Source organism: Nitrobacter sp. NHB1 (assembly GCF_036964665.1).
Taxonomy (GTDB): Bacteria; Pseudomonadota; Alphaproteobacteria; order Rhizobiales; family Xanthobacteraceae; genus Nitrobacter.
This window is the reverse complement of sequence record NZ_JBAMDA010000001.1, coordinates 630420-688090: the sequence shown is the minus strand read 5'-3', so window position 1 is coordinate 688090 and position 57671 is coordinate 630420. Positions and strand designations below refer to the sequence as shown.

At 61.9% G+C, this 57671-nt stretch carries 49 protein-coding genes and 1 pseudogene (1 of these 50 only partly in view); 24 read left to right on the top strand and 26 right to left on the bottom strand.

The window, feature by feature from the left end:
- Nucleotides 1–133 precede the first annotated feature (133 nt).
- From V4R08_RS03295 to V4R08_RS03285, 3 genes are all read left to right on the top strand, one after another.
- Complete coding sequence (locus V4R08_RS03295) at nt 134–502, top strand: hypothetical protein (RefSeq protein WP_335578025.1); 369 nt, start codon at nt 134–136, stop codon at nt 500–502.
- A 105-nt stretch (nt 503–607) separates the two neighbouring features.
- The gene (gene parE, locus V4R08_RS03290) at nt 608–2665 is read left to right on the top strand and encodes a DNA topoisomerase IV subunit B (RefSeq protein WP_335578024.1); all 2058 of its coding nucleotides are present in this window, start codon (nt 608–610) and stop codon (nt 2663–2665) included.
- Between the two features lie 30 nt (nt 2666–2695).
- Nucleotides 2696–2884: a hypothetical protein gene (locus tag V4R08_RS03285; RefSeq protein WP_335578023.1), complete on the top strand. Its 189-nt coding sequence runs from the start codon at nt 2696–2698 to the stop codon at nt 2882–2884.
- Between the two features lie 72 nt (nt 2885–2956).
- On the opposite strand, the gene V4R08_RS03280 is transcribed toward V4R08_RS03285, so the two are convergent.
- From V4R08_RS03280 to V4R08_RS03265, 4 genes are all read right to left on the bottom strand, one after another.
- Nucleotides 2957–3514, bottom strand: a complete 558-nt coding sequence (locus V4R08_RS03280; RefSeq protein WP_442935618.1) for a fasciclin domain-containing protein — start codon at nt 3512–3514, stop codon at nt 2957–2959.
- Nucleotides 3515–3641: 127 nt separating this feature from the next.
- On the bottom strand, nt 3642–4403 hold the full coding sequence (locus V4R08_RS03275) for an anti-sigma factor (protein WP_335578022.1): 762 nt from the start codon (nt 4401–4403) through the stop codon (nt 3642–3644).
- A complete protein-coding gene (locus tag V4R08_RS03270) occupies nt 4355–4909 on the bottom strand; it encodes a sigma-70 family RNA polymerase sigma factor (RefSeq protein ID WP_335578021.1) in 555 nt (184 codons plus the stop codon). The genes V4R08_RS03275 and V4R08_RS03270 overlap by 49 nt, the downstream gene beginning before the upstream one ends.
- A 97-nt stretch (nt 4910–5006) precedes the next feature.
- Entirely contained in the window at nt 5007–6251 is a 1245-nt protein-coding gene (locus V4R08_RS03265; RefSeq protein ID WP_335578020.1) for an FAD-dependent oxidoreductase, read from the bottom strand.
- Between the two features lie 687 nt (nt 6252–6938).
- Between V4R08_RS03265 and V4R08_RS03260 the strand changes: the two genes are divergently transcribed.
- Complete coding sequence (locus tag V4R08_RS03260) at nt 6939–8402, top strand: DEAD/DEAH box helicase (protein WP_335578019.1); 1464 nt, start codon at nt 6939–6941, stop codon at nt 8400–8402.
- Nucleotides 8403–8721: 319 nt separating this feature from the next.
- On the top strand, nt 8722–9756 hold the full coding sequence (locus V4R08_RS03255) for a GGDEF domain-containing protein (protein WP_335578018.1): 1035 nt from the start codon (nt 8722–8724) through the stop codon (nt 9754–9756).
- A 92-nt stretch (nt 9757–9848) separates the two neighbouring features.
- Here the strand turns inward: V4R08_RS03255 and V4R08_RS03250 are convergent, their stop codons facing one another.
- The 7 genes from V4R08_RS03250 to V4R08_RS03220 all read right to left on the bottom strand — a co-directional run bounded on the left by V4R08_RS03250 (nt 9849) and on the right by V4R08_RS03220 (nt 17030).
- The gene (locus V4R08_RS03250) at nt 9849–10250 is read right to left on the bottom strand and encodes a HesB/IscA family protein (RefSeq protein ID WP_335578017.1); all 402 of its coding nucleotides are present in this window, start codon (nt 10248–10250) and stop codon (nt 9849–9851) included.
- A 58-nt stretch (nt 10251–10308) separates the two neighbouring features.
- Nucleotides 10309–10695: an SUF system Fe-S cluster assembly protein gene (locus V4R08_RS03245; RefSeq protein WP_335578016.1), complete on the bottom strand. Its 387-nt coding sequence runs from the start codon at nt 10693–10695 to the stop codon at nt 10309–10311.
- Nucleotides 10692–11936: a cysteine desulfurase gene (locus V4R08_RS03240; RefSeq protein WP_335578015.1), complete on the bottom strand. Its 1245-nt coding sequence runs from the start codon at nt 11934–11936 to the stop codon at nt 10692–10694. The genes V4R08_RS03245 and V4R08_RS03240 overlap by 4 nt, the downstream gene beginning before the upstream one ends.
- A gap of 78 nt (nt 11937–12014) precedes the next feature.
- Nucleotides 12015–13337 (bottom strand): Fe-S cluster assembly protein SufD, encoded by a 1323-nt coding sequence (gene sufD, locus V4R08_RS03235; protein WP_335578014.1) that lies wholly within the window; start codon nt 13335–13337, stop codon nt 12015–12017.
- A gap of 67 nt (nt 13338–13404) precedes the next feature.
- On the bottom strand, nt 13405–14154 hold the full coding sequence (gene sufC / locus V4R08_RS03230; protein WP_335578013.1) for a Fe-S cluster assembly ATPase SufC: 750 nt from the start codon (nt 14152–14154) through the stop codon (nt 13405–13407).
- 145 nt (nt 14155–14299) lie between these two features.
- Nucleotides 14300–15781 (bottom strand): Fe-S cluster assembly protein SufB, encoded by a 1482-nt coding sequence (sufB, locus tag V4R08_RS03225; RefSeq protein ID WP_335578012.1) that lies wholly within the window; start codon nt 15779–15781, stop codon nt 14300–14302.
- A gap of 82 nt (nt 15782–15863) precedes the next feature.
- Nucleotides 15864–17030 (bottom strand): cysteine desulfurase family protein, encoded by a 1167-nt coding sequence (locus V4R08_RS03220; protein WP_335578011.1) that lies wholly within the window; start codon nt 17028–17030, stop codon nt 15864–15866.
- Nucleotides 17031–17228: 198 nt separating this feature from the next.
- Between V4R08_RS03220 and V4R08_RS03215 the strand changes: the two genes are divergently transcribed.
- Nucleotides 17229–17876 carry an alpha/beta hydrolase gene (locus V4R08_RS03215; protein WP_011510798.1) on the top strand — a complete coding sequence of 216 codons (648 nt, stop codon included), beginning with the start codon at nt 17229–17231 and terminating at the stop codon, nt 17874–17876.
- 27 nt (nt 17877–17903) lie between these two features.
- Here V4R08_RS03215 and V4R08_RS03210 read toward each other — a convergent pair.
- Nucleotides 17904–18945 (bottom strand): annotated as a pseudogene (locus V4R08_RS03210) (IS630 family transposase).
- Between the two features lie 88 nt (nt 18946–19033).
- Between V4R08_RS03210 and V4R08_RS03205 the strand changes: the two are divergent.
- On the top strand, nt 19034–20056 hold the full coding sequence (locus V4R08_RS03205) for an IS110 family RNA-guided transposase (protein ID WP_335578010.1): 1023 nt from the start codon (nt 19034–19036) through the stop codon (nt 20054–20056).
- A 281-nt stretch (nt 20057–20337) separates the two neighbouring features.
- Here V4R08_RS03205 and V4R08_RS03200 read toward each other — a convergent pair whose 3' ends face one another.
- Nucleotides 20338–21441 carry an anhydro-N-acetylmuramic acid kinase gene (locus V4R08_RS03200; protein ID WP_335578009.1) on the bottom strand — a complete coding sequence of 368 codons (1104 nt, stop codon included), beginning with the start codon at nt 21439–21441 and terminating at the stop codon, nt 20338–20340.
- A gap of 159 nt (nt 21442–21600) precedes the next feature.
- Between V4R08_RS03200 and tyrS the strand changes: the two genes are divergently transcribed.
- Nucleotides 21601–22857, top strand: a complete 1257-nt coding sequence (tyrS, locus tag V4R08_RS03195) for a tyrosine--tRNA ligase (protein ID WP_335578008.1) — start codon at nt 21601–21603, stop codon at nt 22855–22857.
- A gap of 99 nt (nt 22858–22956) precedes the next feature.
- Here the strand turns inward: tyrS and V4R08_RS03190 are convergent, their stop codons facing one another.
- On the bottom strand, nt 22957–26718 hold the full coding sequence (locus tag V4R08_RS03190) for a YhdP family protein (protein ID WP_442935617.1): 3762 nt from the start codon (nt 26716–26718) through the stop codon (nt 22957–22959).
- Between the two features lie 171 nt (nt 26719–26889).
- Here V4R08_RS03190 and V4R08_RS03185 point away from each other — a divergent pair, with 171 nt between their 5' ends.
- The 4 genes from V4R08_RS03185 (at nt 26890) to V4R08_RS03170 (ending at nt 31390) form a co-directional block, all read left to right on the top strand.
- Nucleotides 26890–27525, top strand: coding sequence for a peroxiredoxin (locus V4R08_RS03185; protein WP_335578006.1), 636 nt, complete (start codon nt 26890–26892; stop codon nt 27523–27525).
- 99 nt (nt 27526–27624) lie between these two features.
- Nucleotides 27625–28998: a M23 family metallopeptidase gene (locus V4R08_RS03180; protein WP_335578005.1), complete on the top strand. Its 1374-nt coding sequence runs from the start codon at nt 27625–27627 to the stop codon at nt 28996–28998.
- A gap of 203 nt (nt 28999–29201) precedes the next feature.
- Nucleotides 29202–29375: a hypothetical protein gene (locus V4R08_RS03175; RefSeq protein WP_335578004.1), complete on the top strand. Its 174-nt coding sequence runs from the start codon at nt 29202–29204 to the stop codon at nt 29373–29375.
- A 137-nt stretch (nt 29376–29512) separates the two neighbouring features.
- Entirely contained in the window at nt 29513–31390 is a 1878-nt protein-coding gene (locus tag V4R08_RS03170) for an ABC-F family ATP-binding cassette domain-containing protein (protein ID WP_335578003.1), read from the top strand.
- 250 nt (nt 31391–31640) lie between these two features.
- Here V4R08_RS03170 and V4R08_RS03165 read toward each other — a convergent pair whose 3' ends face one another.
- The 3 genes from V4R08_RS03165 to V4R08_RS03155 all read right to left on the bottom strand — a co-directional run bounded on the left by V4R08_RS03165 (nt 31641) and on the right by V4R08_RS03155 (nt 34299).
- Entirely contained in the window at nt 31641–32189 is a 549-nt protein-coding gene (locus tag V4R08_RS03165; RefSeq protein ID WP_335580165.1) for a hypothetical protein, read from the bottom strand.
- Nucleotides 32190–32347: 158 nt separating this feature from the next.
- Nucleotides 32348–32800 (bottom strand): DNA polymerase III subunit chi, encoded by a 453-nt coding sequence (locus V4R08_RS03160; protein WP_335578002.1) that lies wholly within the window; start codon nt 32798–32800, stop codon nt 32348–32350.
- The gene (locus V4R08_RS03155) at nt 32797–34299 is read right to left on the bottom strand and encodes a leucyl aminopeptidase (protein ID WP_335578001.1); all 1503 of its coding nucleotides are present in this window, start codon (nt 34297–34299) and stop codon (nt 32797–32799) included. Before V4R08_RS03155 ends, V4R08_RS03160 begins: the two co-directional genes overlap by 4 nt.
- A gap of 372 nt (nt 34300–34671) precedes the next feature.
- Between V4R08_RS03155 and lptF the strand changes: the two genes are divergently transcribed.
- From lptF to V4R08_RS03115, 8 genes are all read left to right on the top strand, one after another.
- A complete protein-coding gene (gene lptF / locus V4R08_RS03150) occupies nt 34672–35841 on the top strand; it encodes an LPS export ABC transporter permease LptF (RefSeq protein WP_335578000.1) in 1170 nt (389 codons plus the stop codon).
- The gene (gene lptG / locus V4R08_RS03145; protein ID WP_335577999.1) at nt 35838–36935 is read left to right on the top strand and encodes an LPS export ABC transporter permease LptG; all 1098 of its coding nucleotides are present in this window, start codon (nt 35838–35840) and stop codon (nt 36933–36935) included. Before lptF ends, lptG begins: the two co-directional genes overlap by 4 nt.
- Nucleotides 36935–39442, top strand: a complete 2508-nt coding sequence (locus tag V4R08_RS03140; RefSeq protein WP_335577998.1) for an LPS-assembly protein LptD — start codon at nt 36935–36937, stop codon at nt 39440–39442. The genes lptG and V4R08_RS03140 overlap by 1 nt, the downstream gene beginning before the upstream one ends.
- Nucleotides 39443–39533: 91 nt before the next feature.
- Entirely contained in the window at nt 39534–40493 is a 960-nt protein-coding gene (locus V4R08_RS03135) for a SurA N-terminal domain-containing protein (RefSeq protein WP_335577997.1), read from the top strand.
- A gap of 115 nt (nt 40494–40608) precedes the next feature.
- Nucleotides 40609–41616, top strand: coding sequence for a 4-hydroxythreonine-4-phosphate dehydrogenase PdxA (pdxA, locus tag V4R08_RS03130; RefSeq protein WP_335577996.1), 1008 nt, complete (start codon nt 40609–40611; stop codon nt 41614–41616).
- Nucleotides 41613–42476, top strand: coding sequence for a 16S rRNA (adenine(1518)-N(6)/adenine(1519)-N(6))-dimethyltransferase RsmA (gene rsmA, locus V4R08_RS03125; RefSeq protein ID WP_335577995.1), 864 nt, complete (start codon nt 41613–41615; stop codon nt 42474–42476). Before pdxA ends, rsmA begins: the two co-directional genes overlap by 4 nt.
- A 12-nt stretch (nt 42477–42488) precedes the next feature.
- Nucleotides 42489–43547: an alcohol dehydrogenase gene (locus V4R08_RS03120; RefSeq protein ID WP_335577994.1), complete on the top strand. Its 1059-nt coding sequence runs from the start codon at nt 42489–42491 to the stop codon at nt 43545–43547.
- Between the two features lie 247 nt (nt 43548–43794).
- Nucleotides 43795–44766 (top strand): hypothetical protein, encoded by a 972-nt coding sequence (locus V4R08_RS03115; protein WP_335577993.1) that lies wholly within the window; start codon nt 43795–43797, stop codon nt 44764–44766.
- Nucleotides 44767–44875: 109 nt separating this feature from the next.
- Here the strand turns inward: V4R08_RS03115 and gmk are convergent, their stop codons facing one another.
- The 7 genes from gmk to fabD form a co-directional block, all read right to left on the bottom strand.
- The gene (gene gmk / locus V4R08_RS03110) at nt 44876–45535 is read right to left on the bottom strand and encodes a guanylate kinase (protein WP_335577992.1); all 660 of its coding nucleotides are present in this window, start codon (nt 45533–45535) and stop codon (nt 44876–44878) included.
- A 3-nt stretch (nt 45536–45538) separates the two neighbouring features.
- Complete coding sequence (locus V4R08_RS03105) at nt 45539–46426, bottom strand: YicC/YloC family endoribonuclease (RefSeq protein WP_335577991.1); 888 nt, start codon at nt 46424–46426, stop codon at nt 45539–45541.
- Nucleotides 46427–46707: 281 nt separating this feature from the next.
- Nucleotides 46708–47961 carry an endolytic transglycosylase MltG gene (gene mltG, locus V4R08_RS03100; RefSeq protein WP_335577990.1) on the bottom strand — a complete coding sequence of 418 codons (1254 nt, stop codon included), beginning with the start codon at nt 47959–47961 and terminating at the stop codon, nt 46708–46710.
- 129 nt (nt 47962–48090) lie between these two features.
- Entirely contained in the window at nt 48091–49356 is a 1266-nt protein-coding gene (gene fabF, locus V4R08_RS03095; RefSeq protein WP_335577989.1) for a beta-ketoacyl-ACP synthase II, read from the bottom strand.
- Between the two features lie 94 nt (nt 49357–49450).
- Nucleotides 49451–49690 carry an acyl carrier protein gene (locus V4R08_RS03090; RefSeq protein ID WP_006610957.1) on the bottom strand — a complete coding sequence of 80 codons (240 nt, stop codon included), beginning with the start codon at nt 49688–49690 and terminating at the stop codon, nt 49451–49453.
- A gap of 273 nt (nt 49691–49963) precedes the next feature.
- Nucleotides 49964–50701 carry a 3-oxoacyl-[acyl-carrier-protein] reductase gene (gene fabG, locus V4R08_RS03085; RefSeq protein ID WP_335577988.1) on the bottom strand — a complete coding sequence of 246 codons (738 nt, stop codon included), beginning with the start codon at nt 50699–50701 and terminating at the stop codon, nt 49964–49966.
- Between the two features lie 20 nt (nt 50702–50721).
- Complete coding sequence (gene fabD / locus V4R08_RS03080) at nt 50722–51681, bottom strand: ACP S-malonyltransferase (protein ID WP_335577987.1); 960 nt, start codon at nt 51679–51681, stop codon at nt 50722–50724.
- 385 nt (nt 51682–52066) lie between these two features.
- Between fabD and rpsF the strand changes: the two genes are divergently transcribed.
- The 4 genes from rpsF (at nt 52067) to rplI (ending at nt 54669) form a co-directional block, all read left to right on the top strand.
- The gene (gene rpsF / locus V4R08_RS03075) at nt 52067–52513 is read left to right on the top strand and encodes a 30S ribosomal protein S6 (RefSeq protein WP_335577986.1); all 447 of its coding nucleotides are present in this window, start codon (nt 52067–52069) and stop codon (nt 52511–52513) included.
- 5 nt (nt 52514–52518) lie between these two features.
- A complete protein-coding gene (rpsR, locus tag V4R08_RS03070; protein ID WP_011510823.1) occupies nt 52519–52758 on the top strand; it encodes a 30S ribosomal protein S18 in 240 nt (79 codons plus the stop codon).
- A gap of 267 nt (nt 52759–53025) precedes the next feature.
- The gene (locus V4R08_RS03065) at nt 53026–54012 is read left to right on the top strand and encodes a hypothetical protein (RefSeq protein ID WP_335577985.1); all 987 of its coding nucleotides are present in this window, start codon (nt 53026–53028) and stop codon (nt 54010–54012) included.
- A 42-nt stretch (nt 54013–54054) separates the two neighbouring features.
- Nucleotides 54055–54669 (top strand): 50S ribosomal protein L9, encoded by a 615-nt coding sequence (gene rplI / locus V4R08_RS03060; RefSeq protein ID WP_335577984.1) that lies wholly within the window; start codon nt 54055–54057, stop codon nt 54667–54669.
- A 242-nt stretch (nt 54670–54911) separates the two neighbouring features.
- Here the strand turns inward: rplI and clpA are convergent, their stop codons facing one another.
- Nucleotides 54912–57308: an ATP-dependent Clp protease ATP-binding subunit ClpA gene (clpA, locus tag V4R08_RS03055; RefSeq protein ID WP_335577983.1), complete on the bottom strand. Its 2397-nt coding sequence runs from the start codon at nt 57306–57308 to the stop codon at nt 54912–54914.
- 235 nt (nt 57309–57543) lie between these two features.
- Nucleotides 57544–57671 carry the 3' portion of an ATP-dependent Clp protease adapter ClpS gene (gene clpS, locus V4R08_RS03050; RefSeq protein WP_335580164.1) on the bottom strand. It continues 205 nt past the right edge of the window, so 128 of the gene's 333 nt are visible here — the last part of the coding sequence; its start codon lies off the right edge, out of view; it ends in the stop codon at nt 57544–57546.

The window sequence follows — 57671 nt, the reverse complement described above, 5'->3', positions numbered from 1 at the left end:
GCTATCTGGACCTCCGTCGTGCCAAGACGGTTCGCCGACAGCTAAGCCAGCAGGTGGCGCAACTTCAAGTCACAAAGACGGGTTCATTCGGAAGCCGCAGGTTACGGGCGGCTTATTGCCGTGGGGAAATCAAATGATCGGATCGTTGATGATGCGGGTGAGCGTCGTGATCCTGCTGATCGGAATGGTCGCGGGAATGGTCATGGGAATCCAGCAGAACTTTACGCTGGCTCCTGCCCACGCCCATCTCAATCTCGTCGGGGGCGTTCTGTTGTTCCTGTTCGGCCTTTATTACCGGCTGGTGCCGGCGGCCGGAAACAGCACGCTGGCGCGGATTCAGGGCTGGCTCCATATTCTCGGCGGCCTCTTGTTGCCGGCCGGGGTGGCGCTCACCTTGTTGAACAACGGCGCTTATTTCGCGGCACCCGCGATCGGCTCGGCGATCGTTGTTTTCGCGACGCTATTGTTTGCCGTCGTCCTGTTCCGTGCCGAACGCGCCTGACCCCGCTCTGCCGAGGAGGCTACCGTTCACAATTCCACCCTTGTCCATGGCATAGTCAGCGCAGCCGATTCGCCATGAACCGACGTATGTAATTTTTGAATATTTATGCCCAAACATCTGAAACCAAACGCTAAATCAAAACCGTCCAACGATCTGTTTGCTGCTTCCGAGGCCAAGGGCCGCCCCTCTGCCCGCGCCTCAAGCCGCGCGTCCGGAGCCGAAGCCGATTATACCGCCGCCGACATCGAGGTGTTGGAGGGGCTTGAGCCGGTCCGCCGCCGCCCCGGCATGTACATCGGCGGCACCGACGAGAAGGCGCTGCACCACCTGTTCGCCGAGGTGATCGACAACTCGATGGACGAAGCGCTGGCGGGGCACGCGACTTTCATCGTCGTCGAACTGGCCGCCGACGGCTTCCTCACCGTCACCGATAACGGGCGCGGCATCCCGGTCGATCCGCATCCGAAATTCCCGAAGAAGTCGGCGCTCGAAGTCATCATGTGCACGCTGCATTCGGGCGGCAAGTTCGACTCCAAGGTCTACGAGACCTCGGGCGGCCTGCACGGCGTCGGCGTCTCGGTGGTCAACGCCCTCTCCTCGCGCCTCGAAGTTGAAGTGGCGCGAAGCCAGAACCTCTACAAGATGACCTTCGAGCGCGGCCACCCAAGGGGCAGCCTCGAAGACCTCGGCAGGATCAGTAACCGCCGCGGCACCACCATCCGCTTCAAGCCGGACACCGACATCTTTGGACCCAAGGCCGCGTTCAAACCGCAGCGCCTGTTCAAGATGACGCGCTCGAAAGCGTATCTGTTCGGCGGCGTCGAAATCCGCTGGCGCTGCGCACCGGACCTGCTCAAGGGCCTCGACGACATCCCACCGGAAGCGACCTTCCACTTCCCCGGCGGCCTGAAAGACTATCTCGGCGCCGCGATCCACAAAGACACGCTCGTGCATCCGGACATCTTCTCCGGCAAATCGGGGCGCAACGGCGCGCATGGCGCCTGCGAATGGGCGGTGGCGTGGACGGCGGACGCCGACGGATTCCTGTCGTCCTACTGCAACACGGTGCCGACGCCGGACGGCGGCACCCACGAGTCGGGTCTGCGCAGCGCGCTGCTGCGCGGGCTGAAGGATCACGCCGAACGCGTCGGCCAGGGCAAGCGCGCCGCCTCCATCACGTCCGAGGACCTGATGGTCGGGGCCGCCGCGATGCTCTCGGTGTTCGTGCGCGAGCCCGAATTCCAGGGCCAGACCAAGGACCGCCTCGCCACCTCTGAGGCCTCGCGGATCGTCGAGCAGGCGATCAAGGACCCGTTCGATCACTGGCTGTCCGGCAATCCGGTGCAGGCCAACAAGCTGCTCGATTTCGTGGTCGAGCGCGCCGACGAGCGGCTGCGCCGCCGCGCCGAGAAGGAAACCTCACGCAAGAGCGCGGTGAAGAAGCTGCGCCTGCCCGGCAAGCTCGCCGATTGCACCAACACCGCGACCGACGGCTCCGAACTGTTCATCGTCGAGGGCGACTCGGCCGGCGGCAGCGCCAAGCAGGCGCGCGACCGCAAGACGCAGGCCGTGCTCCCGTTACGCGGCAAAATCCTCAACGTGGCATCGGCGACCAGGGACAAGGTCGTCGCCAACGCCCAGTTGGCCGACCTGATCCAGGCGCTCGGCTGCGGCACCGGCACCAACTATCGCGAGGAGGATCTGCGCTATTCGCGCGTCATCATCATGACCGACGCCGACGTCGACGGCGCTCACATCGCCTCGCTGCTGATTACGTTCTTCTACCGGCAGATGCCGCGCCTGATCGACGAGGGACATCTGTATCTCGCGGTGCCTCCGCTCTATCGCCTCACCCACGGCAGCAAGACGGTCTACGCCCGCGACGACGCCCACAAGGACCAGTTGCTCAAGAGCGAATTCAACGCCAACGCCAAGGTCGATGTCGGCCGCTTCAAGGGCCTCGGCGAGATGATGCCGGCGCAGCTCAAGGAAACCACCATGGACCCGGCGAGGCGCACCATGCTGCGCGTGGTGCTGCTGGCGGACGATCGCGAGGACACCGCCGATTCCGTCGAGCGTCTGATGGGCACCAAAGCGGAGGCGCGCTTCGCCTTCATTACAGACAAGGCCGAATTCGCCAGCGAGGATTTGCTGGACGTGTAAACCACCGCACGGAAGGGGCATCGTTCAGTCATGAAACCAGCTCTTGTTGTCTTCGGCATTCTCGCCCTTTTGATCGGCCTGCTCTGGATTGGCCAAGGCACCGGTTACGTGAACTGGCCGCAATCGAGCTTCATGATCCGCCAGGTGCAATGGGCCTGGTACGGTGCTGGCCTCGCTGCGATCGGCGCCTTGCTGATCGGGCTAAGTCGACGATACTGAGTACGTCAATCAGCAATGGAGCCGCGCCGGCCGCGCGACGCAAGGTTGCGCGACCGGATCAGCGCAGTGCTGTCAGCTTGCCGGCAGCAGCACCTTGTCGATGACGTGGATAACGCCATTCGACTGTTTGACGTCAGGGATAGTCACTGTCGCCACGCCGCCGGTCTCGTCGGTCAGCGTGATCTTGTCGCCCCGCATTTTGGCCTGAAGCGTGCAGCCGCCGACCGTTTTGATCGGATGAGTCCCACCGTCCTTTGCGATCATCTTGGTGAGGGCGCCGGACATCACGTCGGCCGCGACCACATGGCAGGTCAGGATCTTGGTCAGCTTGGCCTTGTTCTCGGGCTTGAGAAGGGTTTCGACCGTGCCGGCCGGGAGCGCCGCGAAAGCCTCGTTGGTGGGCGCGAACACGGTGAACGGCCCCTTGCCCGACAGCGTATCGACGAGGCCGGCGGCCTTCACCGCCGCCACCAGCGTCGTATGGTCTTTCGAGTTCACGGCGTTCTGGACGATGTTTTTGTTGGCATACATCGCGGCCCCGCCCACCATCGGATTCTCGGCGAATGCGACGCCGGTAAATGCGGTGGCAGCAAAGGCGCCTGCTGCAATCATTGACATAATCTTGCGCATATCCTGTAACTCCTTGAGGTTTTCCGGCCCCTTACGAAAGGGACAAGCGGAGCTACGGCAGGCATCCAGGAAAAGTTTCGAAAGAAATCCGGAAAAGATTCGACGGCGGCCTGCCCTCGATTACAGATCACATCGCATGCAGATCGCCGGACGCCACCACCGGTCCGGTCGGCTGGCCTGTCGGCGAGCCGCCTCGCGGCTCGAGGCTAATAGCGAACAGCGCACCGGAACCAATCAGTTCGCGGCGAGCAGGCGCAACAGCAAGGTGAGCATTCGAACCCATCGGGATCACACCGAGCGACACTGGATGATCGCTGCCCTTGATGATCCACAATTCGAAGTCGTGCCCAGTCGACCGATTACCGGCCAAGTGGGAAAGCCGGATTTCGCTGGAACGCGCATCATAAACTGCGAGATAGCGCACGTCAGTTCTATCACCAGCCAGAGAGGCAACCAGACTGATGTCAGATGTCGTGGTCACCGGCGGGAAGAACGGGATGGCTACAGCGAGAAAAAAAGCGGCTATGGCGGCGGCCGCGAGGCCCCGCCAGAAGACAAGGCTTTGCAGGAGACCTGGCTTTTGCATCGCCGGCCTTCCATGGTTGAACAATCGCGCGTCAAGCGCCGTCTTCAGCGATGCGGGCGGCCGGACCTCATCATAGCCTGCGTTGAGTGGCGACAGGCGTCCTTCCCACGCTTCGACCAATCGGGCGAAACTCGGGTCGGTCGTGACGCGCCGTGCCGCCGCCTGCAATTCCTGCGCCGGCAAAACACCCAAAACATACTCGGCGGCGAAATGGTCGTCGCCTTCGTCGTCTGGATTCCTGTCTTCACCCGGTGTCATCGCTCCAGGCATTCCTTCAGCTTCATCAAGCTGCGACGCAGCCACGTCCGCATCGTATTGAGCGGCACGGCGAACCGCTCGGCAAGCTCGGCGTAGCTGTCGCCGTTCAGATAAGCGCCGCGCACCACCGCCGCACGATCGGCTTCAAGTTCTCCGAGACAGGAGACGAGCCGGTCGTGCTCCCCGCCCGTCACGGCCTGCGCTTCAGGGTCGGGCCGCTCGTCAGCAATGTCGATCGCGTGGTCGATCCCGGCCGTCCGTTCGCCGCGGGCACGAATGCGGTCGATCGCATGGTTGCGCGCGACAGCCACCAGCCAAGAGATAGGGCTTAGCTCGGAAACGACAAAACGGTCGGCTTTCATCCATATCTTGACGAATATTTCCTGTAATGCCTCTTCGGCATCGCTCTTGTCGGACAAGACACGCAGGCACACGCCGAAAAGTTTCGCGCTTGTCGCACGATATAGTAGGTCGAATGCCGTCCGGTCCTTCATGGACACGCGGACAATGAGTTTCGTGATATCCTGCGATGCGAGCTGCTGCGGCTTCATTGCTTGAGAAAGCTAACGTTTCCATCAGGCATTGCAATGGTCGGCGGCTCTGCTTGAGCATGTGATTTTCTGCCTGAAGAAACTCCGGGACTCCATACTAGTCCCCGGCTTGCGGCGAATGCACATGCTCCGGCCGCACGCCGATGGCGATGAAGCGCGCTGTCAGGCCCTGTAACCACGGCACCGCGTTGACGACGCGCGCAAACAGCGGCGGCTTGAACTGGCCGCCGCCGGGCTTCAGTGCCGCACGGACAATATTATTCTGGACGATCACCTGCATGGCTTGCGTCATCCGCATCGGAAATTCGCGACGGCGCTGAACCTCAGTGAGGTCGTCCTCGCTCACGGCACCGCGCGCAAGCTTCGCCGCTAAAATATTGGCGGCCGCCACGGCGTCCTGCACCGCGATGTTGACCCCGACGCCGCCGACCGGCGACATCGCGTGCGCGGCGTCCCCGATGCAGAGCAATCCCGGTCGCGTCCATCGTTTAAGACGGTTGACGGCGACGGTGAGCAGCTTGACGTCGTCCCAGCTTTTGACATCCGCGATGCCCGACTTCAGGATCGGCGCAAGCGAGACGACGTCAGAGCGGAATGATTCAAGGCCTTTCGCCTTGACCGCATCGTACTCTCCTTTGGTGATGACATAGGCACACTGCCAGTAGGTGCCGCGATCGAGTGTCACCATCATCTGTCCCGCCTCGATGCGTGCGAGAATGCTCTCCGTTTCGGCGGTTTTTCCGGCGCGAAACCATAGCACGTCCATCGGCGCGCCGATCTCCTCGATCTCGAGGCCCGCGCTCGGCCGCACCACGGAATGGCGGCCGTCGCACGCGACGGTCAGGTCGGCCCGGATCTCGATCGGACCTTCGGCGTCCGTTGCGTGGACGCCGATTACCTTGTCGCCATCAAGAATAAGCCCCTTTGCCTCGGTGCTCATCATCACCTTCAGGCTTGGCAAACGACGCCCCTTGTCGCGCAGGAAATTCAGAAAATCCCACTGCGGCATGAAGGCGATAAACGGATATTTGGCGCCGGTACGGCTGATGTCGGCTATCTGCAGTAGCGTCTTTCCGAAATAGCCTTTGAGCTTTTGCAATTTGTCGTGCGGGACTTTCAGGAAGTCTTCGATCAGGCCGAGTTCGTCCATCACCTGCAAGGTCGAGGGATGCACGGTGTCGCCGCGGAAATCGCGAAAGAAATCGGCGTGCTTTTCGAGCACGATGGCATCGACGCCGGCGCGCCCGAGCAGGTAGCCGAGCATCATGCCGGCGGGTCCGCCGCCGACGATGCAGCAGCGCGTGGACAGTGCGCGGTGTTCGCGCGGCCGGCCTGCGTCCATGATCTCACTCTTGTTTTATTTCAACATCGGAGTTTGCACCGGGATTGAAGCGCGAATTTGATGTGACGACAACACCTCACCTCGTCGTCCCGGCGAACACCGGGACCTATCGGGCACACTGGTGGACGTTTGCTGTAATAGAGAGCGCTGGGGTTATGGGTCCCGGCGCTCGCCGGGACGACGCAACCTGGCTAACGCCGGAAGCTCTCGATCTCCGATACGCCGCCGGCGCGATAGGTCGACCCGACCGATACGCTTTTGGTTTCTGACGACAATTTAAGATATGCCACCGATTCCGGCAAAAACGTCATGATTTTTCGGCATTCTTGCCGTTTCTCAATTGACTTTATGCATTTCGTCCCTATGTTTCACCCTAGCGCGGCCCGTGCTTCAAGCGCGATTCTACGGTGAGCCGCCCGTCAGCGTTAGTCAGAGCCCCCTTCGCCTTTAAAAGCACGCCGTTAAGGGGTCGAGCGCGACAGCTTTTTACCTTCGATTCCGAACGGCGGTTTCGGCGAGCGGCCTGAATACGAGGTTCGCCTGCGTGGACGCGGGTGATGAGTGAACCTGGTATTCGAGAGGACGCTCGAAAAAAGAAGAATGCTGGTGCGGTTTGATTCAGGAGTTCTCTTGATGAATCTGCCGCACTTCTGAAGAGAACTTCTGAACACCGCAACTAGAGGCTCGATGTCTTTTTCCCATCTCGGTTTGTCCGACAAGGTGCTCGCCGCTGTTGCAGCGGCAGGTTATACTACTCCGACCCCCATTCAGGATCAGGCTATCCCCCACGTTCTGGCGCGCCGCGACGTTCTCGGCATCGCCCAGACCGGCACGGGCAAAACCGCTGCCTTCGTCCTGCCCATGCTCACGATGCTGGAGAAGGGCCGCGCCCGGGCGCGAATGCCCCGCACGCTGATCCTCGAACCGACACGCGAACTCGCAGCCCAGGTCAAGGAAAGTTTCGACAAATACGGCGTGGGCCAGAAACTCAACGTGGCGCTTCTGATCGGCGGCGTCTCGTTCGGCGACCAGGACATGAAGCTGACGCGCGGCGTCGATGTTCTGATCGCGACCCCGGGCCGCCTGCTCGACCACACCGAACGGGGCGGCCTGCTGCTCACCGGTGTGGAACTGCTGGTGATCGACGAAGCCGACCGTATGCTGGACATGGGATTTATTCCCGACATCGAACGCGTCTGCAAACTGGTGCCGTTCACGCGGCAAACCCTGTTTTTCACGGCGACGATGCCGAACGAAATCCGGCGCGTCACCGATGCCTTCCTGCACAATCCGGAAAAGATCGAGGTCTCGAGACCCGCAACCACCGCGGCGACGGTGACGCAATCGCAGGTCAGTTGCGGCCGCGAGGCGCACGAGAAGCGTGAGCTGCTGCGCCGCCTGCTGCGCGACGCCAAGGATCTCAAGAACGCAATCATCTTCTGCAACCGCAAGCGCGACGTCGCCATCGTCTATAAATCGCTCCAGAAGCACGGCTTCAGCGTCGGCGCCCTGCACGGCGATATGGACCAGTCGGCGCGAACCGCCTCGCTGGATCAATTCCGCAAGGGCGAGCTGCCGCTGCTGGTCGCCTCCGACGTAGCCGCGCGCGGCCTCGACATTCCCGAAGTCAGTCACGTCCTCAACTTCGACGTGCCACACCATCCCGACGACTATGTCCATCGCATCGGCCGCACCGGCCGCGCCGGCCGCGCCGGCACCGCGATCACGATCGTCTGTCCCGCCGATTTCAAATCGGTCGCAGCGATCGAGAAGCTGACCGGTCAGGCGATTCCAAAGGCCGACCTTCCCGGCTATGACGCTCACGCGCACGAAGCCGATGCAGCCGCCGGCGCCGATGCGGCACCCGCAGGCCGGCCGGCGCGATCCCGCCACGCACGCGACAAGGGCGGTGAGGCCCACGCACGCGGCGGCAAACGCGAGACCCGCAAACCGCGCCGCGAGCCACGGCGCTCCGGCAGCGACCACCAGAGGCACGAGGCTCCCGCTGCGGCGGCCGCCGCATCCATGGCCGCGCCGCAGCCGCCGTCGATCGGGCGCGCGCCCTCGCCACGCCACGAGGCTGTCTCCGAGCCGGGAGACCATTCTCACCTGCCGGCGTTTCTGCTTCGTCCGATTCGCGCCCGCGGCTGACCGTTGCCGTCGGCGCGGCCTCCGGCGGGTCCTCCACCGGTCCTTCGATTCTAACACTCGCAAGGATCGGACCGCTAATTTGTTTTGACGCATTTTTTTGGCGCGAACCGGTACCCATCCTCGGCTCAAGCCCGAGACCATGCTTCGCTCGAAAACGCTATAGCTGCCCGACTCGGTGAAACACCGTTTACCGCGCGTAAACCCTCTGCCGCTAACCTTCGCCCATACTCTACGTTGATATTATGCCGGTTGGGGCGACGATTTGCACAAATCGTCGGCGGGGCGCAAAGTGGTTGAACTGGACGAACATGAACGCACAATGGCGTTCGCGGAGGTGGCGCTCGGCCAGATCCGATCGCTGCGGCAGGCCGCGATCCCGCGCAACTACGAAATCTGGTACGTCTACGCCGCCGGATACAACTGCTCCCTCAACAAGGTCATCAACGAGACCCTGGCGCGCAACGGCAAGCTGACCGAATCCGATCTCGAACAGATCTACGAAACCTACCTCTCCCCGATCAGGACCACCGAACGCATCGACAAGCTCGGCGCACGCGTCATCAACGAGATCGACGACGTGATGGCCCTCATCACCGACGCGCTCGGCTTGACGGCCGGTTTCGGCGACAGCCTGAAGGGAGCGGCCGCGAAGCTCGGCGCCGCCGATAACCGCGAGCAGGTCAAGGCGGTCGTCGAGGCGCTGATGAAATCGACCCGCGAGATGCAGGAAACCAACAAGGCGCTGGAGGATCGGCTGGAGATCTCGAAGGTCGAGATCAACAATCTGCAGCATAGCCTTGAGGCCATCAGGGCCGAGAGCATGACCGATCCCCTCACCGGCATCGGCAACCGCAAATATTTCGACCGCGCCATCGAGGATGCCGTGGCGCTGGCGATCGGCGAAGGCGGGCCGCTGTCGCTTCTGATGTTCGACATCGACCACTTCAAGTCGTTCAACGACAACTACGGCCACCTGACCGGCGATCAGGTGCTGCGGCTGGTGGCGATGTCGCTGAAGCAGACCATCAAGGGCCAGGACATCACCGCACGCTACGGCGGCGAGGAATTCGCGGTCGTGCTGCCAGATACCGCGCTAAGCCAGGCACTGACGGTCGCCGACCACATCCGTCGCGCCGTGATGGCCAAGGAATTGAAGAAAAAATCGACCGGTGAAATCCTCGGCCGCGTAACGATCTCGGTCGGCGTGTCGCTGCTTCACCGCGGCGACACCCCGGACTCGCTGATCGAGCGCGCCGATGCCTGCCTCTACGCCGCCAAGCGCAACGGCCGCAATCGTGTCATTTGCGAAACCGATCCGGAATACTCCGCCGACATCCAGATTCGCGTGGCCTGACGCTGTCGTCTTGCTTTGGCAATGCGGTTGAAGGCTTTGGCGACAATTCGCGGACGAGGTTATGGGTCCCCGCTTGCTCGGAGACGACCAACTCAGCCGTCGATCTTGGCGGGCGTGAGTTGCACGGATTCGCCGCACCCGCAGGCCGAAACCTGGTTCGGGTTATTGAAGATGAACTGGGCCTGCATTTTTTCGGCCTTGTAGTCCATCTCGGTGCCGAGCAGGTACAGCACGGCCTTGGGATCGACCAGAACCTTGACGCCCTTGTCCTCGACCACTTCGTCCGTAGACTTGATGTCGTGGGCGTATTCCACCGTGTAGGATTGGCCGGCGCAGCCGCCTTTCTTGATGCCGACCCGCAGGCCGACGATCTCCGAGTCAGCGCGCGCCGCGAGTTCCTTGACCCGTGCCGCCGCCGCGTCAGTAAGTCGCATGACCTGCGGACGAGGTCGCGGCTTCGGCGTGGCTGGTGTGTTTGGCGTCATCTCTGTCATCTGGTCAATCCTGGCGGCAAATCAAGCCCGATCATAGCATGGGCTGGGCGTAAAAACGTCACCACATATTCAGGACGAGGCGGGCCTCATCGGTCATCCGGTCGGGCATCCACGGCGGTTCCCAGACGATGTTGACATTGACCACCCCGACGCCGGGAACGCTCGCGACCGCGTTTTCAACCATAGTCGGCAACTCGGCCGCCGACGGGCAATTCGGCGTTGTCAACGTCATCTCGACGTCGACGGCGCGGTCGTCCTTGATGTCGACCTTGTAGATCAGGCCGAGTTCATAAATATCCGCCGGAATTTCCGGGTCGAACACGGTTTTCAGCGCGGCCACGATCCCCGTGCCCACGCGCTCGGTTTCCTCCGGCGCCAGCGCCGAACTGGTCTGCACGTGGCAGGCCTTGTTTACGACAGGTTTGGCTTCGGCGGTCTCGCTCATGAGAACAACTCCCGTGCCTTGATTAGCGCCTGCGCCAGATGATCGACTTCCTCGCGCGTATTATACATGCCGAACGAGGCCCGGCAGGTCGCCGTGAGGTTGAACCGCTCTAAAAGCGGCATCACGCAATGGGTCCCGGCGCGGACCGCGATGCCGGCGCGGTCGATCACGGTCGCGACATCATGGGGATGCGCACCCTTCATTTCGAACGATATCACCGGTCCCTTGTCGCGGGCGGTGCCGATGATACGCAGCGAGTTGATCTCGCGCAGCCGCCCATCGGCATAGGCCAGGAGATCGTGCTCGTGCGCGGCGATCCGCGCTTTGCCGATCGAGTTGACATAATCGATCGCGGCGCCAAGCCCGATCGACTCGACGATCGCAGGTGTGCCGGCCTCGAACTTGTGCGGCGGATCGCCATAGGTGACCCAGTCCTGCGCGACCTCACGGATCATCTCGCCGCCGCCGTTATACGGCCGCATCGATTCCAGCAGCGCATGCTTCGCATACAGCACGCCGATCCCGGTCGGACCGTAAAGCTTGTGGCCGGTGAAAACGTAGAAGTCGCAATCGATGTCCTGCACGTCGGCGGTGAGATGCACCGCCGCCTGGCTGCCGTCGACCAGAACCGGAATGCCGCGCGCATGAGCAAGCTTCACCACGTCCTTGACCGGAACGATGGTGCCGAGCGCGTTCGACATCTGCGTGATCGCCACGAGCTTCGTCTTCGGCGTCAGCAGCTTCTCGAACTCGTCGATCAGGAAATTGCCGTCGTCGTCGACCGGCGCCCACTTGATGACCGCGCCGTGCCGTTCGCGCAGGAAATGCCAGGGCACGATGTTGGAGTGATGCTCCATGATCGAGAGCACGATCTCGTCGCCGGCCTTGATGTTCGGCTCGCCCCAGGACGACGCCACCAGGTTGATCGCCTCGGTGGCGTTGCGGGTGAAGATGATCTCCTCGGTCCGCTTCGCGTTGAGGAATTGCGCGACCCTGGCGCGGCCGCCTTCATAGGCTTCGGTCGCGGCGTTGGCGAGGTAGTGCAGCCCGCGATGGACGTTGGCGTATTCGGATCGGTAGGCCTCCGCCATGCGGTCGAGCACGGCATTCGGCTTCTGCGCCGAGGCGGCGTTGTCGAGATAGACAAGCGGCTTGCCGTAGATCTTCATCGCCAGCGCCGGAAAATCTTCCCGCACCCGCATCACGTCATAGGAACCGTTGGCGACCGCCGGATGGGTCATGTCACTCCACTTCCATATCTACCGTCAAGAATCAGACCCTGGACCTCTCCCGTGTGAAGGGTCATTCTGACCGTCCGTTCACCCTCTTTCCGCAAGCCATCGCTCGGCGGCCCCGATGACGACATCGCGCAAGCCGTCGTCGGCGATGGATTCGATCGCCTCGCCGACGAACGCCTGAATCAGGAGCGCCTGCGCCTCCTTTTCCGAAAGACCTCGCGCGCGCAGATAGAACAGCAGGCTGTCGTCGAGCGCGCCGATCGTCGCCCCATGACCGCAGGTGACGTCATCGGCGAAAATCTCAAGCTCGGGCTTGCTATCGGCTTCCGCACCGTCGGACAGCAGCAATGCCCGCGTCATCATCTTGCCGTCGGTCTTCTGCGCGTCGGGCCGAACGATGATCTTGCCCTGGAAGACGGAATGCGCGCGATCGTCCACCACCGCGCGGAAAACCTCCCGGCTGGTGCAGTGCGGCACGGCGTGATCGACCACGAGTGTCATGTCCGCATGCTGGGTATCCTTAAGCAGGCTGACGCCATTGATGAAGACATCGCTGCCCTCGCCTTCGAGCGTTGCGAACACCTGATAGCGGCTGACGCGGCCGCCGTTCGTCAGGTTGAAGAGATTCAGTTTCGCCCCGCCGCCGACCGTGACGATCGCGGACGAGATATTCGCGGCATCGCCGGCATCGGCCGTGAGACGGATATGCGCAAGGTCCGCCCCGTCTCCGATGGCCACGATGAGCGCGTCATGGGTCTGATAGGATTTCGCGTCATCGGCAGCGACAAAACTCTCGATCAGCGTGGCGCGCGCCGCCTTGCCGATCGTCAGGCGGGAGCGCGTGAACGCCGACGCCGACGAAACGGTCGTCACATGAATCACGTGGATCGGCTTCGCCAGCGAAATCCGGTCGCCGACTTCGATGACGACGCCATCGGTCGTCATCGCCGCGTTAAGCGACACCATGACATCCGTTGTCGCCGAGGTCGTGAGCAGATCGGCCGATTGATCGCTCCCCGCACCCAGCACATCGTGAAACGACCTGGCGCGGAGTCCGTCCTCCAGCCCGCCGACATCCGACAGTTGCGGCACGAACACGCCATCGACCAGTACGAACCTGTAGGCATCTCCGAGGGATTGGGCTTTCAGAATCTCGCCGGCCTTCGCAAGCGCCGCCTGATCCGGCGCAGCCGCCAGCGGCAATACCTCGCGCATCAGCACGCGCAGATCGGTATATTTCCAGTCCTCAACCCGCCGGTGCGGCAGACCAAGACTTTCATAGGCCTTGAACGCCTTCTGGCGCGCGGCAGCTACTTTCCCGGCACCGGGCAAGCGCGAGCATGCGACGGCGAAAGCCTCGCTCGCCGCGCTTCCGGTGTCAGTCTTTGCCAATGCAACATCCATCATCAAATCCGTTCAGATCGTATTTTCCGGCATGATCTCATCCGAAAACCGGAAGGCCGCTTCCGGGTCAGGCTTCCTCGAACTGCGCGTATCCGGACGCCTCAAGCTCCAGCGCCAGATCCTTGTCTCCGCTTTTCACGACCCGGCCTTTCGACATCACGTGCACGAAATCAGGCACGATGTAATTGAGCAGCCGCTGATAGTGCGTGATGACGACCATGGCGCGATCCTTCGAGCGCAACGCATTGACGCCATCGGCTGCAACGCGCAGCGCATCGATGTCCAGACCGGAATCCATTTCGTCGAGGATGCACAGGCTCGGCTCGAACAGCCCCATTTGCAGCACCTCGTTGCGCTTCTTCTCGCCGCCGGAAAAGCCGACATTGATGCCACGGCGCAGCATGTCCTGCGGAATGTTCAGCGAGGCCGCGACCTCACGGACTTTCTTCAGGAAATTCGGCGTCGAATATTCGCTCTCGCCGCGCGCCTTGCGCTGCGCGTTCAGCGCGGTCCGCAAGAACGTCATGGTGGCGACACCAGGAATTTCCACCGGATACTGGAAGGCAAGGAACACGCCCTTTGCGGCGCGTTGGTCTGGCGCCATCGCCAGCAGGTCCTCGCCTTCGAGCAGGACTTCGCCGTCGGTGACCTCATAGCCCGGCTTACCGGCGATCACATGGCTCAGCGTCGATTTGCCGGAGCCGTTCGGGCCCATGATGGCATGGACTTCGCCCTTGTTGACGGTCAGTGACAGGCCGTGAAGAATCTCACGCTCCTCGACACGGACGTGCAGGTCTTTGACTTCAAGCAATGGCATCGTACATCCTTACGCTATCGTTACGTCATTGCGAGAGGCGCGCTCGTGCGACGAAGCAATCCGGCGTTTCCAACCATCGGTGGATTGCTTCGCCCGGCGCAAACCGGCAAGAACCGGTTTTGTCGCGAACTCGCAGTGACGGGGGCTAACCCACACTTCCTTCCAGCGAGATCGAGATCAGCTTCTGGGCCTCGACCGCGAACTCCATCGGCAACTGCTGCAGCACGTCTCTCACGAAGCCGTTGACGACCAGGCCGACGGCCTCTTCCTGCGACAGTCCGCGCTGCACGCAATAGAACAGCACGTCTTCCGAGATCTTCGATGTGGTCGCCTCGTGTTCGAACAGCGCCGAGGTGTTCTTCGCCTCGATGTACGGCACAGTGTGCGCGCCGCACTGGCCGCCGATCAGAAGCGAGTCGCACGCGGTGAAGTTGCGCGCATTGGACGCCTTGCGGTGGGCGGTGACGAGGCCGCGATAGGTGTTCTGCGACTTGCCCGCCGCGATGCCCTTGGAGATGATCCGGCTCGTGGTGTTCTTGCCGAGATGCAGCATCTTGGTGCCGCTGTCGACCTGCTGGTAGCCGTTGGAGATGGCGATCGAGTAGAACTCGCCGCGCGAATCGTCGCCGCGCAGGATGCAACTCGGATATTTCCAGGTGATGGCGGAACCGGTCTCGACCTGGGTCCACGAAATCTTCGAACGCGCGCCACGACAATCGCCACGCTTGGTGACGAAATTGAAGATGCCGCCCTTGCCATCGGAATTGCCGGGGTACCAATTCTGCACCGTCGAATACTTGATCTCGGCGTCGTCGAGCGTGACGAGTTCGACGACCGCGGCGTGCAACTGATTCTCGTCGCGCTGCGGAGCGGTGCAGCCCTCGAGATAGCTGACATAAGCGCCCTTGTCGGCGATGATGAGCGTGCGCTCGAACTGGCCGGTGTTGCGCTCGTTGATGCGGAAGTACGTCGACAGCTCCATCGGACAACGAACACCCGGTGGCACATAGACGAACGAGCCGTCGGAAAACACCGCGGAGTTCAGCGTCGCGAAGAAATTGTCGGAGGTCGGCACCACGCTGCCGAGATACTGTTTCACCAGCTCCGGATGCTGCTGGATGGCGTGCGAGATCGGCATGAAGATCACGCCGGCCCTCTTCAGCTCCTCCTGAAACGTGGTCGCCACGGATACCGAGTCGAACACGGCATCGACGGCGATTTTCCGTTCGCCCTCGGGGCGAACGACGCCTTCGAGCACCTCGACCTCGCGCAAGGGAATGCCGAGCTTCTCGTAGGTCTTCAGGATTTCGGGGTCGATCTCGTCCAGCGAGGCGACCTCCTTCTTCGCCTTCGGCGCGGAGTAATAATAAAGATCCTGGTAGTCGATCTTTGGATAGTTCACCCGCGCCCAGCTCGGCTCCTGCATGGTCAGCCAGCGGCGGTAGGCCTCAAGCCTCCACTCCAGCATCCAGGCCGGTTCGTTTTTCTTTGCGGAAATAAACCGGACGGTGTCTTCGGAAAGCCCCTTGGGAGCCTTCTCCGACTCGATGAGAGTCTCGAACCCATACCGGTATTGATCGACGTCGATCTGGCGAACCCGATCGACCGTCTCTTGTACGGCTGCCATTTTCTACCTCCGCTCGCGGTTTCAAGGACCACGGTGGATTTGAAGTCTCTAGTGTTTGTCCCGTTCTAAAGACGAAATCGTCTTAGAACCGTTCAAGCACTGTTTCGTCCCTCCTTAGTAATGCACTCGAGAGCTTTCGCCAAGCCTTAATAGCCCGATCGACATCCGCGTCCTTGGTCTCCCAGCCCAGCGAAAATCGTATTGCACTTTTGGTCATGTCCGAACCGTACCCCATCGCCTCCAGCACATGCGATGGTTGCACCTTTCCCGAGGAACACGCGGAACCCGAAGATACCGCGACCCCTTCAAGGTCGAATCCAACGACAGCGGTCTCGGCCTTCAACCCGGCAACCCCGAAAAGCGTCGTATTCGGCAGGCGCAAGACGTCCTGCGAAAAAATCACGCTGCCTCGGGTTTGCCTCAAGCCTTCCTCAAGCCGGTTTCGCAAGGTTTCGACGCTGGCCATGTCATCGTTGCCGGCCGCTACCGCAGCCTTCACTGCAGCTCCAAAGCCAGCAATGGCGGGCACATTCTCGGTGCCGGCGCGGCGACCCCGCTCCTGACCGCCTCCCCGTATCAACGCACTCGGGCCGATCTGGTTCGACGCGAGAATCAATGCGCCCGTCCCTTTCGGGCCGCCGATCTTGTGTGCTGAAACCGATAGAAAATCGGCATTTAACTTGATGATATCAAAAGATATTTTTCCAAGAGCCTGGACCGCGTCGACGTGCAGCAGACCGCCAGCCTCGTGGACCAGATCGGCCACTTCCGCGACCGGCTGAATGGCGCCGGTTTCGTTGTTGGCGAGCATGACCGACACCAACGTCGGTGGCCCTCCTGCAAGCATCGTTCGCAAGGCGTCGAGGTCCACCAGGCCGGAGCGATGCACCGGCAGGCGCGCGATCAGATCCGGCGTGAACTGCCCGCCGGCCAGCACCGAGGCATGTTCGATGGATGAAACAACAAGCCGATCAATGGCTTGATGCGACTTCCCGTGAACCCCGGGGGTCAGCGCCAGGGCGTTGGCTTCAGTTCCGCCGGATGTAAAGACAACGTTGCGAGGCTCGCCGCCGACAGCCGTCGCCACCGCGGCCCGCGCATCCTCCACCAGCCCCCGCGCTCGCCGGCCCTCGGCATGAATGGATGAGGGGTTGCCGACGACGTCCCATGCGGCGGCCATCGCCTCCCGCGCCTCGCGGCGTAGCGGCGTGGTCGCATTCCAGTCGAGATAAATCCGTTCCTGCATCATATTGTAACTATACGATATTCACGGCGGACGTAGACACAGTCGCGCAAGATGCTTGCTTTTCGCCCCTTGCCCTATGTTAGAACGCAGCGGTCATTGACCGGCACCACCCCTGTACCGCCGTGCGGTGCCTGATCGCCCTTTGTCCTCAGGTTGCGAACAGAATACCCGTCCTGAGCGGCCGATTTGCCAAGGATTCCAATGCCTGAAGTCATTTTTACCGGTCCCGCCGGCCGTCTCGAAGGTCGTTATCACCCGGCGAAGCAGAAAAATGCGCCGATCGCGATGGTCCTGCATCCGCATCCGCAGTTTCGCGGCAGCATGAACCATCCGATCGTCTATCAGGTCTACTACGCTTTCGTGGCGCGCGGCTTTTCGGTATTGCGCTTCAATTTCCGCGGCGTCGGCCGCAGCCAGGGCTCGTTCGACCACGGCACCGGTGAATTGTCGGACGCGGCAGCCGCGCTCGACTGGGCGCAGACCATCAATCCGGAGGCGCGCGCCTGCTGGGTGGCCGGGTTTTCCTTTGGCGCCTGGATCGGCATGCAGTTGCTGATGCGCCGGCCCGAAGTGGAGGGCTTCATTTCGATCGCGCCGGAGCCGAACCGCTATGATTTCTCGTTCCTGGCGCCATGCCCGTCGTCGGGCCTGATCGTTCATGGTGAAAAGGATATCGTCGCGCCCGCCAAGGATGTCACGACGCTGGTGGAAAAGCTGAAGACCCAGAAGGGCATCGTCATCGATCAACACACCATTCCGGGCGCCAACCATTTCTTCGAAGACAGGATGGAGCCGTTGATGGAAACGGTGACCGACTATCTCGATATGAGGCTCGCCAACATCCGCTGACCGCCAATCGCGCTCTAGTACCCGGAATCATAGCTGAGTGATACGGCGGCCTTGGAAGCGACGTTGACGGACCTTTTTCTTGGTCCAGACGAAGGGCTCGGCTTTGTCGTTGTACGCGTTGACGTAGGCATCGATGTGCTCCTGAAGCTGCTTGAGGCTTGTGAAGGAGGCTCCGCTAAGCGACTGGCCCTGTAATATCGAGAACCATACCTCGACCTGATTGAGCCAGGACGCGCTTGTCGGCGTAAAATGAAATTGCACGTTGGGGTGGGTCTTGAGCCAGTGCTCGTTTTTCTTGTGGGTGTTGAGGTTGTCGAGGATGACGTGAAGCTTTCGGTCCGGAAAGGCTGCGGTGACGCTGTTCATGAAGTCAAGAAACTCGACGCGGCGACGGCGTTTTGAATGAGCCGCGATGATCTTTCCGGTGGCAACTTCGAGGGCCGCAAACAATGTTGTAGTGCCATGCCGCTTGTAATCGTGGCTCTGGCCGGTTCAGATAACCCTGCGCTCGCTCCAATGCCTGGATCGAAGGCTTCTCGTCCACGCATAGCACGATGGCCTTTGCGGGCGGGGCGACGTAAAGGCCAACAACATCGGCGGCTTTGGCCGTAAAGTTCGGGTCGTTGCTCTCACACCAGGACTTGCGAGCCGCGAGATCAATCTTGTGGCTGCGCAGGAACCGCCAGACATATTGGACGTCAACATCGCCCAGCGCCCCGGCCAGCAGAGGGCCGGTCCAGCGCGCAAACCCTTGCGGCGGCGGCTTGTCCAGCAGCTTCAGAATCCGCTTGTCGGTAGCCTTCGTATAGATCGGCTGCTTGCCGGGTCGCGGCTTGTCTTGCAGCCCTTCAAGGCCATGATTGGCATAGCGGTGCCGCCAAAGGCTGACAATCCGCGGCTGGACCCCGACTTCTTTGGCGATCGAGCGGGTGCTGCGCCCGTCCGCCGCCAACAGAACTATCCGCGCTCGCTTCAAATCGCGCTGCAACGTCACCGGTGAGCGACAACATGCCTCAAGCATATTGCGATCTTTCCTCGAAAGGCGAACTTCTCTTGCTTCGGGGATCATCCCGATCTTGATGATGTGGACGCCCCCGCACCCGCGGCAACCTCTATGGTGTTGACCGGACACCGAAGCAGGAAGAGGAGCGTTTACGATGACGATTACGACGATTGGGCTGGATTTGGCGAAGAGCGTGTTTCAAGCGCACGGCGTTGATGAGAGCGGCGCGACGATTTTGGTGAAGCGTCTGCACCGCAAACAGATGCTGCTGTTCTTCTCGAAACTTCCGCCCTGTCTTATAGGAGTGGAGGCGTGCGGAACGGCGCATTACTGGGCGCGCACCCTCACCACCATAGGGCACGAGGTTCGGCTCATTCCACCGTCTTACGTGAAGGCCTACGTCAAGCGCGGCAAGAGCGATGCACTCGATGCCGAAGCGATCTGCGAAGCCGTACAGCGCCCGACGATGCGGTTTGTGCCGGTAAAAACGGTCAAGCAGCAGAGCGTTCTCATGACCCATCGCGCCAGAGCCTTGCTGGTGCGCCAACGCACCATGATCGCCAATGCCTTGCGCGCGCATCTGGCCGAACTCGGCCTTGTCGCAAATCCCGGCATCGCCAATCTGGCGAAGCTGGCTGAACAGGCACTGTCCGACGAAAACACTTTGCCAGCTTATGCTCGCACTTCTTTGGGGATTCTTGTCCGCCACATCATGGTGCTCAACGATGAGATCGCGGTGCTGGATCAGCAACTCATGGCCTGGCACGCCGAGAGCGAGACCAGTCGCCGACTCGCCGGGATCCCCGGCCTCGGCGTGATCACGGCCACGGCTCTTGCTGCCACCGTCACCGATCCCGATCAGTTTCGCTCGGGCAGACAGTTCGCCGCCTGGCTCGGTCTAACGCCGCAGCAGCATTCCACCGGCGGCAAGACCCGGCTCGGCGGTATCTCCAAGCAGGGAGACCGATACTTGCGCCGCTTGCTCGTCGTCGGCGCCACCGCCGTGATCCGCCACACAAAGGACAAGCCAACGCCCATGGCTAATTGGATCAGAAAGCTCATGGAGAAGAAGCCGTTCAGGCTCGTCTCCGTTGCGCTGGCCAATAAGCTCGCCCGGATCGCATGGGTCGTGCTGACGCGAAAGGAAGCCTATCGGCCCTATGAACTGACAGCCTGAGCACAGGCCCCAGGCAACCCTAATTGGTAACGGCAGTCGATGATGTGTAACGATCGAGCCAATGGTGAGACCAACCCGTGTGATTCAATGCGCTTCATAAGCGCGGCATCTTGATAAGGGACCTCACCGGCGGATTTCCATCAAGGCCAGCGGCAATCACAGCGCCGCATAAACAGGCCGGACATATGAAAGCAACCGATCACACCCATCCCGACAAAAAGCCCTTGCCATAGGGGGCGTCCACATATGAATCACGACTCACCTTCTAAGAAAAGGAGGTACTAGGGTCGCGCGATCGTTCCGCCGGTCATTGGCATGGGCACGCCGGTGGTCGCGGGATAGCTTAACGGCAAGCCTTTCAAGCCTCGTGCCGCGAGATACCCGAAGGCTTGCGCCTCCATGGCGTCGGCCGACCAGCCCAGCACATCGGCCGGCTCGACCGTAGCCGGAGCAAACCTCTCCTGCAGCATCCCGAGCATGGTCCGATTGCGGGCTCCCCCGCCAGCCACGATCCAGCTCGTCGGCGGTTTGGGCAATAGCGGAACGATCCGCGCGATGGCCGCCGCGGTGAAGGCCGTCAGGGTTGCCGCGCCATCGGCCGGCGCCATGTCGTGCAGCGCGAGCGAGGCGAAATCGTTGCGGTCGAGAGATTTGGGTGGCGGCAGCGCGAAGAACGGGTGTTGCAAGGCGCGTGCGATCCAGTCAGCATCGGGACGGCCCTGCGCCGCCAACCGGCCCTCGCGGTCGAACGGCTGACCCATTATGCGGAGCATGAAATCATCGAGCAGCGCATTGCCGGGTCCTGTGTCGCAGGCGATCAGCGTGTCAGTACCGTCGATATAGGTGATGTTGGAGACGCCGCCGATATTGACCACGCAAATCGGTCCCTCGCGGCCGAGCGACTGCGCCAGTGCGCGATGATAGACGGGGACGAACGGAGCGCCCTGCCCGCCGGCGGCCACGTCGGCCGCGCGGAAATCATGCATCACCGGAACGTGGATCGCTTTCGCCAACGCCGCCGCATCGCCGATTTGCACGGTCAACCGCTGCGCCGGCCGATGCAGGATGGTCTGACCATGAAAGCCGACGATATCGATCGTCTCGCGAGTGATGCTGTTTTGCGCGGTGAACGCCGCAACGGCTTCGGCGTGCGCCATGGTCACGGCGCGTTCGGCCTCACCGATCACGCCTGGCCGCGCGTCGCGCCGCGGCAGATTGACGGCCTCCGCGAGGGCCTCGCGCAACAGGCCGCGTTCGTGTTCCGTGTAAGGGCGGTAGCCGGTCGGCCCGAACGCGGCCACCCGATTGCCGTCGGTTTCGATCAAGGCGATATCGACGCCATCCAGAGAGGTGCCGCTCATCAGACCGATCGCCATCATCATCATCTCGCGGTTCCCCGGAGCCTTTCATCCGACGTCCAGCTTGTGCCAAATGCGCGCATCTTATAATGGCACATACAGCGGAACCGGCGGCAGTATCCGGCTATCATGCACCGGAATCGAGTTTGCGATAGAGCCGAACCAGAATGATCAGAGTCGTATAGCATGGCCGCCTTCAAGTCCGACTTCCTCAATATTCTTCAGGAACGGGGCTTCATCCATCAGTGCTCCGATATCGAGGGTCTCGATGCGTTGGCCGCGAAAGGCCAGGCCACGGCCTACGTCGGCTACGACTGCACCGCGCCGTCGCTGCACATCGGCAACTACCTGACCATGATGATGCTTTACTGGCTCCAGCAGAGCGGCAACAAGCCGGTCACGCTGATGGGCGGCGGCACCACCATGGTCGGCGATCCGTCCGGCAAGGATGAATCGCGCGCGATCCGCAGCGTCGCGGAAATCGAGGCCAACAAGGCCAGCATTCGCGGCGTGTTCGCCAAGGTGCTGCGTTACGGTTCCGGCACCAGCGATGCGGTGATGCTGGACAACGCCGAATGGCTGACCAAGCTCAACTGGATCGAGATGCTGCGCGACGTCGGCCGGCACTTCTCGGTCAACCGGATGCTGACGATGGATTCCGTTCGTCTCCGCCTCGATCGCGAACAGGAAATGAGCTTCATCGAATTCAACTACATGGTCTGCCAGGCCTATGATTTCGTCGAACTGTCGCGGCGGGTCGGCTGCCGGTTGCAGATGGGCGGCTCGGATCAATGGGGCAATATCGTCAACGGCGTCGATCTCGGCCGCCGCATGGGAACGCCTCAGTTGTTCGCCCTGACCACGCCGTTGCTGACGACGGCGTCGGGCGCGAAGATGGGCAAGACCGCGCAAGGCGCGGTCTGGCTCAACGCGGATGCCTTCAGCCCCTACGATTTCTGGCAGTACTGGCGCAACGTCGAGGACGCCGACGTCGTGAAGTTCCTCAAGCTGTTCACGATCCTGCCCATGAGCGAGATCGCGAGGCTTGCAGCGTTGCGGGACGCCGAAATCAACGAGGCCAAGAAGGTGCTGGCGACCGAGGCGACCGCGCTTTTGCATGGCCGCGACGAGGCCGAGAAAGCCGCCGACACCGCGCGCACCACTTTCGAGCAAGGCGCGATCGCGGAGAGCCTTCCGACAGTGGACATTCCGCACAGCGAACTCGAAAAAGGCATCGGCGTGCTTGTCGCCTTTTCCGAGAGAGCACGCCTCGTCGCCTCGAACGGCGAAGCGCGCCGCCAGATCAAGGGCGGCGGCCTTCGTGTCAACGATGTCGCCGTCACCGACGAGAAGATGACACTGACACTTGCCAACCTCACGCCCGAAGGCGTGATCAAGCTCTCGATGGGCAAGAAGCGTCACGTGCTGGTGCGGCCTGCATAGCGGTGCGCCCACCATCCGTGGCAGTGCGGATCGATGGCCGGCGTCTTCGTCACCGCCGTCTTCGACGCGCCTGCGCTCGCGCAATCATCCGGCAAGCGATCAATTGCCGCTCTGTGACGGATATTCGATCTGGTTGGTCGGTTTGCCGGTCTGGAATTCGAAGATCTTGCGCAGCACGCCGGGCGCCATGGCCGAAATCGGGTTGACTCGCAATTGCGGTTGCCCCGGTGTTCCCACCACCTCGTAGGTCACGCCGATCAGCCCCTCATTGCTGCCGCCGCCCAGAAACAGCCCGACGATCGGAAGCTGTCCAAAGATGTTGTTGAGGCCGTACATCGGCACGAACGTGCCGCTCATACGAACCTGATTGCCGGGATAGTCGATATGGCCTTCGATGGTCGCGCCGATCGTCGGTCCCTTGACGACGCCCTCGCGCACCGTGAGTTGTCCGTTCTGCCGGGTGAATTCCGCGCGCAAGCGCGAAAATGCAATGCCGTTCTGCGCGCTCTGCGGACCACCCGCCGCGGCGCGATCCAGAGCCGTCTCACCCTTGATCGTGAAATCGCGAACGTTGATCAGCCCCTGCTTGGCACGGGGTTCAGCGGTCGGCGGATCCATGGCCAGTGCGAGCTGACCGCCAAACATCTTTCCGTATGTATCGGTAAAGCGGAAGAACGCGCCCGCGTCGTCGGTCTCGATCAGAATGATGTCCCGACCCTGCGGGCGCCCGCGCAGACCGCCGGTCAGCGAGGTGTCGCGCCCGATCTTTCCACTGATGCTTAAGCTGCGGATCGACCCGTTGCGCCGGGCCATCTTCACATCCGCGCTGCGCACGGCTTCGCCGTAAAATCCGGCCACGGCTCCAATCTTCAGGTCGATGTCGAAATCGATGCTCTTGGCCTTGCTTTTGGCGTCGGCCTGCTTGCCCGAGATCGCCGATTTGATAAAGCCGCGACCATCGAACACGTCGCCGCGCATGACGACCTTCAACACGCCGTCCGCGTTGCGCTCCGCTTTCAGAGAAGCCTTGTCACCCTCCGACGGCGCGTAAACCGGAAAATTCGCATTCAACAGATCGCCGTTCTGATCGATCTCCAGCGATCCCTTTATCATGACGCCGCCGCCGTCGATGACGATATCCTCCAGGCGCGTCGACTGCGCCTTCTGCACCACATTGAACGTCGCGTGACCTGACTTTCCAGGCAGCTTGACCCAGCCGGGCAGAACGTTGTCGAGTTTCAAGGATGTGAGATCGGCATCGACACCGATTTTGCTGTCCTTGTCAGTGCCGATCTTCCCGACCACCTTGACGGGAATCGCACCGGTTGCCCCGGCACCGAGATCAATGCCGAGCTTTGCGCGGCTCGCGTCATCCAGCGTGGCCTGCAATTTGATATCGGCGTCGCCGACCGTCGGCTTACGGTAATCCAGCGAAGCCGGCTGCCCGTTGATCTTGACGTCGCCCTTGACCTGATACCCCTGGTTGTTGGCGACCACCTTCAGCGCGTTCGCTTCCAGCTTCTGATTCATGACCAGGTGGTCGGCGGCAAAACCCGCGAGGTCGGCGGTGATGGAATAGGTCGTATCTTCCTGCGTGATTTTACGCTTGATCGGCAAGCCCAGCGCGACCTGGGCCGTGACCGTTCCCTTGCTGGAATTGGGATCGATCAGGTTACCCGTGAATTCGCGGAGGCGGTCCGAGGCGAGAATTTCGGCGGCTGCGGACACCGGACCGTCGATCCTGAACTTCACCCTGGCCGGTGCGGGTTTGGGCGCCAAATCCGGCACCTCGAATACGACGTCGGAAATGTTGAGTTTGCGGCCGGCCGGGGTATCGGCAGCGGCCTGCCCAATCGTCACCGTCGCCGTTCTGCCGGTCACGTGCGCCTTCAGATCTGCGTCGCGAACCGAGGGCATTTCGTCGACGGGATGCAGCGTCACATTGTTGGCAACGATATCGACCGAGAGGCCATCATCCGGGATCGGCGGGCCACGCCGCGACAGGTTGTGGATCGGCGAATTGACGCCGATCTCGATGCGCTGGAGGGAACCCTTTTCAATCCGGTCGATGACCCATTCGCGCAACTCCGGCACGATCAGGGTCGGCCACATGCTTTTCAGCGATGCCGCGGACATAGGCGTTCCCGCAAAGCCCAGTTTCAGGCGCGGTTCGCCGGAATAGTCTATGCTGCCGGTTCCGGCCACGCCGATCTCACCGTTGCTGATGTCGGCCTGGGTCAGCACCACCTGCTTGTGCTCGGTGTCGAAGCGCACTCCGATCGCGATGCGATTGAAGATCAGGGGCTTCTCGCCATCGGAGCCGGCGAGGACAATGGTGCCGCCGCTCAAACCCATCTGCCAGTCCGGAATGCTACCGTTCGGCGGCTCGAGATGAGCGAGAAGCGTGATGCGGTTCTGGCCGGAGATGATCTTGAACGGCGCGACGAGAACGCGGCGCGCCGCATCCCACTCAAGGTTCATCTCGATCTGATCGATCGCCATGGGATAGTCCGGCGTATCAGCGTCGATGATCGTGCCCTTGCCCGTGAAGAGACTGCCGCGAAGATAGGTCGGCAGGCCGTCGCGGCCAATCTCGCCCTTCAGTTCGCCACTGAGCGCCATGTCGGCACTATAGGTGAGATCCTTGATGCGGAGAGCCAGCAGAATGTTCTTCGCCGGTATCCCGGCGGCGCGGAGATCAAAGGGGCGCACACCGTCGGCGGATGGTCCGATCGTGGCGTGAAGCGACCACGCCTTGCTGCCGCCTTCGCTGACACTGAATGCGACCCCGCCTCCGCTCGGCCGTCGAAGACTCAGGCTGATATTGCCGAAACTCCACCGGTTGCCGCGTTGCTGGTCATCGACCACCAGTTTCCCGTTTTTCAGGCCGATCTCATTGAGATTCTGCCCGTCGAGCCCTGTCAGGCTGAGACTGTCGAGCCAATCCAGTCCCGCCAACAGCGCGCTGGCGTTGTTACGATCATGGGAGATTGCAGACGCGACGCCAGTCGCAGCTTCACGCAACTGCGGCGTCGATTGAATTGATGGCGCGATGCTGGAGGGGGCGGTGTCGGAGGGGGACGGCAGGTTTAATGGCCGCGCCGATGCGACACCGGTGGCAAGCGGTTTGGCGTTATCGCCTGCCGAAACGATAACCTGGCCGTCCGGCGTAATCCGAACCGCGAGTTCTGCATCGACCAGATTGAGGCTTTCGGCGCGCAGCCGCCCGGTCAACAGCGCCATGCCGGACAGTTTCACCTCGGCTTTCGGCGCGCTCGCGACGATCGCATGATCGCGGTCACGGACGACGATATCACGGATACGAACCGCGATACGAATTCTGCCGGCGCGCTCGATCTGCGTGCCGCCGATTTCCACGGTGTTGCCGTGACCGATGTTTTCCTCGATCGCAGCGACCAGCCAGGGCGTCATCATATCGAGATTGACGGGACCGGCGCCGAGGCGCCACCACAGCGCACCAAAGCCCCCGGCGAATATGACCATCAGGACGGCAACGGTGATCGCGAGCCGCCTGACCCAGCGTTCGCTCGCCAGCCAGTTTTTGAACCTCCGGAGCCGATCGCCTAATCTGTGAAATCCGGAATCCGACCGCGACAGCAGCCGACGTATGCGACGGCTTCGGACCTCGTCGTGATCTTGATTCCAGTCGGCATCTTCCCCTTGCGAGACCGGGTCGCCGCCGCGCGAATTCGGAGCTGGGATCGGCGTCTTCCTCGTCATTGCTTCCCGGTGCCGGCCTGGACCGGAGCAGTTGCCGTCATTGGTCCGGACGCCGGTCCTGGACGAACGCTCCTGTGACGGCACTTCCGCCAATCCCCGATGTAACATGTTACGCGTCATCCGGCCCCCGGTGCACACCGAGCAGAAAACGGGACGGATAATTCGTCGAATCCCTTGTAACGATACCCGCGGTCGGCAGTCATGCACAGCGGGCGAGCGTGGCCGATTGCCCCGGCATTCCCGGCAGTCCGATGCGATATTGAGCGGTCGAAAACGACGAAAGGAAGGCGCATGTCCAAGAAGATACGCAAGAATTCTTCCAAACCGGTCGTTCCCGAAACCGCCCGAGCAGATGCGCTCGGCGGTGCGAAACCGGTCTGCAACGCCGACCGTTCACCCTCGTTGGCAGCGACCGAAAAGTCCAAATCGCGTTCGACGAAATCACTGCCTGAGTCTCAAGGGGCCGATCTTGCAGAGGGCTCCCGGGCACCGTCATTCAACCTTTCCCGGGATGACGGCACCCGTGTTTCGCTCGCCGATTTCGCCGGAAGGAAACTTGTGTTCTTTTTCTATCCGCGCGCCGGTACGCCGGGCTGCACCAGGGAGGCGATGGATTTCACCCGGCTGGCGAAAGAGTTCGCTGCCTGCGGAACGACGGTGCTGGGCGTGTCGGCCGATTCCGTGAAGACGCAGGACTCATTCCGCACCAAGCACAACCTATCCATTCCTCTCATTTCGGATGAGAAGCACGAAATGCTGGAAGCCTACGGCGCATGGGGCGAAAAATCCATGTACGGCAGAACCTTCCTCGGCATTCTTCGCACCACCATGCTGGTGAATGCGGACGGTCGAATCGTCCGCATCTGGCGCCGGGTCAAGGTCGACGGCCACGCCGAAGATGTGCTTGCGGCCGCCCGCGATCTGTAACGACGCACCGCCATTTCCCGAAAATTAACCATGAACGGTTCAAATCAGCATTGAAGTTGAGCCGACTGGAACCCGTTTCAGGCCGGCGCGGGAGTGCCGATGTCGTACCGTTCCAGTCAGTATGCCGAGTATCCGCAGCATCGCACGCACGATCATGATCGACATCCTTCCCGTCAGGCGCGTTCGGCCGCCCAGTCATCAGGGAAGAAGGAAACGCAACGCGTCTACACGCTTGCCCATGCCGGCAGGCAGGTCCGTTTCGGACCCGTGGTGTTCTGGATCGCAGTGGGAACCGTCACGCTGCTCGGAATCTGGTCCGCCGCGACCGCGACCTATTTCGCCTTCCGCGACGATGTGCTGACACGGCTCATCTCGCGCCAGGCCGACATGCAATACGCCTATGAAGACCGCATTGCCGAATTGCGCACGCGTGTCGATCGCACCACTAGCCGACAGTTGCTCGATCAGGAGCAGTTCGGCAGAAAGCTTGAAGAGATCGTGCGCCGTCAGACGGTGCTTGAATCCCACGCAGCCGCCCTGAAGGCCCTGCCTGACGTTACCGTAACCGGGTCGATCAACGGGTCGGCCAGAACGACCGGGAACACGAACACCGCGGACGCCAGTTCATCGGGGCCTGCAAAACCCTCCCCGATCAACGATACCGCCGTCTTCGCGCCGCCGCCCGATCGCGAGGCTCGCCTTGACACCCGTAAGCCGGCCAATGCCCATCCACAGCCGGTCCGATTCGCGAAAGCCGCAGGCCCGGCCAATCAACTGACGCAGCTTGAGTCGTCGCTCAATCGGGTCGAGCGCCGCCAGATCGCCGAACTGAATTCGGTCGAGGATCGCATGGAATCCCGCGTGCGCCGGATGCGCGGAGTCTTCTCCGATCTCGGACTCAAGATGACGAAGATGGAAGCCGGAACGCCACCCCCCGGCACGGGCGGCCCCTATGTGCCCGTCAAGTTGCGGTCCGATGCCGGCCCGTTCGAGCGCCAGCTCTACCGCGTCAATCTGACCCGGGCGCATATCGACCGGCTGAATCACGCGCTCGCCGTGGTTCCCTATCGCAAACCGGTGGTCGGCAAGGTCGAATTCACTTCCGGTTTCGGCGTGCGCGTCGATCCGTTCGTCGGACGGCCGGCGATGCACACCGGCCTCGATTTCCGCGCTGCGATGGGCGACCCCGTGCGCGCGACGGCGAACGGAAAGGTTGTCTCCGCGGGCTGGGCGGGCGGCTACGGACGGATGGTTGAAATCGATCATGGTAACGGCCTGTCGACCCGCTACGGGCACCTCTCCGCGATCGACGTGAAGGTCGGCCAATCCATCAAGATCGGACAAGTCGTCGGCGAAGTCGGATCGACCGGCCGTTCGACGGGCCCTCACCTGCACTATGAAACACGGATCGACGGGGAGGCCGTCGATCCCCAGAAATTTCTTCGAGCCGGCATGCGCCTGAACGCCGGCTAGACCTTCCGGAACCTCAATCGTTTCCGCACAGCCTGTATGGGCGGCTTTTGCGATTCAGCTTTTGTGCATCATGCGAGCGATTCATGTGGGTCGCTACCATTTGTGCTTGCAGATCCGACGCCTAATGTGCATATCGCGGAAACAATTTGCCGTATCATGACTTGATCTCGTGTGATCTGTCGTCGCGGAAAATGGGATCGGGTATGTTCGACCGAATCGTTGAAGGCACCGATCGGATCGATGCGAAGACCAGCAAGGCGATCGCAGCGGCAATCGGCGTGCGGCTGCGGACCGATGTCGGGCCCGAGGACGCGAAGCTACCCGCCCAACTCCAGCTTCTGCTGGATCGACTGCGTGCGCAGGAAGCCGGTGCCTGAGGACATTTCACGCGCAGTTCCCGTTTCCGGCATTTCAAACTGGTCGTGAGCCCGATCGCCGATCTCGTCGGAGGTTTCTACCACCAATCCAACCATAAACAGGTTGCGTTTCGCTGGCACAGCGGTGAAAAGCCAGCATGCTATCCATCACCGATATTTCGATCCGCATCGCCGGACGGTTGCTGATCGACCATAGCTCCGTACAGATCGTGCCCGGCGCGCGCGTCGGCTTTGTCGGCCGCAACGGCGTCGGTAAATCGACGCTGTTCCATGCAATACGCGGCGAACTGCCGACGGAAACCGGCACCATCGCCATTCCGCCGCGCTGGCGCGTCGGCAGCCTTGCACAGGAAGCCCCCGACGGCCCCGAGAGCCTGGTCGAGGTGGTGCTCAAAGCCGACCTCGAACGTCACGCGCTGCTGTGCGAAGCCGAGACCGCCCACGACCCGCACCGCATCGCGGAAATCCAGACGCGTCTCGTCGATATCGATGCCCATTCCGCGCCGGCGCGTGCGGCGTCGATCCTGAGCGGCCTCGGATTCTCGGCCACAGACCAGGCCCGCCCCTGTTCGGAATTCTCAGGCGGCTGGCGCATGCGCGTTGCGCTCGCGGCGACACTCTTTGCCGCACCCGATCTGCTGCTGCTCGACGAGCCTACCAACTACCTCGACCTCGAAGGGACGCTCTGGCTGGAAGATCACCTCGCGAACTATCCGCGCACGGTCATCGTCATCAGTCATGACCGCGACCTGCTCGACACATCCGTCGATCAGATTCTGCACCTCGATCGCGGCAAGCTCTCGCTCTACAAGGGCACCTATTCCTCCTTCGAGGACCAGCGCGCTACCCGCGAGATGCTCGACGCCAAGCACGCCAGGCGACAGGCCGATGAACGCAAGCGGCTCCAGGACTTCGTCGATCGCTTCAAGGCCAAGGCCTCGAAGGCGCGTCAGGCGCAGTCACGCGTGAAGATGCTCGAACGCATGAAGCCCGTGACCGCGCTGGTCACGCAGGACGTGCGTGAGATTTCTTTTCCCGTGCCCGAAAAGCTGCTGTCGCCGCCGATCATCGCCGTCGACGGGGCCGTCGTAGGTTACGACCGCGAACTGCCGGTGCTCAAAGGTGTGACCTTGCGGATCGACGAAGACGATCGCATCGCCTTGCTCGGCGCCAACGGCAACGGCAAGTCCACTCTCGTCAAACTGCTAGCCGGAAAGCTGCAACCGTTTGCCGGCAAGGTGGTGCGCGCCGACAAATTGTCGATCGGCTATTTCGCCCAGCATCAGACCGACGAACTGGACCTCGACGGCTCGCCCTACGATCATATGCGCCGACTGATGCTAGGTGCACCGGAAACGAAAATTCGCGCCCGCGTCGGCGCCATCGGCTTTTCCGGCAAAGCAGGCGATACCCTCGTGAGAAGCCTGTCGGGCGGCGAAAAAGCGCGTCTTCTGCTCGGGCTTGCGACATTCTTCGCGCCGAACATGATCATTCTCGACGAGCCTACCAACCATCTCGATATCGACAGCCGCGCCGTGCTTGCCGAAGCCATCAACGAATTTCCAGGCGCTGTCATCATGGTCTCGCACGATCGCTATCTGATCGAAGCCTGCGCCGATCAATTGTGGGTGGTCGCAGACCGGACCGTCACGCCTTACGATGGCGACCTCGACGATTATCGCCGTGCGGTTCTGTCGGCGCGGGGCCTGCGCGCGAGCGCCCGTGATCGCGGATCCAGCGAGCGGGACAACGGCCGCGACAAGCCTCAACGCAACAAGACCGAAAAGCGTGTGCCGCTGAAGCAGAAGATTGCGAACGCCGAGGCGGAGATCGAGCGGATCACGGGTATCATCGCAAAAATCGATGTCGCCCTCGCCTTGCCGGATCTGTTCAAGCGCGATCCCAAACAGGCCGCGCAACTCAGCAAGGCGCGCGCCAGCGCCGCGAACGCCCTGCAGCGCGCGGAAGAAAGATGGCTGGAGGCCAGCGCCTCATACGAAGAAGCACCCGGCTAGGGCGGGATGAGGAAAAGTGTGTAGCGGTTTTCCGCCCGCATCCCGCTTCTCAAAAATATGGGAATCGATCACGTTCATGATTTTGGATCGAATCGATCCAAAATCATGAACAATAGCGTTTTCGAGCGAAGCATGTCCTGGGGCGTAACCCGAGGATGAATACCGCTTCGCGTGAAGAAGACGCGTCAAATCAAATCACAGAGCCTCGCTTCTGATTCCATCAGAAGCGAGGCTCTGAGTTGCCGCGAATTCAGTTCGCCGCGCGGTGCTTCTTTTTCCCCCGTCGCTCCCGCTTCGGAGGCGCAACCGGTTCAGGCGCCTTTTCGATCGAAGACAGACGTCCCGCCGTGAAAGTGTAGATTCCGGCGTGCGGACCCTTCAGGAACGTCAGCACCGCAACGCGGGCGCCGTGTGGATTGTTGGAGAGACTAACATTGTCCGGTGCGCCGATGCCGCGCGTCACGTCGCATTCGGTGTGCCCCAATGCCACCGTGCCAGTTCCAGGCGCCACGGACGCCGGCGTTGTCGGCCCTCCGGCGGCGCCATCGGTCAGCGCACTGGATTCACCCGCGCCGATCGGCGGCGCCATGCCCGGACAAAGGCCGTCAGCGCTGATGAGATCGTCCGGGGTCACGGGCTTGCTGGGCGTCAGGGGGGGCGTTTCGATCGAAACGTTCTTGATGAACAACCTGCCCGATCGCGAAAACCAGTTCGCATCCTTGGACAGCAGATCGGACGAAAACATGTCCGATGCGCTGCCGCAACCCGACAGGAGCGGCGCCACCAAAAGCAGCGACATCAAGGCCCATTGATGAAATTTGGGCTGTCTCACGACGAATTCTGTCCCCAACGGATCGTAAAGCCTGTCCCAACACCAATTTGAGGCACGACCATGGCTGGCCGTGAGGTCGGATCAGAAAGCCTCAAATATAATTAAATTACAACCGCTGTATGTCGCTAGTGGCGACGCTGCCAGCGCCCCCTTTCGTCGGCCTGCCAGTAAGTCACCTCGAACCCTCGCGACTTGCATTCGGTCCAGACAGCCCGCGCGGCATCCAGCGAGATACTGTCGTCGCCATCGAACACCAGCACCAGCCGTTCGTAGGCTTCCGGACTCTCCGGAAGCGGAGCGCTGTCGATCAGAAATCTGACGGTGGCCCGATTGGGATTGTGGCCGTCGATTGTCAGCACGATCGGCTGCTCGCTTGCGTCCTCGATCCGCCACGTCGCATGCGGCAGGAATGAGTCGTCGCGATAAGTCCACAGATGCGCATCGAGCGCATCGGCGCGCTCCTCGGAGGTTGTGTGCACGACGGCTCGCCAGCCGCGCTCGATGGTTTTTTCGAGCAGCGGCGGCAGAACGCTTTCAAGCGCCATGTTCTGCAAGTGATAGAACAGGACTTCGGTCATCGCCGCGCTTCGTAATACTCCGCAACCAGCCGGTCCAGCAGGCGGACACCGAACCCCGATCCCCAGCTTTGGTTGATGTCCGATTTCGGAGCGCCCATCGCCGTTCCCGCTATGTCGAGATGCGCCCACGGCGTGTCGTCGACAAACCGTTGCAAAAGTTGCGCAGCCGTGATCGAGCCGCCATAGCGGCCGCCGGTGTTCTTCATGTCGGCGAACTGCGAGTCGATCAGCTTGTCGTATTCGGGCGCGAGCGGCATACGCCAGATACGCTCGCCGGTCTCGATGCCGACCTTGGTCAATCGCTCCGACAACTGGTCGTTGTTGGAGAACAGGCCGGCGTGTTCGGTGCCGAGCGCAACCATGATGGCGCCGGTCAGCGTCGCGAGATCGACCATGACCTTCGGCTTGAACTTGCGGGCGACGTACCAGAGTACGTCGGCAAGAACCAACCGGCCCTCCGCATCGGTGTTGATGATCTCGATGGTCTGGCCCGACATCGAGGTTACGATATCGCCGGGCCGCTGCGCGTTGCCGTCGGGCATGTTCTCGACGAGACCGATCGCGCCGACGGCATTGACCTTCGCCTTGCGCGCGGCAAGCGCATGCATCAGCCCGACCACGCAGGCCGCGCCGCCCATGTCGCCTTTCATCTCCTCCATGCCGCCGGCGGACTTGATCGAGATGCCGCCGGTATCGAAGCAGACGCCCTTACCGACGAAGGCGACCGGCGGTTCACCCTTTTTGCCGCCGTTCCAGCGCATGACCACCGTCCGGCTGGGTCGCGCCGACCCCTGCCCGACCCCCAGCAGCGCGCCCATGCCGAGCTTCGTCATTGCCTTGACGTCGAGGACGTCGATGCCGACCCCCAACCTGCGCAACCGGCTGGCGCGCCGCGCGAACTCTTCCGGATAGAGCACATTCGGCGGCTCGTTCACGAGATCGCGCGCTATAATGACGCCCTCGACAACGTGAACGGTCGGCGCGAACGCTTTCTTCGTGGCGGCAAGGTCGGCGACCGCGATCGACACGTTGGCGTGCAGCGCCGTGTCGTCGCCGTCCTTCTTCCTGGTCTTGTAGCGGTCGAATTTGTAGGCGCGCAACCGGATGCCGGAGGCCAGCGACGCCGATTGATCGGGGCTCATCGCCGCCGACGGCAGTTCCGCAATCACCGTCACGGCGCCGTTATCGCCGCGAATCTTTCCGGCCAAGACGCCGCCGTACTTGAGGAAGTCGCTGCTTTTGAGGGCGGACGCCTTGCCGGCGCCGACGACGATCAGGCGATCCGCCTTCAGGCCCTCCGGTGCGAGGATATCGAGCGTCGCCGCGCTTTTGCCCTTGAACTGATTGGTCGTCGCGGCTCGTTTGACGACTCCGGCTGACGCCCCGAGAGCCTTGCTCGCGGTCCGGCCGAATTTCAGCGCATCGTCGCAGAACACCACGAGTGTGCCGCGCGGAGCGGTCGAAAACGGAACAAAGCCGACCTTGACGGCGTCGGGCATCAGCAAATCCTCCAGAATCAGGGGCGGCGCAGCGTCGGTATCCGGCTGGCGTGTGAAATAACGACTATGACCTGTCAAAGGCAACGCTGCCAAGGTCCCACGATCCCGGATCGGCTATCCGCAGCCGTATTGGCTCCAAAACCCGCTCGGAGGCACATTTGCCGTCTGGCCGTCGTGGCTGCACGGCCACATATCCCGGAATTTAACCATAATCGATGGGCATCAGGGCTCGGCCATTTTGTTGACGGATCAAAGGGATGGTAGTGAGAGGCGAGTCGGGTAAAAACATTGGCGAGGCATTGGGAAAGTCTCGGCCAGGATCTGGCGCTGCCGGTTGTTTTGACCTGGAGGACGGGGGGATCGTTCAGACCGATGGGGTCGATCGATAAGTACATTTTCCGGACGACGCTGGCGTCGTTTGTCGTGGTTCTGGTCAGCCTGACGGGGGTGATCTGGATTACGCAGGCGTTGCGCGGCATCGACCTGATGACGAGCCAGGGTCAGACCATTCTGACGTTTCTGGGGATCACCAGTCTCGCGATTCCGGTGCTGGTGCTGATCATCTCGCCGATTGCGCTGATGATCGCGATTTCCCACACCCTCCACAAGCTTGCCACCGATTCCGAAATCATCGTGATGAACGCGGCCGGTCTGTCGCCTTTTCGGCTGTTTCGGCCGTTCATCTACGCCACCGTGGTCGTGGCCTTGCTGGTGGCGTTTATCGCAGCCTATCTTGCGCCCGACGGTATGCGCCGGCTGAAACGATGGGACGCCGAAATCACCGCCGACGTTCTGGCGAACGTTCTGCAGCCCGGCCGGTTCGCGCAACTCGATCCAAATCTGACGATTCGTGTTCGGGAACGCCAGCCCGGCGGCCTGCTCGTTGGCATCTTCATTGACGACCGCCGCAATCCGAACGAGCGCGTCAGCATCATCGCCGACCACGGAACCGTGATGAAGAACGACAAGGGATCGTTCCTCGTTCTTGAAGACGGACACCTGGAGCGACTCGAGGCCGGCAAGCGCGAACCGAACATGGTGGCGTTCCGCCGCAATGCGTTTGACATGTCGAAATTCTCAAATCGGGGGCATGACGTCGTTTATGGCATCCGTGAGCGCTACCTCTGGGAGTTGATTGCGCCGGAACCGACGGATCCGCTGGTTCGGCAAATGCCCGGCCAGTTCCGCGCCGAGCTTCACGATCGCTTCACGGCGCCGATCTATCCGTTTGCCTTTGCCGCACTGACCTTCGCATTCCTTGGAACACCGCGCACCACGCGTCAGAGTCGCAATTTCTCCATGGGAGCGGCGATTGCGACCGTTTTCGGCCTGCGCATGGCAGGCTTTGCGCTTTCGGTCTTGGCCGTGAAGTCGCCAACCGCGCCACTCCTGCAATATCTGCTTCTTTTCGGTGCGATCGGTGTCAGCCTCCGGGTGATTATTGCCGGAACCGTGCTCGAACCGCCCGCCGCGTTGATGGAAGCGATCAACAGATCGAACGCACGGCTCCTCCGCCTGCTGGGGAGGCCAGCCACCGCATGAGCATGTTGACGAACACATTGGGCCGTTATTTTGCCGGCCGTTTCGTGGTGGCTGCGCTCGGCGTGTTCGCCAGCATCTTCCTGCTTCTCGTTCTCGTCGATTACATCGAAATGGTCCGGAGGACGTCCGGACTTGCGTCGGCATCGGCAATCATGGTTGCGGAAACATCGCTCTTCAGGGTGCCGCAGCTGCTCGAGAAACTGACCCCGTTTTGTGTCCTGGTCGGCGCCATGACCTGCTACCTGGCCTTGTCGCGGCGGCTGGAACTGGTGGTGGCGCGCGCCGCTGGCGTCTCGGCATGGCAATTCATCTCGCCGGCGCTCGCGTGTGCGCTCGTGCTCGGCGTCCTCGCGACCACGGCCTACAATCCGATGTCGGCCAACCTGCGCGAATTGTCCAAGAAAATGGAGGCCGAGCTATTCGGCAACGTCTCGGGAGGGGGCCTGCAGGAGGCATCCGGCTTCTGGATCAATCAGGTGACGGACGATGGCCAGGCCATCATCAACGCCACGCGCAGCGAGCAGCAAGGCGTTCGCCTGACCGGGATCACCGTGTTCAGGTTCGATCCCGACTCCACGTTCAGGGAGCGTATCGAGGCACGCGAAGCGACCCTTGAGGACGGCCACTGGCTGTTCAAAGGTGTTCGCCGCTTTACGCTCGATAGCCCTCCGGTCGAGCAGGAGACCCTCGTCCTCCCGACCAGTCTGACGGCGGCGCAAGTCCGGAACAGTTTCGCCACCCCCGAGACTGTGTCATTTTGGCAACTGCCGGGGTATATCAGGTCGTCCGAGAGTTCAGGATTCGCCACCGCAGGCTATCGGCTGCAATACCACAAACTCATCGCACAGCCGTTTTTGCTGGCTGCAATGGTGATGCTGGCGGCCTCGGTGAGCCTCAGGTTCTTCCGCTTCGGCGGCGTACAGAAGATGGTTTTGAGTGGCGTGGGGTCAGGCTTTCTGCTCTACGTCCTGTCCAAGGTAACCGAGGATTTGAGCAAGGCCGAGTTGATGAATCCAATCGCTGCGGCGTGGTTGCCCGTCTGCGTGGGCGGCCTCGCCGGCTTTTTGGTCTTGTTGCACCAGGAGGACGGATAGTGGCTGTAATCGCCGCCCTCCGTAGACGCTCGCCTGCTTGCGAGCGGCGCACTCCCCTGCGCCGCCACCGAATTGACGTGCCCGCGATTCTGACCGCGTTGGCCACCGCAACTCTCGGTCTGATCATCGCCGCCGAGCTGGACATCGTCACGACCACGCCGGCCGCGGCCCAAAGTTTCACCTACAACCCTCGCCCGGCAAAGCCCAAGCCGCCGCCGGCTGAGAAGAACGGGCAGATGCTCGTTCAGGCCAACGAGGTCGACTACGATTATAACAACTCGCGCGTCTCAGCCGTTGGCAACGTGCAGTTGTTCTACAACGGAACCAGCGTCGAGGCGGACAAGGTCATCTACGACCAGAAAACCAAGCGGCTCCACGCCGAGGGCAACATCCGCATGACCGATGCGGACGGCAAGATCACCTACGCCAACATCCTGGATTTGAGCGACGACTACCGGGATGGCTTTGTCGATTCGCTAAGGGTCGACACCGCGGACGCGACGCGCATGGCAGCGAGCCGGGCCGATCGGACCGAGGGCAACTACACCGTCTTCGAGAACGGCGTCTACACCGCCTGCGCGCCCTGCAGGGAGGATCCGAAAAGGCCTCCGCTGTGGCAGGTCAAGGGCGCCCGCATCATTCACAATCAGACCGAGAAGATGCTGTACTTCGAGGACGCCCGGCTGGAATTCTACGGCGTGCCGATAGCCTATATGCCCTTCTTCTCCACGCCGGATCCGACCGTGAAGCGCAAGAGCGGCTTCCTGATGCCTAGTCTGACTACCTATGATGCCTTTGGGGTCGGGATCGAGGTCCCCTATTACTTCGCGCTCGCGCCGAACTACGATCTGACCCTCTCGCCGCGCTTTACCACGCGGCAGGGCGTGCTGATGCAGGGCGAGTTCCGGCAGCGTCTCATCGACGGCGCCTATCAAATCCGTGCTTATGGAATCGACCAACTCGATCCCGGTGCCTTCACGAGCGGTGGTACCCCCCTGCCTGGCGATCGTCAGTTCCGCGGCGGTGTCGACACCAAGGGCCAGTTTGCGTTGAACGACAAATGGGTCTGGGGCTGGGACGGCGTCCTGTTGAGCGACTACTATTTCTTCTCCGACTACCGGTTGTCGCAATACAAGGACCCCCTGCAATCGTTCCTGAGTCTGCCGACCGAGGCGATCTCGCAGCTCTATCTGACCGGCGTCGGCAACCGCAGCTATTTCGATGCCCGCGCGATCCACTACCTGAGCTTCTCAGGCAACCAAAGTCAGGTTCCGGTGGTTGCGCCGGTCATCGACTATTCGAACGTCGTCAATCATTCGGTCATCGGTGGCGAGTTCAGCTACAAGTTCAACTTCACCAACCTCACGCGCGATCAGGCGCAGTTCGATCCGATCTCGACGCTCGCGAATACCTCTTACCTGTGCCTTCCGACGTCAGCCGACCCGATGGCACGGACGCCCAACAACTGCCTACTCCGCGGCATTCCCGGCACCTACACCCGGCTAACCGCCGAAGCACAGTGGCGCAAGTCGTTCACCGATTCCTTCGGCCAGATCTGGACGCCATTCGCTTCGCTTCGCGCCGACGCGATCAATGCCGACATCTCTAACCAGCCGGGCGTGTCCAACTTCCTGCAGCCCGGCAACGCGAGCACGGTCCGCCTGATGCCGACGGTGGGTCTTGAGTATCGCTACCCCTTCATCAACGTTCAGCCCTGGGGCACCACGACAATCGAACCGATCGCGCAAGTCATCATCCGCCCGAACGAAAGCTATGCGGGCAAGCTGCCGAACGAGGATGCGCAAAGTCTGGTCTTTGACGCCAGCAATCTCTTCAGCGTCGACAAATTCTCCGGATACGACCGCGTCGAAGGCGGCGGCCGCGCCAATGTGGGCATAAAGGCGACGACCCAATTCGACCACGGCGGCGCGATCAATTTCCTGTTCGGCCAGTCCTATCATCTGTTCGGCCTGAACTCGTTCGCTGTCGCGGATCTTACCAATACCGGGGTTGATTCCGGCTTGCAGCGCGCGCAATCCGACTATGTGTCGAGCATCAACTATTCACCCAACAGCATCTTCACGTTCAGCACACGCGCGCGTTTCGATGAAGCGACCTTGAACGTACAGCGCTTCGAGGCCGAAGGCCGCGCCAGCTTCAACCGCTGGTCTGCGAGCGTCCTGTACGGCGATTATGCCGCGCAGCCGGACCTCGGATATCTCACGCGCCGCCGGGGCATTCTGGGCACCGGTTCCATCAAGGTTGCTTCGAACTGGGTCGTGCAGGGTGCGGCACGCTGGGATCTGGAAGCCAACCAGATCAATCAGTATTCAATCGGCGCAGGGTACGTGGACGACTGTTTCGTTCTCGGTGTCAATTACGTGACGTCATACGTCTACTCTGCAGGAACGACGCCGCCCACGCTTACTCATGCTTTCATGCTTCAGCTTGGCTTGCGGACCCTGGGCCAGACTCGCGGAGGGTCGAGCGGCGCTGGCATCCGGTAATTTTCAGAGCGGCGGCACTTTGAACAGCAGGCTGCGCCGCCCGATATGACAACCAGACCCGGTTAACACGAGACCTGCTAGCGCGACTGACATGAAAATGACCTTGCTCCTCCGGGCGTTTTGCCGCCTTGCCGTACTCGCCGTTCTTCCGTTCACCTGCCTGAGCTCGCCGCTGCATGCGCAGTCCGTCGCGGTCATGGTCAACGGCGAGCCGATCACCAGTTTCGATATCGAACAGCGCAGCCGGCTGATTAAAATATCCACGCACAAAACTCCGACCCGGCAGCAGGTGATCGACGAATTGATCGACGAAAAGGTGAAGGTCAAGGAAGCCAAGAGGTTCGGTGTGAACCCGACCTCGGCGGATATCGATCAGCAGTACGCCAGCATGGGCGCGCGGATGCGGATGTCACCGGAACAGTTGACGAAGTCGCTCGCCTCTCAGGGTGTTCGTCCAGACACGATCAAAGCGCGCCTGAGGGCCGATCTTGTCTGGGGAAGCCTCGTGCGCGGCCGCTTTAAGGATAGCCTTCTTGTCAGCGACCGCGACGTCAACGAAGCACTGAAGAACAGCGGCGAGGATCAATCGAAAACGGAGGGGTTCGAATACCAGATGCGCCCCGTCGTGTTGATCGTTCCGCGCGGCGCGGCGGCTTCTGTGATGGAGTCCCGGCGCAAGGAGGCGGACGCGTTGCGCGAACGCGTTCAGTCGTGCGCGGATGCGACTCGCATTTTCAAAGCGATGCGCAACGCCACAATACGCGAGACGGTCGTCAAGACGTCGGCCGACCTGCCGCCGCCGATTCGTGATTTGCTCGACAAGACGCCCGTGGGCCATCTGACCCCGCCGGAGATCACGCGGCAGGGCGTGGAAATGGTGGCTATCTGCGGAAAGAAGGCAACCAGCGTGGATACCCCGAAGAAAAAGGAAATCCGCGAAAAGATGTTCGCCGAAAAGTACGAGAAGAAATCCAAAGACTATCTGGAAGATATCCGGAAATCCGCGATGATCGAATATCGCCAGGGTGGCCCGGGAAAAAAAGGCGAATAACAGTGACGTTCGCGCCCCTCGCTTCGGCTGGTGGCTTGATTCTAACATTGCATCCCGTTGCGGCAGGAGTTCTTGCAAACGTTAGAACCCATGAAAGCCGCGCTGGAGCGACCGCGTGGTGAAGCCTGTTGCACTGACCCTGGGCGAGCCGGCCGGCATCGGACCGGATATCGCGATCGCGGCGTGGCTGCGGCGCAAGAGCGATGCCGTTCCGCCTTTCTATCTCCTTGGCGACCGCGCCTTTATCGCAGCCCGCGCGAAACTGCTCGGAGTTGATCTTCCTCTGGCCGAGGCCGACCCCGGCGATGTCTCCGGGATATTCGCTGAAGCGCTTCCGATTGCTCCCACCGGCCACCCGACAACAGCGCGTCCCGGCCATCCCGACGACAACAGCGCTGCGGCAACGATTGGCTCCATCCGCCAGTCGGTCAACGACGTAATCGCCGGACGCGCTGCCGCGATCGTCACCAACCCGATCGCCAAGAGCGTGCTGTACCGAGCCGGCTTCGCTCATCCCGGCCACACCGAATTTCTCGCCGAACTGGCGGCGACAAACGGCCAACCGCCGCAACCGGTAATGTTGCTGTGGTCGTCCGATCTTGCGGTGGTGCCGGTCACGATTCATCTGCCGCTCCGCGAGGCGATCACCACGCTGTCGAGCCGGATGATCGTTGATACCACTCGCATCGTCGTTGCCGGCCTGCGCACGCGCTTCGGAATTCTCCGGCCCCGTATAGCGGTATCCGGCTTAAATCCTCATGCCGGAGAGGACGGCTCGCTCGGAACCGAGGATCAGACGATCGTCGCTCCGGCCATCGCAATCCTGCGCGCCGAGGGGGTCGACATCAAAGGCCCGCTTCCCGCCGACACCATGTTTCATGAAGCCGCGCGCCGGACCTACGACTGCGCGATCTGCATGTATCACGATCAGGCCCTGATTCCGGTCAAGACGCTGGCCTTCGATCGGGCGGTCAACGTCACGTTGGGACTGCCGTTCGTCCGCACCTCCCCCGATCACGGCACTGCATTCGATATCGCGGGGACGGGACGCGCCAATCCGTCGAGTCTGATCGCCGCGCTGCGCCTGGCCGCGCGGATGGCGGACTCAACGCATTTGGCATGAGCACGATCGACGACCTCCCCCCGCTGCGCGACGTCATCAGACGTCATGCGCTGTCGGCTCGCAAATCGCTGGGACAGAATTTTCTGCTCGATCTGAACCTCACTGCACGGATCGCGCGCGCCGCCGGCCCGCTTCAAGATGCGACCGTCATCGAGGTCGGCCCCGGTCCCGGCGGATTGACCCGCGCGCTGCTTGCCATGGGCGCACGACAGGTCATCGCCATCGAACGTGACGCGCGTGCACTCGGCGCGCTGGAAGAAATCTCGTGTCGCTATCCCGGCCGCCTCACGATCGTCAACGCGGACGCGACGCAGTTTGATCCCCGTCCGCTGCTCGGCGCGACGCGCGCCAAGATCGTCGCCAATTTGCCCTATAACATCGCGACCGCGCTTTTGATCGACTGGCTGAGCGTCGAACCCTGGCCGCCCTGGTATGACACCATGGTGCTGATGTTCCAGCGCGAGGTCGCCGAGCGCATCGTCGCGCGCGAAAACGAAGAGGCTTATGGCCGCCTCGGCGTCCTGTCGAACTGGCGTGCCGAAACCAAAATCCTGTTCGACATCTCGCCCGCGGCATTCGTCCCGCAACCCAAGATCACGTCCTCTGTCGTTCGGCTGGTGCCTCGCGACAAACCCGAGACTTGCGAGCGCCGGTTGCTCGAACAGGTCGCCGCCGCCGCCTTCGGGCAACGTCGCAAGATGCTGCGGCAAAGCCTGAAATCACTGCCCGCCGATCCGGCTCGGCTGACCGCGGCGGCCGGCATCGACCCGACGCAGCGAGCCGAGACGGTTCCGATATCCGGCTTTGCCGCCATGGCCCGTGAATTAGCGGACATACGGAATAGAACCGGCCGGAACTGAGGAAAAAACATTATGGCGTTGATGCGCCGCCAATCGCTTGTCAAATTCGATGCGCCGGTGTGCGAGACCGTTGTCGACACTCCGAGGCCTCAAGGCCGCGAGGCGCTGGTGCGCATCGAACGTTGCGGACTGTGCCACTCCGACCTGCACATTCAGGACGGCTATTCGGATCTCGGCAATGGCGAACGGCTCGACATCACCCGTGGCATGACGCTGCCGTTCACGCTCGGCCATGAGATCGCCGGCGTCGTCGACGAGGTCGGCCCGGATGCTCCGAAAAATATCATCGGGCAGAAGAAGGCGGTATTCCCCTGGATCGGCTGTGGCCAGTGCCGGGATTGCCGGGCCGGCGATGAAAATCTCTGCGCCAAAAACCGCTTTCTCGGCGTCTCGATCGACGGCGGATTCGCCACCCATGTGCTGGTGCCCGACACAAAATACCTGCTCGATTACGATCCCCTGCCCGTTAACATAGCGGCGACGCTGATGTGTTCAGGCATCACCGCCTACGGCGCACTGAAGCGCCTCGTCGACCGGCCGCGGCAGCGCAACCTGCTGCTGATCGGTCTCGGCGGCGTCGGCATGATGGGACTTGCGTTCGCGCAAGCCATGTTCCAGCAGAGAATCTCGGTCGCGGACTTGAGCCCCGCAGCGCGAGAGAGCGCACTCAGGAACGGCGCTGCGGTGGCCTACGATCCATCGGAAGCCGATATCGTCAAGCGCGTCATCAAGGAGAATGACGGCGGCTTCGATGCCGTCGTTGACTTCGCCGGCAACGAGAAATCGATGAACTTTGCAGTCTCGACCGTCGCCCGCGGCGGCAAGATCGTGGTCTCGGGCCTGATGGGCGGCCATTTCAATCTGCCGATGGTGCAGTGGATTTACAAGCGCATGACCATTGAAGGCTTTATGGTCGGCACGCTCGCCGAGGCGCAGGAACTGATGGCACTGGCGCGGTCCGGCAGGATCAAGCCGACACCCATGAGGGAGGAGCCGATGGGCAATGCCCGGAAATGGATGGAGCAATTGCGTGCCGGCAAGGTGATCGGCCGCGTCATATTCAAGAACTGACGAAGATTTCGCCGAAGCACCCTGACCTCACCAAGAAAACCCGAGGCACGACACGCTACTCGCGAAACGTGTGTTTAATGCGCGCGCCCGGCCTCAATTAAGCCCCAGCCATTCCGGATTTGCGGCGCAATGCGACCCAAGTCTCTCCCGACAATTTGGCGAAGACGTCATCGCGTTCATCTCGTCATCACCGGGGATGCTCATGTCAAACCGTTTGGGGAAATTCTCAACACTTTTGATCGCTTCATTGGCCGGCAGCATTCTCGCGATCGCCGCACACAGTCCGGCACGCGCAGACGACACCTGCCTGTCGGGGCCCAAAGCGACAACGCCGCGCGGAAGCCACTGGTACTATCGCGTCGAGCCGGGAACGAAACGTCACTGCTGGTATCTCGGCGCAGAACGCGGCAAGATCGCGCAGAAAGCTGCGGCAAAGCCCTCATCACCTGCTACCACCGCACCGGATAAGCCGGCCGAGACTTCTGCGGCACCGCCTTTGCAGCCGACCGTCGCCAACGCCCTCGCCGAATTCGACGGTGCGACGGGCGCGCGTGATCAAGCGACGGCCGCCCCCTCGCCATCCGAAACGGCCTCCTCAAATGCGCACGATCAGGCGACCGCCAGCCCCCCGCCATCCGACACGGCTCCGCCAGACCAAGCTGCGCAGACTGCCGATGCCTTGCCGTCAGCCGTTACCACGCGCTGGCCCGATCCGGCGATCAATGCGGCTCCGGTGATCAATGCGGCACAACAGCCGGCACCTGCGGCACCAGTCACGTCCAGCCCGCAGTTGCAGGATGACCCGCCCGCGGCAGCAGTCGCGCCTGCTCCACAGTTGCTTGGCGAACGCAGCGAGCCCGGTCCCGCCGTCCGCGTCGTTGACGTTCCTGAGTCCGAGCCATCGTCCTACTCGATGCCGATGCTGCTGGGCGGACTTGCCGGCGCGTTGGCATTCGCAGGCCTTCTCGGATTTGCGGCTATCAAGTTCGGAAACCTGAGCAGTTTCGGAAACCTGAGCAGCCTCGTGCACATCCGTCGTCGTCGGGATTCGATCTGGGATGTGGTCGATAACGGTCACTCTCCGCCGTGGCAGCGGCGGGATACTGACATCGCGCCGACGCCCGCCAGCGACCCGCTCCGCGCTCGCCGGGAGATCGAGGCGCAATCGCGCGACATCATGGAAATCCTGTCTCGGGCGTCACGTGGGGCGACGACTTAGAGCGCTTACCGTTCTGACGGGTCAGAACGGGTGCTCCAAGTTATTGAGTGGTCGCATTTCGTTACGGTGACCCGGTGTCCACTTCACCGGGAAATACGCTAGCGGTGGACTATGTCTCAAGTTGCCGCTGCAGTTCGCGCACGAACGCCGTCAATCCCGTTCGGCGTTCACGCTTGAGCCGCTCTGCCTTCAGGATCGACTGCACTTCGCCAAAGGCTTCATCGATATTCTGGTTGATGACGATGTAGTCGTACTCGGCCCAATGGCTCAGTTCATGCGTAGCGCGGTCCATTCGTCCGCGGATGACGTCGCCGGAATCCTGGGCGCGCGTGTGCAAACGTCTCTCGAGGTCGGTAGCGGACGGCGGCAGAATAAAGACGCTCACCACGTCGGCCCGGGCTTTCTCCCGCAACTGCTGCGTGCCCTGCCAGTCGATATCGAACAACACGTCGCGGCCGGATGACAGCGCCGCCTCCACCGGAGCGCGCGGCGTACCATAACGGTTGTCGAACACGGTGGCCCATTCCAGCAGCTCGTCGCACTTGACCATGACCGCGAACGTCGCCTTGTCGACGAATTTGTAGTCGCGACCCTCAACTTCGCCGGGCCGCATCGGCCGCGTGGTGGCCGAGACCGACAGACTCAACCCTTCGACCCGCTCGATCAGCAGCCGCGACAGCGTGGTCTTACCAGCACCCGAAGGCGACGACAGCACGAACATCAGTCCGCGGCGTTCAACCCCATCGAAACCCTGGCCGTGAGCAGCCATCGATCACTCCAGATTCTGGATCTGTTCGCGGAATTGCTCGACAACGTTTTTCATTTCAAGGCCGATATTGGTCAATTCGAGATCGTTCGACTTCGAACAGCAGGTGTTGACTTCCCTGTTGAATTCCTGCGCAAGGAAATCGAGCCGCCGCCCGACCGGACCGCCCCCGCCGATCAATTCGCGCGCCTGCGAAATATGCGAGGCAATGCGGTCCAGCTCCTCGCGGATATCGGCCTTCGCGACGATCAGGATTGCTTCCTGATGAAGCCGATCCTGATCGAAGCGGTCGGATACCTCGATAAGCGCTGCGATCTGCTCGGCGAGCCGCGTCTTCACCGCGTCCGGCCGACGGCCGGGCGCGGCCTCCGCCCTGCTCGCGAGACGTTCGATCTCATCCATCCGCTGCGACAGGATCTGACCGAGCGCGACGCCCTCGCGCTCGCGCATATCGATCAGGCTGCGCAATGCCTGTTCGAAAGCACCAGCGGCGGCGGCCTTCGACGCCTGTTCCTCCGCTTTATCGATGTCCGCTTCAACCACTTCGAGAACACCCTTGATCGACAGCAAGCCGTCAATGCTCGGAGCGACCGCGTCGATCCTGCCGGACAAATCTCCCGCAGCTTTCAGGATAGACGCCAACACCTCCTCGTTGATGCGAACGACAGACGCGGCGTTGCTGCGCTTCACGGTCAGATTGGCGTAGACAGTGCCGCGCGACAACATCTGGGCCGACCGGCTGCGCACCGTTGCTTCGATATCGTCCCAGCCCGGCGGCAGCCGCGTCCGAAGGTCGAATCCCTTGGCGTTCACTGATTTCAGCTCCCATTCGAACGCATAGGGCCCACTGGCACCGTGGCTTCGTGCAAAGCCGGTCATGCTCGACAACGCCATCGCGTGGTTTTCTCCGAAGCGTCCAGATATGAGATTCGCGGGAACGGACGTTCCCAGTGGAGTGAATTTGACATTCGCTACCCACGTTGCAGCAGACCCGGCAAGCGACCGTCAAACTCGAAACTCCACTAGATAAATGCTAGTGGCCCGATTCCAACATTTGCAAGAACTCCCGCCGCGACAGGATGCAAATGCTAGAATCGGACCGCTAGGTTAGAGGGTTTTGCGGACGAGTGAAATCCGCTTCCGGAACGACACCGGCGGTTGCGTGGAATAGGCGTCTATTGGTGGACAACGGGCCGCGAAGGCTCTGCCGCGCCATGCCGGGCCGGTCGGGTTCGCTTTCGCGGTGCAGGCTTCGCGGCAGGCGTTTCTCCTGTCGCATCGTTATCCGTTGCGGCGGGCGCCGCAGCCGGCGGCGGCGGATCGTCCTCCGGTTCAACCGTATCGTTCCGGATCTGCTTTTCCATGGTCCGCAGCCGGGCGACGTTCTTCTGGTGTTGCTCGTAGGTCTCGGTGAAGCTGTGCCCACCGGTCCCGTCGGCGACGAAGAACAAATCGCGCGTCCGCGCCGGATTTGCCGCGGCTTCGAGCGAGGCCCGGCCGGGGTTCGCGATCGGTCCGGGCGGCAACCCCTCAATCACGTAGGTGTTGTATGGGGACGGCTGCGTGATTTCGCTGCGTTTGATCGGCCGCCCGAGCGTTCCCTTACCGCCGACCAGGCCGTAGATGATGGTCGGGTCGGATTGCAGCTTCATTTTCTGCTTAAGGCGGTTGACGAACACCGCCGCGACCCGGCTGCGTTCGTCCGCCTTGCCCGTTTCCTTTTCAATGATCGATGCGAGTGTAACGAGCTGCTCGGGCGTCTTGATGGGCACATCGGGGGTACGACGTTCCCAGATTTCCGCGAGCACGCGCTTCTGCGCCTGTTGCATGCGCTGGATCACCTGCTCCCGGCTGGTTCCTCGGGGGAATTTGTATGTCTCGGGCAGCAACGAGCCCTCGCGTGGAATCTCGCGAATGGTCCCCGAGAAAATCTGGTTTTGCGAAAGACGTGCTACGATCTGCTCGGAGGTCAAACCCTCCGGTATAGTCACAGAATGCTGCACCACCTTGCCCTCGACAATGGTGCCGATGACATCGCGAAGACTGGCATTTTTCTGAAACGCATATTCGCCGGGCTTGAGACCGGCGCGTGCCTTCAGCGCCAATACGCTTCCGATAAACGCCAGGCGATTGCTGTCGATCACACCTTCGCGCTGGAGAATGTCTGCGATATCACCCATTCCGGCCCGAGCCGGAATGTTGACGATCTTTTCTTCCTGCAGCGGTCCGGGTGCCTCGATCTTCTGCTTGCCGTAAATATAGATTCCGCCAACACCAAGCATCCCGATCAGCACGATGGTGATGATCGCGTTGCCGGCAATCACCAGCGGACTGCGGACGCGCGCGGAGCGCTTGGGCGGCGGCGGCACCTGTTCGGGTTCAAGTGCGGCGCGCGGACTGCGCGGAGAAATGGGCGGCCTCTCAGTCATCGATACAACCTGAATCCTGTCGGTTCAATCGCGGCCGGCGAATGTCTTTTGCCCCGGCCACCAGCTTACGCCCGCTACTAGGATTTATCATCGAATGCGGCGAAACGGTGGATTTACTCCCGTCACGCGTTAATCGGCCACACGCCGCATGACAACGGACGCGTTGGTGCCGCCGAAACCGAACGAATTCGACAGCACCACATTGATCTCCCGGTTCCGTGCCTTGTGCGGGACCAGATCGATCGCGGTTTCCACGGAGGGATCATCGAGGTTGATCGTCGGCGGCGCGACGTTGTCGCGAATCGCAAGGATACTGAAAATCGCTTCGACAGCCCCGGCGGCGCCCAGCAGATGGCCGATCGACGATTTGGTCGACGACATCGACGTTCTCGATGCGGCGTTGCCCAGCAGGCGCTCGACTGCACCCAGTTCGATTTCATCGCCGACCTGAGTGGATGTGCCGTGGGCGTTGATATAGTCGATATCCGACGGTGATACGCCTGCACGCTTCATCGCCGCGGTCATGCTGCGAAACGCACCGTCGCCGTCGGGCGACGGCGAGGTGATGTGATAGGCATCCCCCGACAGGCCATAACCTGTCACCTCGGCATAGATTCTCGCGCCGCGCCGGCGTGCATGCTCGTACTCCTCAAGCACAACGATACCCGCACCCTCTCCCATCACGAAGCCGTCGCGATTCTTGTCGTAGGGACGCGAGGCTTTCTGCGGCGTGTCGTTGAAGCCGGTGGACAGCGCGCGCGCCGCGCAGAAGCCCGCCATGCCGATGCGGCAGACCGGCGACTCCGCACCGCCCGCCACCATCACATCGGCGTCGCCGAGCCCGATCAGGCGGCTGGCATCGCCGATCGCATGCGCACCGGTCGAACAGGCCGTGACCACAGCATGGTTCGGTCCCTTCAATCCGTGTTTGATCGACACGTAACCCGACGCGAGATTGATCAGGCGTCCCGGAATGAAGAACGGCGACACCTTGCGCGCTCCCCGCTCCTTCATAAGAACCGCGGTGTCGGCGATTCCCGACAAGCCGCCGATGCCGGAACCGATCATGGTTCCGGTCGCGCAACGATCCTCTTCGGTCGCCGGATGCCAGTTCGCATCGTCGAGCGCCTGCGTGGCGGCGCACATCGCAAAGATGATGAAATCGTCGACCTTGCGCTGGTCCTTCGGCTCCATCCACTGGTCGGGATTGAAGGTTCCGTCGGTCCCGTCGCCGCGCGGAACGACGCAGGCGATTCGGCTCGGCAAGTCGGCAACGTCGAACGTCTCGATCTGCTTCGCGCCGCTCTCGCCGGCGAGGATGCGTTTCCAGGTTGGCTCGACGCCGCAGCCAAGCGGCGACACCATGCCTATACCCGTGACGACGACGCGCCTCATATGAAAAACTCCAGCCTCCTTGCCAGCCATAAGGAAAAGCCGGTGGACCGTTCGATCACGGTCCGTCCGGCTTCATCAAGACCGCACGAGAGCGTCAGCTTTTCGCGTTCTTCTCGAGAAACTTGGTGGCATCGCCAACGGTCAGAATCGTCTCTGCCGCGTCGTCGGGAATTTCGCAGCCAAACTCTTCCTCGAAGGCCATCACGAGTTCGACGGTGTCGAGACTGTCGGCGCCAAGATCGTCGATGAAGCTGGCATTATCGACGACTTTCTCGGGCTCTACGCCAAGGTGCTCGACCACGATCTTCTTAACCCGCTCGCCAATCTCGCTCATCATTAAACCTCGCGTTTGTTCAATTGGACCCGACCGCAGAACGAGCCAGCGTGGAGCACTAACTCGCTAAGTTCCTGTCGCTATAGCAGTCGTGTAGAATCGGTCTGTTCCGCTTTGAGCGGGTGCGGACCGGCAAACGACGGCAGCCTCCGCACCGCCAATATACAGGGTTTCAAATTCCTGCAATGGCGTTCTTCGCCCGCCCGTTGTTCGTTCGGTTATCACACATCGAAAGCCTTGACCACAAGGCCCGGCGGACGGGCCCAAAGCCCCTCAAATCATTGCCATTCCGCCATTGACGTGAATCGTTTGTCCTGTCACGTAAGCTGCTTCGTTCGAGCTCAGATAAACCGCCGCCGCCGCGATATCCGCCGGCGTCCCAAGACGCGCCGCCGGGACTTTCGTCAAAATCGACTCACGCTGCTTGTCGTTCAGCGCGTCGGTCATCGGCGTCGCGATAAATCCGGGTGCAATGCAGTTGGCCGTTACACCGCGCTTCGCATATTCCGCGCCCAGCGTCTTGATCATGCCGATCAGCCCCGCCTTCGACGCGGTGTAGTTGCCCTGGCCCGGATTGCCGGTCACGCCGACCACCGAGGTGATCGCGATGATGCGGCCGAAGCGCTTGCGCATCATCAACTTGGTCGCGGCGCGCGCCAGACGGAACGTCGCGGTCAGATTGATCCGGATGACATCGTCCCAATCCTCATCGCGCAATTGCACGAACAGATTGTCACGGGTGACGCCGGCATTGGCGACGAGGATATCGACTTGCCCCATCGCCTTCTCGGCATCGGGCACCAACGCCTCGACCTCCACCGTATCGGACAGGTTGCAGGGCAGCACATGGACGCGCTCGCCAAGCGTGCCCGCCAGTGCCTCCAGCACCTCGCGCCGGGTGCCGGAAATTGCGACCGTCGCTCCCTGCGCATGCAGCGCCTTCGCAATGGCGCCTCCGATGCCGCCGGTTGCGCCGGTCACGAGCGCGGTCCTGCCGGTCAAATCGAACATCGTACTCTCCCCCGTCTCGCTTACGCCGGCTGCGCGGCAGCCAGCGCTTCCCTGGCCGGCGCGATGTCGTTCGGTCCGCCGACGGCGACGCCAACAGCGCCATCCGCAATGCGCTTGACCAGCCCACTCAGGACCTTGCCGGCTCCGATCTCGAAAAAGCGCGTCACGCCATGTCCTGCCATGTAGGCCACCGACTCACGCCAGCGTACGGTCCCTGTGACCTGCTCGACCAGGCGGCGGCGGATCTCGTCCGGGTCCGTGATCGGCGCGGCCAGCACGTTGGACACGACCGGCGCGGCCGGCGTGTTGATCGTCACGTCAGCCAGCGCCTTCGCCATGACATCCGCCGCGGGTTGCATCAGCTTGCAATGAAACGGCGCCGATACCGGCAGCAGCATCGCGCGCCTGGCGCCCCTGGTCTTTGCGATCTCGACCGCACGATCGACCGCCGCCTTATCGCCGGACACGACAACCTGCCCGCCGCCATTGTCGTTCGCGGCCTGGCAGACCTGACCCTGCGCGGCTTCGTCGGCAACCGCCACCGCGATCTCGTAATCGAGGCCGAGCAGCGCGGCCATCGCGCCGACGCCGACCGGAACCGCCTTTTGCATGGCGAGACCGCGTGTCCGCAGCAGGCGCGCCGTATCGGCGATGCTCAGGCTTCCCGCGGCCGCCAGCGCGGAGTATTCCCCGAGCGAATGCCCGGCCACGAAGGCGGCATCGCGGGCCACGGAAAATCCGGCCTCGGCCTCGAGCACGCGGAGCGTGGCGATGGAGACCGCCATCAATGCCGGCTGGGCGTTCTCGGTCAATTGCAGGGTTTCAGCGGGACCGCCCCAGATAATGGCGGTCAGTTTTTCGCCGAGAGCGGCATCCACCTCGTCGAAAACGGCTTTCGCGACCGGAAAAGCGTCCGCCAGCGCCTTGCCCATACCCACGGTCTGGGAACCCTGCCCCGGAAAGGTAAATGCCGCTGTCATGCGTCCGCCCCTTGAAACCCCGGGCGGAGAGACACCGCGCGCCGGATGATGTCAAGAAGGGCGCAGGAACCCCGTCAGCTACGGTCGTGCCGTCCCTGATCCGCCTGGCGCGGCCGGATTGACAGCTTCGACGGGCCGAAACCGCGCGGCCGGCGCCTGCTCTTGCAACCGGCCTGAAAATCCGTATAACCCGCGCCATCCGTGGATCCCGGCCGGGAGCTGAACGGACGGTCTCAGCAATTTCACCTGTCAGGCGATATTGATGCGGCAGGGCCCGTCGGTCCGTCGTCCCGTGCTTCCGCCTTCTGAGCTTATCCCGAGTCCTTTCCGAAGGTCTCGAAGGGCTTGCCGCCGAGGTCTGCGCCAACTTTAGGAAAGGACACCCATGCCTCTCTATGAGCATGTCTTTCTCGCGCGTCAGGACGCGAGTTCCCAGCAGGTCGAAGAGCTGACAAACCAGATCACCGGTGTGATCACGGGATTGGGCGGCAAGGTCACCAAGACCGAGAACTGGGGCGTACGCTCGCTCACCTATCGCATGAAGAAGAACCGCAAGGCGCATTTCGTGCTGCTCAACATCGACGGGCCCGCCACCGTGGTCAGCGAGATCGAGCGCCAGGAACGCATCCACGAAGACGTCATCCGCTATCTCTCCATCCGCGTCGAGGAACACGAGGAAGGCCCGTCCGCGATGATGCGCAAGGCCGATCGCGACCGTGAGCGCGACGACCGCGGCGGCGGTTTCCGTGGCGACCGCGAAGGCGGCTTCCGTGGTGACCGCGGTCCTCCCCGTCGGCCGCGCGAGGAAGCCACCGCAGTGGTTGGGGAGTAAGAATCATGGCTGATGCAGGTGCACGCCGTCCGTTTTTCCGCCGCCGCAAGACCTGCCCGTTCACGGGTGCGAATGCGCCGAAAATCGATTACAAGGACTCCAAGCTGCTGATGCGTTACATCTCGGAGCGCGGCAAGATCGTGCCGAGCCGCATCACCGCAGTGTCCGCCAAGAAGCAGCGCGAACTCGCGCGCGCCGTCAAGCGTGCGCGCTTCCTCGGCCTGCTTCCTTACGTCATCCGCTAGAGCCTTAGAGCCTTTACCGCTTCTGACGGAATCAGAAGCGGGGCTCCAAGATTTTGATTTAACGCGTTTTCTTCACGCGAACCGGTACCCCTCCTCGGGTCCAGCCCGAGGACATGTTTCGCTCGAAAACGCTCTAATTCGGCGATTGGCGACGGCATTCACTCCCGCCGCCCGTCATCTTTTTTCATAAGGCTTCCGGATCGCCCGGTCGCCGATGGTTGGGGTTCTAAAAGGACCTCTAACCGCTCGAAAGGAGCGGGACAGCTGATGATCAGAAACCTCCTCATCGCAGCAGCAGCCGGCTGCGCCTCGGCGCTGATGTTCGCCTCGATCATTTCGGGAGCGCTCGTCTCGCTGCTGCTGTTCTATCTGGCCCCGCTGCCGCTGATGGTCGCGGCGATGGGATGGGGACCGACCTGCGCGGCAATCGGCGGCGCTCTGGCCGGCGCCGGTCTCGGCGGCATCTTCGGCCCGTCCTATTCCGCCGCCTTCGTGTTGACAGTCGCACTACCGGCGTGGTGGCTCGGGCACCTGGTCCTGCTCGGCCGCCCTGTCACGGACGATCCGCCGTCACACGGCACCGGTGTGGCGCCGCCCGGACCGCCGCCGGTCGACTGGTATCCACTCGGACGCATTCTGATCTGGATCGCGTGCTTCGCCGCCCTGACCACGACCGCCGCGCTGCTCACGCTCGGTTCCGACGCATCGACGATCACGGATACGCTGCGCCGCGGATTGCAGCACATCGTCAATGTGCAGGATGCCGCGTCACGCGATCGCACCTCGGAAGTCGTCGATGCGTTTGTGGCCATCGCTCCCGCTGCCGCCGCAACGATCGCGATGACGACGCTGACGCTCAATATGTGGCTCGCGGCCAAAGTCACCGCCACCTCCGGCCGGCTGCGACGCCCCTGGCCCGACATGAAAACAACGACGCTCCCGCCAATGGCGCTGGTTGCGACGACCGTGGCGCTGGCGCTTTGCTTCATCGGCGGACTGCCGGCCATCCTGGCCCAGATCCTCACCGCGTGTCTGATGATGGCGTATGCGCTCGTGGGTTTCGCCGTGCTGCACACGATCACGCTCACACTGCGGAACCGTGGGCTGTGGCTGGCCTCCGTCTACGCCGTCGTCCTGGTGTTCGTCTGGCCCGTCATCACGGTGATCGGCATCGGCATCGCCGACGTAATTTTTGGAATTCGCCAACGCTACCTGCAACGGCACACGCCTCCGCCGCTCGCACCCAAATCGTGAATTCAACACAAACCCGCTCAACACCGAACAAGGGGACCGAACATGGAAATCATTCTTCTGGAACGCGTGGCCAAGCTTGGCCAGATGGGCGATGTCGTGAAGGTCAAGGACGGTTTCGCCCGCAACTTCCTTCTCAAACGCGGCAAGGCCCTGCGTGCGACCGCCGAGAATCGAACCAAATACGACGGCATGAAAGCCGAACTTGAAGTCAATAATATCAAGGCCAAGGGCGAAGCCGCCACGGTCGCCGAGAAGATCGACGGCCGCGACATCGTCATCATCCGCCAGGCGTCCGAAACCGGTCAGCTATTTGGCTCGGTCACGGTACGCGACATCGTGGCCTCGCTGGCTGCGGAGGGCATCACCGTCAGCCGCCCGCAGGTCTGGCTTGATGCGCCGATCAAGACGATCGGTCAGCAGAAGCTGACGGTCGCGGTCCATCCGGAGGTGGAGGCCCATATCATGGTAACCATCGCCCGCAGCGCCGACGAAGCCGAGCGCATCAAGCGCGGCGAGGATATCAGCACCCGTCGGGAGGATCGCGATGCCGCGGCGGAAGCGATCGCCGCCGCCGGCGAATTCTTCGATCCGGAAGCGGAGCCCGACGACTTCGCCGAAGCCGAGAGCGAGAGCGAGCAGAACGCCGAGGAGAAGTGAATCCGGCGTCGCGAGCGACGCTCTGAACCTTTTTGCTTCTGATGTCATCAGAAGCGGGGATTTGACGCGTTTTCTTCACGCGACCCTGGATTCATCCTCGGATAGGCCCGAGGACGTGCCTCGCTTGAAAACGCTATCCTGATCCGATTCCGACATCCGGCCCGCTCCAGCGACCGTACATGTCCACAAAGCAAAACGGCCGGCACCTGAAGTGCCGGCCGTTTGATTTTTTTGCGGTTCCCTTAGACCTTGAGCGGTTCCTTCGAGATACCGCCGGACTTCGGCTTGCGTGGCGGGGGCCGCCTGCGGGCACCCGGAAGCTTCTCTGGCTTGGGTGTGACCGGCCCCTCGAGGAATTCGAAACCGATCTTTTCGAGATCGACGCCGGCGACCGCTTCGTCCTTGACCAGAACGACGCGGACATGGCCACCGCCCTTGAGTTTGCCGAACAGCACTTCGTCTGCCAGCGGCTTCTTGATGTGCTCCTGGATCACCCGCGCCATCGGCCGGGCGCCCATCTGCTCGTCATAGCCATGCTGGACCAGCCAGGTCTTGGCCGGCTCGGAGAGTTCGATCGTCACAAAGCGATCCGCAAGCTGGGCTTCGAGCTGAAGCACGAACTTCTCGACCACCATGCCGATGACGTCCGTGCTGAGATGGCTGAACGAGACGGTGGCATCGAGCCGGTTGCGGAATTCAGGCGAGAACTGGCGGTTGATCGCTTCGTGATCATCCCCTTCCCGCTTGCTGCGCGTGAAGCCGAACGCAGCCTTGGCCATGTCGGACGCGCCCGCATTGGTGGTCATGATCAGGATCACGTTACGGAAGTTGACCTGCTTGCCGTGGTGATCGGTGAGCCGGCCGTGATCCATGATCTGCAGCAGCACATTGTAGACATCGGGGTGCGCCTTCTCGATTTCGTCGAGCAACACCACGCAATGCGGATGCTGATCGACGCCGTCGGTCAGCAGGCCGCCCTGATCGAAACCGACATAGCCCGGAGGCGCGCCGATCAGCCGCGAAACGGTGTGCCGCTCCATGTATTCGGACATATCGAAGCGCAGCAGTTCGACGCCCATCGCCGCCGCGAGTTGCTTCGCAACCTCGGTCTTGCCGACGCCGGTCGGGCCGGAGAACAGGTAGGAGCCGATCGGCTTTTCCGGCTCGCGCAAGCCGGCGCGCGCGAGCTTGATCGCCGCCGTCAGGGCTTCGATCGCGAGATCCTGGCCGAACACGACGCGCTTGAGCGTCTGCTCGAGATGCTTGAGGACCTCGGCATCGTCCTTCGACATGCTCTTGGGCGGTATCCGAGCCATGGCCGCGATCGTGGTCTCGATTTCCTTGATGCCGATCGTCTTTTTGCGCCTGTTCTCGGCAACCAGCATCTGCGCCGCGCCGGACTCGTCGATCACGTCGATCGCCTTGTCGGGCAGCTTGCGGTCGTGAATATAGCGCGACGACAACTGCACCGCCGCCTCGATAGCGTCGTTGGTGTATTTCAGCTTGTGGTAGTCCTCGAAATACGGCTTGAGCCCCTTCAGGATGGCGATGGCATCCTCGACCGACGGCTCGTTGACATCGATCTTCTGGAACCGGCGCACCAGCGCGCGATCCTTCTCGAAGTGCTGCCGGTATTCCTTGTAGGTGGTCGAACCCATGCAGCGGATCGTTCCCGACGCCAGCGCCGGCTTGAGCAGATTGGACGCGTCCATCGCGCCGCCGGAGGTCGCGCCTGCCCCGATCACGGTGTGAATCTCATCAATGAACAGGACAGCATTCGGGTGCGCTTCGAGTTCCTTGAGCACCTGCTTCAACCGCTCCTCGAAATCGCCGCGATAGCGGGTGCCGGCCAGCAGCGTCCCCATATCGAGCGAGAAAACGGTTGAGGCCGACAGCACCTCGGGAACTTCGCTGTCGACGATGCGTTTGGCCAGCCCTTCCGCGATCGCGGTCTTGCCGACGCCGGCATCGCCGACAAAGAGCGGATTGTTCTTCTGCCGGCGGCACAACACCTGAATCGCTCTGTTGATCTCGGCGTTTCGCCCGATCACCGGGTCGATCTTGCCGTCTCGCGCCTTCTTATTCAGGTTGACGCAGTAGGTATCGAGCGCGTCGCCCTTCTTCTTGGCGTCGTCGCCGCTCTTCGATTCGGTCTCCTCGTCGACCCCGCGCGCCGGACGCGCTTCGGAGACGCCGGGACGCTTGGCAATGCCATGGCTGATGTAATTCACCGCGTCGTAGCGCGTCATATCCTGCTCCTGCAGGAAGTAGGCAGCATGGCTTTCGCGCTCCGCGAAGATCGCGATCAGCACGTTGGCGCCCGTTACCTCTTCGCGGCCGGACGATTGCACGTGGATCACCGCACGCTGGATCACGCGCTGGAAACCGGCCGTTGGCTTGGCGTCGTCGGTGGCGTCCGCCGCCACCAGATTCTCGAATTCGGTTTCGAGATAGTTCACCAGGCTGCCGCGCAGCTTGTCGAGATCGACGCTGCAAGCCCGCATCACCGCTGCCGCATCGGAATCGTCGACCAGCGACAGCAAAAGGTGTTCAAGCGTGGCATATTGATGATGCCGCTCGTTCGCGATTGCGAGCGCCCGGTGCAGGGATTGTTCCAGGCTTTGAGAAAAAGTTGGCATTCCGCGTCCTCTAGAGTCTCTTGCCCATCATGATCGCCATCGCCCGGTCAGGCAACAACAACCTTCTTCAACAATATAGTAATACACTATCCCAGGGGAAGGGCCGGTTCAGCGCAGAAATTGCGTCGCCCTGTTCCGAATCGCACAGAAGCTTGGACCAGCCACGCGCGGATTCGCGCCCGCCAAAATCCGGTAACCCGCAAAATTCCCTTCCGATTTGGCCGAACCGATGCGGCTATTTTTTTTCCATCACGCATTGCAGTGGATGCTGATGCTTGCGTGCAAAATCCATCACCTGCGTCACTTTGGTCTCGGCGATCTCATAGGTGAACACACCGCATTCGCCAATTCCGTGATGGTGGA

Coding starts and splice junctions, on each gene's coding strand:
- lptG (WP_335577999.1), top strand. CDS start 35,838: ATGAGCATGTTGACGAACACATTGGGCCGTTATTTTGCCGGCCGTTTC.
- V4R08_RS03120 (WP_335577994.1), top strand. CDS start 42,489: ATGGCGTTGATGCGCCGCCAATCGCTTGTCAAATTCGATGCGCCGGTG.
- V4R08_RS03105 (WP_335577991.1), bottom strand. CDS start 46,426: ATGGCGTTGTCGAGCATGACCGGCTTTGCACGAAGCCACGGTGCCAGT.
- V4R08_RS03280 (WP_442935618.1), bottom strand. CDS start 3,514: ATGCGCAAGATTATGTCAATGATTGCAGCAGGCGCCTTTGCTGCCACC.
- V4R08_RS03285 (WP_335578023.1), top strand. CDS start 2,696: ATGAAACCAGCTCTTGTTGTCTTCGGCATTCTCGCCCTTTTGATCGGC.
- V4R08_RS03260 (WP_335578019.1), top strand. CDS start 6,939: ATGTCTTTTTCCCATCTCGGTTTGTCCGACAAGGTGCTCGCCGCTGTT.
- V4R08_RS03250 (WP_335578017.1), bottom strand. CDS start 10,250: ATGACAGAGATGACGCCAAACACACCAGCCACGCCGAAGCCGCGACCT.
- V4R08_RS03065 (WP_335577985.1), top strand. CDS start 53,026: ATGATCAGAAACCTCCTCATCGCAGCAGCAGCCGGCTGCGCCTCGGCG.
- rpsR (WP_011510823.1), top strand. CDS start 52,519: ATGGCTGATGCAGGTGCACGCCGTCCGTTTTTCCGCCGCCGCAAGACC.
- V4R08_RS03160 (WP_335578002.1), bottom strand. CDS start 32,800: ATGACCGAAGTCCTGTTCTATCACTTGCAGAACATGGCGCTTGAAAGC.
- V4R08_RS03165 (WP_335580165.1), bottom strand. CDS start 32,189: ATGTCGCTGCTTTTGGTGGCGCCGCTCCTGTCGGGTTGCGGCAGCGCA.
- V4R08_RS03220 (WP_335578011.1), bottom strand. CDS start 17,030: ATGATGCAGGAACGGATTTATCTCGACTGGAATGCGACCACGCCGCTA.
- V4R08_RS03270 (WP_335578021.1), bottom strand. CDS start 4,909: ATGAAGCCGCAGCAGCTCGCATCGCAGGATATCACGAAACTCATTGTC.
- fabG (WP_335577988.1), bottom strand. CDS start 50,701: ATGTTCGATTTGACCGGCAGGACCGCGCTCGTGACCGGCGCAACCGGC.
- V4R08_RS03190 (WP_442935617.1), bottom strand. CDS start 26,718: ATGACGCGTAACATGTTACATCGGGGATTGGCGGAAGTGCCGTCACAG.
- lptF (WP_335578000.1), top strand. CDS start 34,672: ATGGGGTCGATCGATAAGTACATTTTCCGGACGACGCTGGCGTCGTTT.
- V4R08_RS03265 (WP_335578020.1), bottom strand. CDS start 6,251: ATGGACGCAGGCCGGCCGCGCGAACACCGCGCACTGTCCACGCGCTGC.
- parE (WP_335578024.1), top strand. CDS start 608: ATGCCCAAACATCTGAAACCAAACGCTAAATCAAAACCGTCCAACGAT.
- V4R08_RS03200 (WP_335578009.1), bottom strand. CDS start 21,441: ATGATGATGATGGCGATCGGTCTGATGAGCGGCACCTCTCTGGATGGC.
- V4R08_RS03245 (WP_335578016.1), bottom strand. CDS start 10,695: ATGAGCGAGACCGCCGAAGCCAAACCTGTCGTAAACAAGGCCTGCCAC.
- fabD (WP_335577987.1), bottom strand. CDS start 51,681: ATGACAGCGGCATTTACCTTTCCGGGGCAGGGTTCCCAGACCGTGGGT.
- V4R08_RS03185 (WP_335578006.1), top strand. CDS start 26,890: ATGTCCAAGAAGATACGCAAGAATTCTTCCAAACCGGTCGTTCCCGAA.
- V4R08_RS03170 (WP_335578003.1), top strand. CDS start 29,513: ATGCTATCCATCACCGATATTTCGATCCGCATCGCCGGACGGTTGCTG.
- V4R08_RS03180 (WP_335578005.1), top strand. CDS start 27,625: ATGTCGTACCGTTCCAGTCAGTATGCCGAGTATCCGCAGCATCGCACG.
- gmk (WP_335577992.1), bottom strand. CDS start 45,535: ATGGCTGCTCACGGCCAGGGTTTCGATGGGGTTGAACGCCGCGGACTG.
- clpA (WP_335577983.1), bottom strand. CDS start 57,308: ATGCCAACTTTTTCTCAAAGCCTGGAACAATCCCTGCACCGGGCGCTC.
- V4R08_RS03175 (WP_335578004.1), top strand. CDS start 29,202: ATGTTCGACCGAATCGTTGAAGGCACCGATCGGATCGATGCGAAGACC.
- V4R08_RS03255 (WP_335578018.1), top strand. CDS start 8,722: ATGGCGTTCGCGGAGGTGGCGCTCGGCCAGATCCGATCGCTGCGGCAG.
- fabF (WP_335577989.1), bottom strand. CDS start 49,356: ATGAGGCGCGTCGTCGTCACGGGTATAGGCATGGTGTCGCCGCTTGGC.
- tyrS (WP_335578008.1), top strand. CDS start 21,601: ATGGCCGCCTTCAAGTCCGACTTCCTCAATATTCTTCAGGAACGGGGC.
- V4R08_RS03205 (WP_335578010.1), top strand. CDS start 19,034: ATGACGATTACGACGATTGGGCTGGATTTGGCGAAGAGCGTGTTTCAA.
- V4R08_RS03215 (WP_011510798.1), top strand. CDS start 17,229: ATGCCTGAAGTCATTTTTACCGGTCCCGCCGGCCGTCTCGAAGGTCGT.
- V4R08_RS03295 (WP_335578025.1), top strand. CDS start 134: ATGATCGGATCGTTGATGATGCGGGTGAGCGTCGTGATCCTGCTGATC.
- mltG (WP_335577990.1), bottom strand. CDS start 47,961: ATGACTGAGAGGCCGCCCATTTCTCCGCGCAGTCCGCGCGCCGCACTT.
- sufB (WP_335578012.1), bottom strand. CDS start 15,781: ATGGCAGCCGTACAAGAGACGGTCGATCGGGTTCGCCAGATCGACGTC.
- rplI (WP_335577984.1), top strand. CDS start 54,055: ATGGAAATCATTCTTCTGGAACGCGTGGCCAAGCTTGGCCAGATGGGC.
- rsmA (WP_335577995.1), top strand. CDS start 41,613: ATGAGCACGATCGACGACCTCCCCCCGCTGCGCGACGTCATCAGACGT.
- V4R08_RS03135 (WP_335577997.1), top strand. CDS start 39,534: ATGAAAATGACCTTGCTCCTCCGGGCGTTTTGCCGCCTTGCCGTACTC.
- sufC (WP_335578013.1), bottom strand. CDS start 14,154: ATGCCATTGCTTGAAGTCAAAGACCTGCACGTCCGTGTCGAGGAGCGT.
- V4R08_RS03155 (WP_335578001.1), bottom strand. CDS start 34,299: ATGCCCGACGCCGTCAAGGTCGGCTTTGTTCCGTTTTCGACCGCTCCG.
- sufD (WP_335578014.1), bottom strand. CDS start 13,337: ATGGATGTTGCATTGGCAAAGACTGACACCGGAAGCGCGGCGAGCGAG.
- V4R08_RS03090 (WP_006610957.1), bottom strand. CDS start 49,690: ATGAGCGAGATTGGCGAGCGGGTTAAGAAGATCGTGGTCGAGCACCTT.
- rpsF (WP_335577986.1), top strand. CDS start 52,067: ATGCCTCTCTATGAGCATGTCTTTCTCGCGCGTCAGGACGCGAGTTCC.
- V4R08_RS03240 (WP_335578015.1), bottom strand. CDS start 11,936: ATGACCCATCCGGCGGTCGCCAACGGTTCCTATGACGTGATGCGGGTG.